This window comes from Paenibacillus vini (assembly GCF_018403325.1).
Taxonomy (GTDB): Bacteria; Bacillota; Bacilli; order Paenibacillales; family Paenibacillaceae; genus Fontibacillus; species Fontibacillus vini.
On the sequence record NZ_BOSL01000002.1, the window covers coordinates 461,374 to 509,222 of the forward strand.

50 protein-coding genes and 1 pseudogene (1 of these 51 running past the window's edge) are annotated in these 47,849 nt (G+C 51.3%); 49 read left to right on the forward strand and 2 right to left on the reverse strand.

Annotated features, from left to right (window positions below):
• Both KJS57_RS05510 and serS read left to right on the forward strand, forming a co-directional pair.
• A protein-coding gene (locus KJS57_RS05510; protein ID WP_213654026.1) for a hypothetical protein crosses the window boundary here: on the forward strand, window positions 1-147 show its 3' end. 222 nt of this gene lie to the left of the window's left edge; the window shows 147 of its 369 coding nt (coding positions 223-369); its start codon lies off the left edge, out of view; it ends in the stop codon at window positions 145-147.
• 268 nt (window positions 148-415) lie between these two features.
• Entirely contained in the window at window positions 416-1,717 is a 1,302-nt protein-coding gene (gene serS / locus KJS57_RS05515) for a serine--tRNA ligase (protein ID WP_213654027.1), read from the forward strand.
• 306 nt (window positions 1,718-2,023) lie between these two features.
• Here the strand turns inward: serS and KJS57_RS05520 are convergent, their stop codons facing one another.
• Window positions 2,024-2,932 (reverse strand): polysaccharide deacetylase family protein, encoded by a 909-nt coding sequence (locus KJS57_RS05520; RefSeq protein ID WP_373316797.1) that lies wholly within the window; start codon window positions 2,930-2,932, stop codon window positions 2,024-2,026.
• A 119-nt stretch (window positions 2,933-3,051) separates the two neighbouring features.
• Window positions 3,052-3,948: a polysaccharide deacetylase family protein gene (locus tag KJS57_RS05525; RefSeq protein ID WP_211020911.1), complete on the reverse strand. Its 897-nt coding sequence runs from the start codon at window positions 3,946-3,948 to the stop codon at window positions 3,052-3,054.
• A gap of 87 nt (window positions 3,949-4,035) precedes the next feature.
• Here KJS57_RS05525 and KJS57_RS05530 point away from each other — a divergent pair, with 87 nt between their 5' ends.
• From KJS57_RS05530 to KJS57_RS05755, 47 genes and pseudogenes are all read left to right on the forward strand, one after another.
• The gene (locus KJS57_RS05530; RefSeq protein WP_213654029.1) at window positions 4,036-4,395 is read left to right on the forward strand and encodes a hypothetical protein; all 360 of its coding nucleotides are present in this window, start codon (window positions 4,036-4,038) and stop codon (window positions 4,393-4,395) included.
• A 187-nt stretch (window positions 4,396-4,582) separates the two neighbouring features.
• Complete coding sequence (locus tag KJS57_RS05535; protein ID WP_213654030.1) at window positions 4,583-5,203, forward strand: genetic competence negative regulator; 621 nt, start codon at window positions 4,583-4,585, stop codon at window positions 5,201-5,203.
• A 78-nt stretch (window positions 5,204-5,281) separates the two neighbouring features.
• Entirely contained in the window at window positions 5,282-5,971 is a 690-nt protein-coding gene (prsW, locus tag KJS57_RS05540) for a glutamic-type intramembrane protease PrsW (RefSeq protein WP_211020908.1), read from the forward strand.
• A 74-nt stretch (window positions 5,972-6,045) separates the two neighbouring features.
• Window positions 6,046-6,195, forward strand: a complete 150-nt coding sequence (locus KJS57_RS05545; protein ID WP_213654031.1) for a hypothetical protein — start codon at window positions 6,046-6,048, stop codon at window positions 6,193-6,195.
• A 111-nt stretch (window positions 6,196-6,306) separates the two neighbouring features.
• Window positions 6,307-7,668 carry a germination protein YpeB gene (ypeB, locus tag KJS57_RS05550; protein ID WP_211020907.1) on the forward strand — a complete coding sequence of 454 codons (1,362 nt, stop codon included), beginning with the start codon at window positions 6,307-6,309 and terminating at the stop codon, window positions 7,666-7,668.
• A 142-nt stretch (window positions 7,669-7,810) separates the two neighbouring features.
• Window positions 7,811-8,464 (forward strand): flagellar brake protein, encoded by a 654-nt coding sequence (locus tag KJS57_RS05555; protein ID WP_213654032.1) that lies wholly within the window; start codon window positions 7,811-7,813, stop codon window positions 8,462-8,464.
• A gap of 86 nt (window positions 8,465-8,550) precedes the next feature.
• The gene (locus tag KJS57_RS05560; protein WP_213654033.1) at window positions 8,551-8,760 is read left to right on the forward strand and encodes a hypothetical protein; all 210 of its coding nucleotides are present in this window, start codon (window positions 8,551-8,553) and stop codon (window positions 8,758-8,760) included.
• A gap of 118 nt (window positions 8,761-8,878) precedes the next feature.
• Window positions 8,879-9,586, forward strand: a complete 708-nt coding sequence (gene cmk / locus KJS57_RS05565) for a (d)CMP kinase (protein WP_213654034.1) — start codon at window positions 8,879-8,881, stop codon at window positions 9,584-9,586.
• Window positions 9,583-10,164, forward strand: coding sequence for a lysophospholipid acyltransferase family protein (locus KJS57_RS05570; RefSeq protein WP_211020903.1), 582 nt, complete (start codon window positions 9,583-9,585; stop codon window positions 10,162-10,164). The genes cmk and KJS57_RS05570 overlap by 4 nt, the downstream gene beginning before the upstream one ends.
• A gap of 116 nt (window positions 10,165-10,280) precedes the next feature.
• Window positions 10,281-11,516: a 30S ribosomal protein S1 gene (gene rpsA, locus KJS57_RS05575; RefSeq protein WP_211020902.1), complete on the forward strand. Its 1,236-nt coding sequence runs from the start codon at window positions 10,281-10,283 to the stop codon at window positions 11,514-11,516.
• A 184-nt stretch (window positions 11,517-11,700) separates the two neighbouring features.
• Complete coding sequence (der, locus tag KJS57_RS05580) at window positions 11,701-13,023, forward strand: ribosome biogenesis GTPase Der (protein WP_211020901.1); 1,323 nt, start codon at window positions 11,701-11,703, stop codon at window positions 13,021-13,023.
• Window positions 13,024-13,038: 15 nt separating this feature from the next.
• Entirely contained in the window at window positions 13,039-13,650 is a 612-nt protein-coding gene (gene plsY / locus KJS57_RS05585) for a glycerol-3-phosphate 1-O-acyltransferase PlsY (protein ID WP_213654035.1), read from the forward strand.
• Window positions 13,643-14,683 (forward strand): NAD(P)H-dependent glycerol-3-phosphate dehydrogenase, encoded by a 1,041-nt coding sequence (locus tag KJS57_RS05590; RefSeq protein WP_211020899.1) that lies wholly within the window; start codon window positions 13,643-13,645, stop codon window positions 14,681-14,683. The genes plsY and KJS57_RS05590 overlap by 8 nt, the downstream gene beginning before the upstream one ends.
• A 112-nt stretch (window positions 14,684-14,795) precedes the next feature.
• Window positions 14,796-15,068 carry a stage VI sporulation protein F gene (locus KJS57_RS05595; protein ID WP_213654036.1) on the forward strand — a complete coding sequence of 91 codons (273 nt, stop codon included), beginning with the start codon at window positions 14,796-14,798 and terminating at the stop codon, window positions 15,066-15,068.
• Window positions 15,069-15,237: 169 nt separating this feature from the next.
• Window positions 15,238-15,417: a DUF2768 family protein gene (locus KJS57_RS05600; RefSeq protein ID WP_211020897.1), complete on the forward strand. Its 180-nt coding sequence runs from the start codon at window positions 15,238-15,240 to the stop codon at window positions 15,415-15,417.
• 31 nt (window positions 15,418-15,448) lie between these two features.
• Entirely contained in the window at window positions 15,449-16,096 is a 648-nt protein-coding gene (locus tag KJS57_RS05605; RefSeq protein WP_244861405.1) for a nucleotidyltransferase family protein, read from the forward strand.
• Window positions 16,097-16,106: 10 nt separating this feature from the next.
• Window positions 16,107-16,454 carry a 2Fe-2S iron-sulfur cluster-binding protein gene (locus tag KJS57_RS05610; protein ID WP_213654037.1) on the forward strand — a complete coding sequence of 116 codons (348 nt, stop codon included), beginning with the start codon at window positions 16,107-16,109 and terminating at the stop codon, window positions 16,452-16,454.
• Window positions 16,455-16,491: 37 nt separating this feature from the next.
• Window positions 16,492-17,253, forward strand: a complete 762-nt coding sequence (locus KJS57_RS05615; RefSeq protein ID WP_244861406.1) for a YphF family lipoprotein — start codon at window positions 16,492-16,494, stop codon at window positions 17,251-17,253.
• A gap of 188 nt (window positions 17,254-17,441) precedes the next feature.
• Entirely contained in the window at window positions 17,442-18,872 is a 1,431-nt protein-coding gene (locus KJS57_RS05620) for an SWIM zinc finger family protein (RefSeq protein ID WP_213654038.1), read from the forward strand.
• 28 nt (window positions 18,873-18,900) lie between these two features.
• On the forward strand, window positions 18,901-20,757 hold the full coding sequence (locus KJS57_RS05625; RefSeq protein WP_213654039.1) for a HEAT repeat domain-containing protein: 1,857 nt from the start codon (window positions 18,901-18,903) through the stop codon (window positions 20,755-20,757).
• Between the two features lie 19 nt (window positions 20,758-20,776).
• Window positions 20,777-21,877: an ATP-binding protein gene (locus tag KJS57_RS05630; protein WP_213654040.1), complete on the forward strand. Its 1,101-nt coding sequence runs from the start codon at window positions 20,777-20,779 to the stop codon at window positions 21,875-21,877.
• On the forward strand, window positions 21,874-24,219 hold the full coding sequence (locus tag KJS57_RS05635) for a DUF5682 family protein (protein WP_213654041.1): 2,346 nt from the start codon (window positions 21,874-21,876) through the stop codon (window positions 24,217-24,219). Before KJS57_RS05630 ends, KJS57_RS05635 begins: the two co-directional genes overlap by 4 nt.
• A gap of 2 nt (window positions 24,220-24,221) precedes the next feature.
• Window positions 24,222-25,439, forward strand: coding sequence for a VWA domain-containing protein (locus KJS57_RS05640; protein ID WP_213654042.1), 1,218 nt, complete (start codon window positions 24,222-24,224; stop codon window positions 25,437-25,439).
• A gap of 347 nt (window positions 25,440-25,786) precedes the next feature.
• Window positions 25,787-27,265, forward strand: coding sequence for a stage IV sporulation protein A (spoIVA, locus tag KJS57_RS05645; protein WP_211020981.1), 1,479 nt, complete (start codon window positions 25,787-25,789; stop codon window positions 27,263-27,265).
• Between the two features lie 280 nt (window positions 27,266-27,545).
• A complete protein-coding gene (gene hbs / locus KJS57_RS05650; RefSeq protein ID WP_213654043.1) occupies window positions 27,546-27,818 on the forward strand; it encodes a non-specific DNA-binding protein Hbs in 273 nt (90 codons plus the stop codon).
• A 138-nt stretch (window positions 27,819-27,956) separates the two neighbouring features.
• A complete protein-coding gene (mtrB, locus tag KJS57_RS05655; protein ID WP_211020889.1) occupies window positions 27,957-28,217 on the forward strand; it encodes a trp RNA-binding attenuation protein MtrB in 261 nt (86 codons plus the stop codon).
• A 104-nt stretch (window positions 28,218-28,321) separates the two neighbouring features.
• On the forward strand, window positions 28,322-28,861 hold the full coding sequence (locus KJS57_RS05660) for a hypothetical protein (RefSeq protein ID WP_213654044.1): 540 nt from the start codon (window positions 28,322-28,324) through the stop codon (window positions 28,859-28,861).
• A gap of 112 nt (window positions 28,862-28,973) precedes the next feature.
• A complete protein-coding gene (locus tag KJS57_RS05665; RefSeq protein ID WP_211020887.1) occupies window positions 28,974-29,843 on the forward strand; it encodes a heptaprenyl diphosphate synthase component 1 in 870 nt (289 codons plus the stop codon).
• A gap of 14 nt (window positions 29,844-29,857) precedes the next feature.
• Window positions 29,858-30,583 carry a demethylmenaquinone methyltransferase gene (locus tag KJS57_RS05670; RefSeq protein ID WP_213654045.1) on the forward strand — a complete coding sequence of 242 codons (726 nt, stop codon included), beginning with the start codon at window positions 29,858-29,860 and terminating at the stop codon, window positions 30,581-30,583.
• Window positions 30,576-31,448, forward strand: a complete 873-nt coding sequence (locus KJS57_RS05675) for a UbiA-like polyprenyltransferase (RefSeq protein WP_211020885.1) — start codon at window positions 30,576-30,578, stop codon at window positions 31,446-31,448. The genes KJS57_RS05670 and KJS57_RS05675 overlap by 8 nt, the downstream gene beginning before the upstream one ends.
• Window positions 31,448-32,071, forward strand: a complete 624-nt coding sequence (locus KJS57_RS05680; RefSeq protein ID WP_211020884.1) for a UbiX family flavin prenyltransferase — start codon at window positions 31,448-31,450, stop codon at window positions 32,069-32,071. The genes KJS57_RS05675 and KJS57_RS05680 overlap by 1 nt, the downstream gene beginning before the upstream one ends.
• On the forward strand, window positions 32,052-32,918 hold the full coding sequence (locus tag KJS57_RS05685) for a menaquinone biosynthetic enzyme MqnA/MqnD family protein (protein ID WP_213654046.1): 867 nt from the start codon (window positions 32,052-32,054) through the stop codon (window positions 32,916-32,918). Before KJS57_RS05680 ends, KJS57_RS05685 begins: the two co-directional genes overlap by 20 nt.
• Complete coding sequence (locus tag KJS57_RS05690) at window positions 32,915-33,889, forward strand: polyprenyl synthetase family protein (RefSeq protein ID WP_213654047.1); 975 nt, start codon at window positions 32,915-32,917, stop codon at window positions 33,887-33,889. The genes KJS57_RS05685 and KJS57_RS05690 overlap by 4 nt, the downstream gene beginning before the upstream one ends.
• A gap of 117 nt (window positions 33,890-34,006) precedes the next feature.
• On the forward strand, window positions 34,007-34,450 hold the full coding sequence (gene ndk / locus KJS57_RS05695) for a nucleoside-diphosphate kinase (protein ID WP_211020881.1): 444 nt from the start codon (window positions 34,007-34,009) through the stop codon (window positions 34,448-34,450).
• Window positions 34,441-35,268, forward strand: coding sequence for a CheR family methyltransferase (locus KJS57_RS05700; RefSeq protein ID WP_211020880.1), 828 nt, complete (start codon window positions 34,441-34,443; stop codon window positions 35,266-35,268). The genes ndk and KJS57_RS05700 overlap by 10 nt, the downstream gene beginning before the upstream one ends.
• Before the next feature lie 69 nt (window positions 35,269-35,337).
• Window positions 35,338-35,508, forward strand: coding sequence for a hypothetical protein (locus tag KJS57_RS05705; RefSeq protein ID WP_211020879.1), 171 nt, complete (start codon window positions 35,338-35,340; stop codon window positions 35,506-35,508).
• A gap of 234 nt (window positions 35,509-35,742) precedes the next feature.
• Window positions 35,743-36,912 (forward strand): chorismate synthase, encoded by a 1,170-nt coding sequence (gene aroC, locus KJS57_RS05710; protein WP_211020878.1) that lies wholly within the window; start codon window positions 35,743-35,745, stop codon window positions 36,910-36,912.
• Window positions 36,912-38,015, forward strand: a complete 1,104-nt coding sequence (gene aroB, locus KJS57_RS05715; RefSeq protein WP_213654048.1) for a 3-dehydroquinate synthase — start codon at window positions 36,912-36,914, stop codon at window positions 38,013-38,015. The genes aroC and aroB overlap by 1 nt, the downstream gene beginning before the upstream one ends.
• Window positions 38,008-38,376 (forward strand): chorismate mutase, encoded by a 369-nt coding sequence (gene aroH / locus KJS57_RS05720; protein ID WP_211020876.1) that lies wholly within the window; start codon window positions 38,008-38,010, stop codon window positions 38,374-38,376. The genes aroB and aroH overlap by 8 nt, the downstream gene beginning before the upstream one ends.
• Window positions 38,377-38,761: 385 nt before the next feature.
• Window positions 38,762-40,324, forward strand: coding sequence for an anthranilate synthase component I (gene trpE, locus KJS57_RS05725; RefSeq protein ID WP_211020875.1), 1,563 nt, complete (start codon window positions 38,762-38,764; stop codon window positions 40,322-40,324).
• Window positions 40,325-40,341: 17 nt separating this feature from the next.
• Window positions 40,342-41,382: an anthranilate phosphoribosyltransferase gene (gene trpD / locus KJS57_RS05730; RefSeq protein ID WP_213654049.1), complete on the forward strand. Its 1,041-nt coding sequence runs from the start codon at window positions 40,342-40,344 to the stop codon at window positions 41,380-41,382.
• On the forward strand, window positions 41,372-42,211 hold the full coding sequence (gene trpC, locus KJS57_RS05735; RefSeq protein WP_213654050.1) for an indole-3-glycerol phosphate synthase TrpC: 840 nt from the start codon (window positions 41,372-41,374) through the stop codon (window positions 42,209-42,211). The genes trpD and trpC overlap by 11 nt, the downstream gene beginning before the upstream one ends.
• Window positions 42,204-42,842, forward strand: a pseudogene (locus tag KJS57_RS26385) (phosphoribosylanthranilate isomerase); the annotation flags it as partial. The gene trpC and the pseudogene KJS57_RS26385, both read left to right, overlap by 8 nt.
• A gap of 27 nt (window positions 42,843-42,869) precedes the next feature.
• Complete coding sequence (trpB, locus tag KJS57_RS26390; RefSeq protein WP_244861419.1) at window positions 42,870-44,078, forward strand: tryptophan synthase subunit beta; 1,209 nt, start codon at window positions 42,870-42,872, stop codon at window positions 44,076-44,078.
• Window positions 44,075-44,902 carry a tryptophan synthase subunit alpha gene (gene trpA / locus KJS57_RS05745; RefSeq protein ID WP_213654052.1) on the forward strand — a complete coding sequence of 276 codons (828 nt, stop codon included), beginning with the start codon at window positions 44,075-44,077 and terminating at the stop codon, window positions 44,900-44,902. Before trpB ends, trpA begins: the two co-directional genes overlap by 4 nt.
• Window positions 44,903-44,951: 49 nt before the next feature.
• Window positions 44,952-46,049 (forward strand): histidinol-phosphate transaminase, encoded by a 1,098-nt coding sequence (gene hisC / locus KJS57_RS05750; protein WP_213654053.1) that lies wholly within the window; start codon window positions 44,952-44,954, stop codon window positions 46,047-46,049.
• Between the two features lie 36 nt (window positions 46,050-46,085).
• Entirely contained in the window at window positions 46,086-47,180 is a 1,095-nt protein-coding gene (locus KJS57_RS05755; RefSeq protein WP_213654054.1) for a prephenate dehydrogenase, read from the forward strand.
• The last annotated feature ends 669 nt before the right edge of the window (window positions 47,181-47,849 follow it).

Below are 47,849 nucleotides of genomic sequence, written 5' to 3' on the forward strand. Positions count from 1 at the left end.
ACGAGAAAAGAGATGTTCCCTTCCCAGCGTATCAAAATTACCAGATGGTTTTACAATTCGTTATTGTACATATTCATCGCGATCATGATTTATTTGCTGTGGTGGGGGATCAGTGACTCTCCTTGGGGAGAAAGCCATGGTCTCTAATCCGGGGTTGCGCTTGATTTGCAAATCGGATATACTGTGAAAAATTTAAAATTCTTAAAATGCCGATGATGAGCATCCAACTCGGAGGCGTTTTCGCCAAGAAAATCAAACCGAATTTTCTAAGTTTACCGGCCCGCCCGTTATCGCGGATCCAAAGTGATTGCAGCCGTATGCGCTGCAATAAGTTGGGTGGCACCGCGAGCAGAGCGCTCCTCGTCCCAAGGATGAGGGCGCTCTTTGTGTTTTTTTAAGAAAAGGAGCGGTGGTAATGCTTGATATTCGGTGGATTCGCGAAAACGCGACACAAGTACAGGAAGCGGCCGATGCAAAAAGGTTGAACCTGTCGGTGGAGGAACTTTTAACGTGGGATGAACGTCGGCGTCAGCTGTTGCAGGAATCGGAGGAGTTACGAAGACGGAGAAATGAAGGGGCGAAGGAGGTAGCTATAGCGGTCCAAGCTGGCGAATTGTCCAAGATGGAGAGCATGAAAGTATCGCTGAAGGAATTGAACGGGCAGTTGGAAGAAGTGGATAAGGAATTACAAACCGCGGAATTGGAATTCAACCGGTTGATGCTGCTTGTTCCGAATGTACCCTCGGCCGATACTCCGGCTGGGGCAAGCGATGCCGACAATGTGGAGATCAGGAGAGAGGGGGATCTGCCGGTCTGGAATTTTGCGCCTAAAGATCATGTGGAGCTTGGCGCGCTGCACGGAATGATTGATATTCCCCGAGGGGTAAAGGTGGCTGGCAGCCGCAGCTACTATTTGAAAGGACCGGGCTTGCTCCTTCATCGGGCCGTACAGCAGCTTGCACTTGATCTGCTGCTTGATGCGGGTTTCACCCCGCTTGAGGTGCCTTTGCTCATGAAAGAGGAGCAAATGATTAATACGGGGTATTTTCCATCGGGGAGGGACCAGGCCTACTCGGTAGATAATGAAGGAGCATGGTTGGCTGGAACAGCGGAGGTGCCGCTTGTTTCGTATTACGGGGACGAAATTCTAGATGTGAAGGAGCCGATCAGATTGGCAGCCGTGTCGACCTGCTTCCGTAATGAAGTCGGTTCGGCGGGACGGGATGTTCGGGGATTATACCGGGTTCATCAGTTTTCTAAAGTAGAAATGGTAGTGATTTGTGAGCCGAACGATGCCGTCTCGGATTCGCTGCATCGCGAAATTACCGGCCATGCGGAGCGGCTACTCTCGCTGCTTGAGCTGCCTTATCGGGTGATGGCTGTCTGCGCCGGCGACATGTCGCCTAAGACGTTCAAACAGTATGATATTGAAACCTGGATGCCCAGCCGGGGCGATTTCGGGGAGACTCACTCGTCTTCGAACCTGCACAGCTTCCAGGCGCGTAGGTCCAATATCCGCTGTCGTGATACCGATGGACGGCTTGTATTCTGCCATACCCTCAACAATACGGCGGTAGCGTCGCCGCGCATCCTGATTCCGCTGCTGGAGAATCATCAGCAAGAGGATGGGTCGATCTATATCCCGGAGGCGCTTCGTAAATATTTGGGCGGAAGAGAGTTGTTGGTTCCCGGTCTTTTTGAAGCAAGGAACGACTGACTTCTAAAGAGATTCAAACCCAGGGGACCTCAAGCGCAGCGCTTGGATGGATCAACACGGAACTGAAGTACAACAATTTCAGGATTCGTGCTGGATGCAAATAATTGTAAAACTTACAGTTATTATCCGATAGAAAGGCAAATTGAGTGAATTAACTGTAAAACCTCCAGCTATTCAGCCCCATTTCCCGATGTAACAGGGATAGCGGCTAATTAACTGGAGGTTTTACATCTATTTTTGAATTTTGAATAAATTACGTGAAATTAACTGTAGAAAATCCAGTTATTTGAAGAACATGGCCTTTCATTATTCAGCCGTTTCCGGTTTTTCAGAAATGGTGAGCGGGTCCACGAAACTGTAGCCTTTGGCTTCCAGCTTGGTCAGGAGCTCATCGAGTGCCTCAACGGTCCAAGGAAGCTCGTGCATCAGTATATTGCTGCCGGCATGCAATTGATCCATGACGTTCTGGATCACTGCATCCGGCTTGTTTTTATTCTTGGAATCCCAATCAAGAGAGCCGTTGGACCAGGTCATGTAGATCATGTCATTCTCTTCGACGATTTGATGCAGCTTGTCATTCCCCGAGCCGAATGGCGGACGGAAAAAACGGGGTTTCTCGCCGATCGTTTCCTCGACAATGTTTTGAACGTCTTCGACTTGCTTCCGGGCGCTGGCTTCCGTTTCCTTTTTTAGATCGATGTGATCCCAGCTATGATTCCCGATGATTTGACCGCGGTCATGGATCAGCTGCAAAAGTTCGGGCTTCGATTTGACGCGGTAGCCGTTGACGAAGAAGATCGCTTTGGCGTTGTGCTTATCCAAGGTATCGATAAGACCGTCGATCATTTCTTGTTCTTTTGGTCCGTCGTCAAAGGTCAGCAGCACCACTTTCTTCTCGGTGCCCTCTTCATTGGGAACCACATTGTAGGCTTTGTTGATATGGTAGAGGTTTGCCGGCTGTTCTTGCCCATTTTGCTCGTCATCCTTGTTTTGCCCGTCGGTTCCTGCCGGATCGGTGCCATTCTCAGGTTCTTGCTCAGCCTCCAGATTTTGTCCGGTTTCCGATTCAGGTGACGTTGTCGAAGTGCCTCCGGACGGAAGGGCAGCGTTGGATTCGGTTGCAGAGGGAGTCGGTTCCGGGGTTTCCTGTTTTTGGCCGCAGGCGCTTAGCAGCAGGCATGCGGCTGCAAACAACACCAATTTTTTGCTGATCAAGTGGATCATCTCGCTTTCCTGTATTTATGCAGTATGAGTTTGTTTTAAAGTGCGAATAAAGTGGAGATACTAGTAATTTGTGAGTCGGAAGAGAGAATTGTTTCCCAGGGATGGATAAGTTAATTGCCCGTTCCCGGATTATCAGAAATGGTACGCGGATCCACGAAACTGTAGCCTTCAGCTTCCAGTTTGGTCAGGAGCTCATCAAGTCCCTCCACGGTCCAAGGGAGTTCGTGCATAAGTATGTTACTGCCGGGATGCATCTGATCCATGATGTTCTGGATCACAGCTTCCGGCTTGTTATTCTTAGGATCCCAATCAAGCGAGTCGTTGGACCAGGTCGTGTAGATCATGTCGTTCTCTCCGACGATTTGTTGCAGCGTGTCGTTCACCGAGCCGAATGGCGGACGGAAAAACCGGGGTTTTTCACCGATCGTATCTTCGACGATGTTCTGTACGTCCTCGATCTGCTTACGGACGCTGTCTTCCGTTTCTATATTTAGATCGATGTGGTCCCAGCTATGATTCCCGATGATTTGACCGCGGTCATGGATCAGCTTCAAGAGTTCGGGCTTCTCTTTGACCCGGTAGCCATTGACAAAAAATATAGCTTTGGCGTTGTGCTTGTCCAAGGTATCGATAAGGTCGTCGATCATTTCTTTTTCCTTTGGACCGTCGTCAAACGTCAAAAGCACCACTTTCTTTTCGGCGCCCTCTTCAAGGGGAACTACATTGTTGGTATGGTCGATATAGTAAAGGTTTACCGGCTGCTCTTGCCCATTTTGTTTGTCATTGTTGTTTTGATCGTTGGGTCCTGCTGGATCGGTTCCATTCTCCTGATTTTGACCGGTTTCCGAGTCCGTTGACGTTGCCGAGGTGCCTCCGGAAGGAGCGGCAGCATTGGATTCAGTTGCGGAGGGAGTCGGTTCCGGTGTTTCCTGTTTTTGGCCGCATGCACTTAGGAGCAGGCATACGGCTGCAAACAGCAGAACTTTTTTGCTGATCAACTTTATCATCTCGCTTTCCTGTATTTATTCCGCATGAGTTTGTTTCATTGCGCGAACACTACAATTGATTCTAACATATCCAAGGAGGTTGTTTAGGTGAAATCTTCCTCATTTTTATGCGGTGTATTGTTTGGTGCCGTAGCCGCCGTCTGGGCATCGCGCCGCAAAGGTGGTCTGATGTCCATGATGAACGGAGCGGGGTCCGTTCTGAAGTCGCACGAGACGAACTCGAATTCATCGCAACCCAAATCGTCGCAGGCCGCCACAGGCCAGGATAAGATCGGTGCCGCTGCAACGGCCCAGGTGCATCCCAGTCCGGTTTCTTCGACCCATGAGAATCATTCGAAGGAATACAATCTGAAGCAGATTACTGATTTTATTAAAGGCAATCCGGATGTCCGCCGCGAGGTCGACGCAATATTGAAGGAAACTCATTCCACAATCCCCGGTTTGTAATCCTTGCCCTGCATGAATCATTTTCGGTTTCTCTTTAGGGGAACCGGAAGTGATTCTTTTTTTGACTATTTTATTACGTGCATTTACCGAAAATAAATGATAACATACTTACAAAGAACCATTTCCAGCACACATTAGAGCAGGTTTCATAATCTGTTATAACAAGGTATGGAGAGGAGGATCCTGTATGAGGATTGAGAGACTTGGCCAGGATAAAATACGGATTTTCCTCACGTTTGACGATCTAAGCGAACGCGGTATTCAAAAAGAGGATATGTGGCAGGAAATTCCGAAAGTCCACGACCTGTTCACCGAGATGATGGACCAGGCATATAACGAAGTGGGCTTTGATGCAACTGGACCTCTTGCAGTGGAAGTGTTCGCCCTTCCTGCCCAGGGAATGGTCGTCATCGTTACACGAGGCAAATACGATCACCATCATTTTGGGGTCGGATCGCCATATGAGGATGAACTGCCCGAAGAAGTATATGAAATGGAAGTGACGCTGGAGCAGAGCGATACTATTCTCTACTCTTTCGATGATTTTGAAGTATTGATCGAAGCGGCTCACGTTCTGCGGCATATGCATGATGAAGCCGGCAGACTGTATAAATATAACGGGAAATGGGTTCTGAGGCTGGAACCTGACGAGCTTGACGAAGGGAAGATCCCGGCTTTGATTGCCGTTTTGGCCGAATTCGGCGAGGCAACCTCGGTTACCCCGGCTATGCTGGACGAATACGGAGAGGTAATCATGGCCGAGAATGCGATCGACGTCATCTGCAGCCATTTTAAACGTCAGGATTAATGTCATTCCATGAAAATAGGGATGGCATACAACATGGGAGATAAGGGACGGTCGGATGACTGTAAGGGGGGATAACCGTTGCTCTTTTTCTCGATTGCCACGGCAGCGGTTGCTCCCGGTATCGCGCTTTTGACCTACTTTTATTTGAAGGACAAGTATGATGCCGAGCCGCTCTCTATGGTCATTAAAGTTTTTTTGCTTGGTTTCTTGATTGTATTGCCAGTTATGATCGTGCAGCGTGGATTAGCCCTTTGGCTCGGTGACGGTCCATTGATATCGGCTTTCGGTATTTCAGCCGGTGTCGAGGAGTCGTTAAAATGGTTCGTATTGTTCCATATGATTTATAATCATACGGAGTTCGACGAGCCATACGACGGAATCGTTTACGCTGCAGCGATTTCGCTAGGTTTTGCAACCGTTGAGAATGTGATTTTCGCCCTGGCGAGTCATGCTTCGATCGGGACGATGCTCGTACGCGCCTTGCTCCCGGTTTCGGGGCATGCGATGTTCGGTGTCATGATGGGCTACTACCTGGGTCGTGCCAAGTTTTCAACGGGCAGGAAGAGCCGAAAGTTTTTGCTGTACTCACTGTTGCTCCCCTTGTTTTGGCATGGGGTATACGACTGGATTCTTGAGAACGTATCGCTGTACTGGATCTGGTATATCATTCCGCTGATGGCCTTTTTATGGTATGGAGGTATCGGTAAGATGTACAGGGCTAACAATCGTTCGCCTTTCCGGATTACAGAGGCGAGAGGGCAAGATTAAAGTTGTCTTAAAGAGGGCATCCTTATTTTAGAAGCAAGGCTACGGGCCGCTGTTCTGGAAGGGGTGCCTTTTTGGTGCGGGTAAAAGTGAAAATCATCTGTAAAAATTGCGGGGAACGTTTTATTCTCCGGGGGAAAAAAGAAAAGGGGCAGGTCGATACGGGCTTTAAGCAGTGCATCTGCGACAATCGTCATCGGTTTGATATTGAGGAGGAGGCGCTGTAATAAACGGCGACCTCCTCTTCTTGTTTATTAACTGCACGCTCTGAATGCATAAACCTTCTATCTTCTTGTCAAACTATCCTCAGACAGTTGAAGAAGGGAGTGCGTTTAAGGATGTATAAACGATTGAGTGCTATTTTATTTCCGATCGCCGCGATTCTATTGATCGGTTCGCTGGTCTGGGGTTATCAGGAGAACCAGGAGAAAAACGCGATTTTGATTAAAGCGGAGAACCAATACCAACGGGCGTTCCATGATCTGTCGTACCACGTGGACAGGCTTCATAGCGAACTCGGCAATACGCTTGCCGTCCATTCCGCTTCTACAGGGGCCCATCGCAAGGGACTCGTCAACGTTTGGAGAATTACGAGCGAAGCTCAAAATGAAATTAACCAGCTGCCGCTGACATTGCTGCCTTTCAACAAGACCGAGGAATTCTTATCGAGAATCTCCAAGTTTTCTTACCAGACTGGGGTTCGTGATTTGACGAAAGAGCCGCTTTCGGATGGAGAGGTTAAAAATCTGAAAGAACTGTACAAAAGCTCCGCCCAAATTTCAAAGGATCTTCAGGCCGTTCAGAACAAGGTTATCAATAACCGCTTGCGGTGGATGGACGTAGAGACCGCACTGGCGAGCGAAAAAGAGCCGCGGGACAATACGATCATCGACGGTTTTAAAACCGTGGACAAAAAAGTGAGCGAATATCCGGAACTGGACTGGGGACCGTCGGTTTCCAGCATGTACAACAAACGCTCGGTGAAAAAGCTGGGCGGAACTCCGGTCACCGTGGATAAAGTCAAAGCTGATGCTGCACGTTTTACGGGTCATAACGATCATGGAGCCATTAAAGTGGTGGAAAACGGCCGCGGAACGGAATGGGCTTCATTTACGGCTCAAGTTCATGGAAATCAGGGGGATGTTAAGACTCTCGATTTCACAAAGAACGGAGGTCATTTGATCTCTTACTCCGACAGCCGGACGATCGGGCCGAAATCCGTGAACGTCGCAGCAGCGAGAGGACAAGCGGAGAAATTCCTGAAAGATAAAGGCTTCCAGGATATGACGCCGGTTACGTATGACGAGTATGACAATATCGGGACCTTTACCTTTGTAAGTAAACAGGGTGATATCCTGATCTATCCCGAGAAGATTACCGTCCGGGTAGCGTTAGATAACGGCCAGGTAGCAGGCATGCAAGCCAGCGACTACGTTTACGAGCGCGAGAATCGGGAGACTCCGGCAAAACCGAAATTGACGCTGGAACAGGCGCGTAAGTTTTTGAACTCGGATTACAAAGAGAAATACCACCGTCTTGCGCAAATCGAAAACGATATGTCGGAGAAAGTGACGACTTACGAATTCGGAGGGTCGATCAACGGCTCGGATTACAAAATTTTCATCAATGCCGAGACCGGCGGCGAAGAGACGATTGAAGAAATACGCAACGCCCGTCAGGCTGCGCCTGCACGATCATAAGCCAAGAAGGGGAACATCCGCTGTCGGATGCTCTCCTTTTTGTATTTTTCGACCCCGATTAAAAATCTCGCTCCAAAGTCTCGCCCTCATGATATAATTGTTCAATATGCAGCAAGATTTCATTAAGGGGTGGGTGGGAAAGTTGTTGCCTAAAGTAAACGATCTGGTCTATATCCAAGTCGCCTCTGCGGATAATAAGGAAACGGATAAAGAATGCAAGTCCCGAATTGCCGATGTCGAGGAAGAGTTTTTTCTGATCGAGATGCCGATCGAAATCGGAAGCGGGCGAATCAAGCGACTGTTTGTCGGGGACGAGCTCTCTGTTTATTTCTTGACTGATGCCGGTGTGAAAAATTATTTCAATACATATGTGCTTGGGTCCGTTGACGATGTCGTGCAACTGATCCGGATCCGCAAGCCGGAGCCGGAATCGATTACCAAGATCCAGCGCCGGAATTTTTTGCGTGTCGTCGCTGAATTGGAAATTGCCGTAAAGTTGAAGGACAACACCCGTTTTGTGGCGCATACCGACGATGTCGGCGGTGGCGGGGTTTCTTTTTTGTGTGACGGCAAATATAAATTGACTCAAGGGGATCAGTTGTTTTGCTGGCTGTTGATACCTTATAAGAACGGTTCAATCGAGCATGCGCCCTTTGAAGCTGAAGTGGTCAGAACTAAAATGCTGGAGACCGGACGAATGTTGGTTATGTTGAAATTCGCCAGCATTTCGGATATGGAGCGGCAGAAAATTATCCGCTATTGCTTCGAACGCCAATTCGACTTCCGGAACCGGTAATTTTTTATTTAAGAAAGGAAGCGTATTTCCTTCATTTGGATATGCTATGAATGCAGACTATAGCGATCGAATGAAGGAGGGCTTTCATGCATAAAGGCGAAGAGGAACAAGACTATACGGCGCTGTTTATAAGCTTCTCGCAACAAGCTGAATTATGGATGAGGCGATTGCTGATCTGTCTCATTATAGCCCTATGTCTATTCCAGGCGGCGTTGACGATACCGGGTTTTCGGCATTTGCTTTCTTCGGCTGAGAAGTTTGAAGGAGTGCCTGTTCAGCGGCTTGATCGCCCCTAATAAACAATTCCAATGTACTCAAGGCTTTTGCATCCAATTGCTATGTGTGGTATAATTTTCACGTCGCAGGCAATGCCTGCTTTTTTCTTGAGACCGTGTTTTGAGGAGGAATGCCCTTTTGGCAAGCGGAGCGTCATCATCTTATGGCAAGATCAACATCGCGATTGACGGGCCTGCCGGGGCAGGCAAAAGCACCATAGCCCGCCGGGTTGCCGGCTTGCTGTCTTATGTATACGTCGACACCGGTGCGATGTACCGTGCGGCGACCTGGTATTTTAATCAATTGGGGATTGAACCTGAAGATGAAGAAAAAGTGCTTCAAACTTTACCCAATCTGGTTATTGAATTAATACCAGGAGAGAATGGACAGCGGGTACGGGTCAATGGTCAAGAAGCGACGGAAGAAATTCGTTCCTTGGCGGTCAATGCCAAAGTATCCCGATATGCGCAAATCGAGGGGCTGCGCAACAGGCTTGTCTCTCTTCAGCGGCAAATGGCTTTGCGTAAAGGCATCGTGATGGATGGACGCGATATCGGCACTACGGTTCTTCCGGATGCTGAAGTCAAGATATTCATGACAGCCAGCGTCGAAGAACGGGCGCGGCGGCGCTACAAGGAAATGAAGGAACAGAATCAGATTACAATGGAGCAACTCATTGCAGATATGTCCGAACGGGACCGGCTGGATCAGGAAAGGGAAATTTCCCCGCTGCGCCAGGCAGAGGATGCCGTATTGCTGGATACCACGAACATGACGCTGGAAGAAGTTGTCGAATCCATCGTTTCCATGTGCAGAACTTTTGTGAGAGAGAGAGAACTGGGATGATCTACGGTTTTTGCAGAGGCGCGCTTCGCCTCATCTACAAACTGCTGTTCCGTTTGGAGGCAAGCGGTTTGGAACATATCCCCGCAGAAGGGGGCGTTCTGCTCTGTTCCAACCATATCAGCTTATTGGACCCGCCTACTATAGGCATATTGCTGAAGCGCAAGGTCCATTTTATGGCGAAAAAGGAACTGTTCGATATTTTCGGATTCGGCTGGCTTATCAAGCAGCTGGGAGCATTTCCCGTCAAACGTGGCGGCGTAAGCAAGGAATCGATTAAAACCTCCCTGTTGCTGCTCCGCGAAGGACATGTAATGGGAATTTTCCCGGAAGGCACCCGGAACAAGGGTGAAGACGAAGGGGTCGGCAAGAGGGGTGCGGCAACTTTTGCGCTCCGAAGCGATGCGGCCGTTATTCCGGTAGCTATCATTGGAAATTATAAGCTTTTTAGAAAAATGAGAGTGGTTTACGGAGCTCCTGTCGACCTGACGGTTTTTAAGGAAGAAAAGGGCCCGGATTCAGCTGAATTGGCAACCGCGGCGATCATGTCCCGGATTGCGGAGCTTAAATCACGAGGATAAGGATGTCTCATGCATGAAGGCAGGGGGCATTTGGAAAGCTAGGATTGAATAGTTTTGAACTTCGCTATCAGCGGGTTTAAATAAATGGGTTTTTCTGAATTGAGGAGGGTATTCACATGTCGGAAGAAACAAAGAATGAATTGGAAGCCGCTGAGGTGGCAAGCCAGGAAGAATTGGAACAAATCGTATCCTTGAAAAAAGGGGACACCGTTAAAGGAACGATCGTCAAAATCGAAGATAACCAGGCTTATGTAAGCATTGGATATAAATACGACGGCGTTATTCCTATTCGCGAGTTGTCCTCTGTCCACCTGGACAGCGCAGCTGATGCCGTTGAGGTTGGTCAAGAAGTGGAAACCAAGGTTGTCAGCATCGACGACGAGAAAGAACGCCTTGTTCTGTCCAAACGTGCGATCGACAGCGAGAACGCTTGGGATGAGTTGCAAAAACGCTTCGACAGCCAAGAAACTTTCGAAGTAACGGTAGCCGACGTAGTTAAAGGCGGAATCGTAGCGGATGTAGGCGTACGCGGATTTATTCCTGCTTCGATGGTTGAACGCCACTTCGTTGAAGATTTCAGCGACTACAAAGGCCGGACTCTTCGCGTTAAAGTGAAGGAAATCGACCGTGAGAACAACAAGGTCATCCTTTCCCAAAAGGATGTACTTGACGAAGAGTTTGAAGCTAACAAGCTTCAAGTAATGGGACAATTGAAAGAAGGCGAAGTTCTCGAAGGTACTGTTCAACGCCTGACTCAATTTGGCGCATTCGTAGACGTAGGCGGAGTAGACGGTTTGGTTCACGTGTCCGAAATCGCGTGGAATCATGTCGATAAGCCTGCTGACGTTCTTTCCGAAGGCGACAAAGTGAAAGTAAAAGTGTTGAAAGTGGATCCTGAGAAAGGCAAAATCAGCCTTAGCATCAAAGCGGCTACTCCAGGTCCTTGGGAAACGGCTGCCGAGCAATTCCACACCGGCGACATCGTGAGCGGCGAAGTGAAGCGTCTCGTCAATTTCGGTGCATTCGTTGAAATCGCACCGGGCGTAGAAGGACTCGTTCATATCTCTCAAATTTCGCATAAACATATTGGCACACCGCATGAAGTGCTGAAAGAAGGTCAATCCGTTCAAGTGAAAGTACTGGATGTGAATCCGGGCGAGAAACGGGTAAGCCTCAGCATCAAGGAAACCGAGGAAGCTCCTGCTCCGACTCCAAGAAGCGAAAAGCCTTCTAAGGGCAGCAGCGTAAGAAAAGAAGATTTGGGAGACAACCCGAATGTTTCGTTGAGCAACCAAGGTCTGAGCATCACGCTGGGCGAACGTTTCGGCGACAAGCTGAGCAAATTGAAATAGTCTTGACATAGGCAGGCTACGGATCGGCGGACCCTTTGAAGCGGGTTCGCCGATTTTTCGTTAGCTTTGTTTTATTCATGGCACCGTTAGCCAATTGATCTTTTTTTTGCTATGATGTTCTAGGTATAACCTGAAATCGTCATGAAAGATTAAAATATAAATACATTTTGTAGGAGGTATGTGCATGGCAAGACCTGTTGTGGCCATTGTAGGCCGGCCGAATGTCGGGAAATCCACGATATTCAACCGGATCATCGGCGACCGCTTGGCCATTGTGGAAGACAAGCCGGGGATTACGCGCGACAGAATTTATGGCGCGTCGGAATGGAACGGCAAGCCTTTCAGTATCATTGATACCGGAGGCATAGAGCTGGACGATGAGGAACCGATTCTGAAATCGATCCGCATGCAAGCGGAATTGGCTATTGAGGAAGCGGACGTCATCGTCTTTATGTGTGATGCCAAAGCCGGGGTTACCGGATCCGACGAAGAAGTCGCCGGGATGCTATACCGTTCGGGTAAACCGATTGTCGTTGCGGTAAACAAAGTGGATAACATCGGCCGGATGGACAATATTTATGAATTTTACAATTTAGGTTTCGGGGACCCGATCGGGGTATCCGGGAGCCATGGTACGGGAATCGGCGATTTGCTCGATGCCATCACCGATAAATTGCCGGAATTGCCGGATGATGAATATGAAGACGATGTTATCCGCGTCGCCTTGATCGGTCGTCCGAATGTCGGCAAATCCTCTCTGGTGAATGCGATCCTCGGCGAGGAACGCGTTATCGTTAGCGATATTGCCGGAACGACGCGTGATGCGATCGATACGCCGTTTGAGAAGGATGGCCAGAAATACGTCCTGATCGATACGGCTGGGATGCGCAAACGCGGCAAGGTATATGAAACGACCGAGAAATACAGCGTGATGCGGGCGATGAAGGCGATTGAGCGGGCGGACGTGGTGTTGGTCCTGATTAACGGCGAAGAAGGCATCATCGAGCAAGACAAGCACATTGCCGGATATGCTTATGAAGCGGGTAAAGCATCGCTGTTTGTAGTCAATAAATGGGATGTCGTCGAGAAGGACGATAAGACGATGCACCAGTTTGAACAAAAAATTCGCGATCACTTCCTGTTCATGACCTATGCTCCGGTCGTATTTCTATCCGCGAAAACGAAGCAACGGCTCCACAAGCTGCTTCCGGTCGTACAGCATGTTGCCGATCAGCATAACAAGCGGGTGCAGACGCATCTGTTGAACGATGTCGTATCCGATGCGATTGCAATTAACCCTCCACCTACCGACAAAGGGCGGAGACTGCGGATCAATTACGTCACCCAGGTTACCGTGAAGCCTCCGACGATCGTGGTGTTTGTCAATGATCCGGAGCTCATGCATTTTTCGTACGAACGGTACCTGGAGAACAAAATCAGAGCAGCTTTTGATTTTGAAGGAACGCCGATCCGGTTGTTTACGCGGCGTAAGTCTGATGAAGGTTAGGGGAGTAGAAATCAAGTGATTTTACCCATCATTGGAATCATTGCAAGCTATTTGCTGGGCTCGGTCAGTTTTAGCGTCGTCCTGGCGAAGGCTTTAAAAGGAATCGACATACGTCAGCACGGGAGCGGTAATGCGGGCGCGACCAATACGCTGCGCGTGCTGGGCAAAGGACCGGCGATCCTCGTGCTGGCACTTGACGTGTTGAAAGGGATCGCGGCCGTTTGGATTGGCCGTTGGCTCGGCGGCGGGTCGGAATGGGCGGCAGCGCTGTGCGGCATCGCCGCCATTATGGGGCATAACTGGCCGCTCTATTTCCGCTTTCGCGGAGGTAAAGGCATCGCCACGACTATCGGGGTCATGGCGACCCTGGTCTTTTTACCCGCATTATTTGCGGGAATTATTGCGATCCTATCCATTGTGTTTACCAGATATGTTTCGCTGGGTTCATTGATTTTCGTGTTTTTGACGCCGGTCTTTCTTGCGGTGACAGGTGAATTCGGACCCTATTTTTGGACTAGTCTGATCATTTGCATATTCGCCTTTTGGAGACACCGCACCAATATCGTGAAAATCGCCCAAGGTAAAGAGAACAAACTGGGCTCCAAAGGAGGAAAACGCGTTGTCTGAAAAAGCTGCTGTGCTAGTGGCAGGCAGTTGGGGAACGGCGCTTGCCAGCGTTCTTGCTGACAAGAACATGGATGTGGCCGTATGGACCCGGAATGAAGCGCAGAGAGATGAAATTAACGGTCTGCACCGGAACGAGCGCTTTTTGCCGGGGGTAGAGTTGCCGCCCAATTTGCATGCGACTACAGAGATGGAGGAAGCGGTTGCCGGAGCTAAAGCGGTAGTGATCGTGGCCCCGTCATCCGCTGTACGGGAGGTAACCCGCTCGTTAAAACCATTCTGGCATGAAGATATGCTGGTGGTTCATGCGACGAAGGGGTTTGAAACGGAGAGCCTGAAACGGATTTCCAACGTGATTGCGGAAGAGCTTGAATGCAGCGAGGACCGGATTGTCGTATTGTCCGGACCAAGCCATGCGGAGGAAGTCGTCAAACGTTGTCCGACCACGGTCGTGGTTGCTTCTATGGACGAAACTCATGCCAAGGCCGCACAGGACTTGTTCATGAATTCCTATTTCCGCGTATACACGAACAGGGATATGGTCGGCGTGGAGTTGGCCGGAGCTTTGAAGAATATCATCGCTCTTGGTGCCGGTATGTCCGACGGGCTCGGTTACGGCGACAATGCCAAGGCTGCACTGCTCACCCGCGGATTGGCGGAAATCACCAGAATCGGCGTTGAAATGGGAGCTAATCCTCTTACTTTTGCAGGACTTGCCGGTATCGGTGACCTTGTAGTGACGGCGACAAGCCGACACAGCCGGAACTGGCGCGCAGGGTTTATGCTCGGGGAAGGCAAATCGGTGGAAGAAGTGCTCGGCTCCATGGGCATGGTGGTCGAAGGTATTCGGACTACGAAGGCAGCCCATACGATTTCAGAGAAGTACCAGGTTCAGATGCCGATTGCCAAACAGCTCTATCACGTGCTTTTCGAGGGACTGGATCCAAGAACCGCCGTGGAGGCACTTATGGGTCGGGACCGCAAGACCGAGATGGAAGTAATGTCTCTGGAAACCTGGGAGCAGTGGCATACTTAGTTTGACTGATCGAAGTCCTAGGCTCCGCGGGAATCGTAATCCGCAAGGGCCTAGGACCTTTTTCGTCTCCGCCTCATAAACTGATGGAGAGGACAATGGAGGAGGCGAATATATGGGCAAAGTATCCAAGGACGCTTTGAATGCGATCAATAAAAAAACCGGGAAAAACATATCAGAAGGCGCGGTCAAAAAGCTGGCCAGCACGGTGAAGCCCTCAACGATGCAAAGTGAGGCTGAGCTGAGAAAGCTGATCAAGCAAGTTTCCGCCATGGCCAAAGTGCCTGTTTCGGAAGATACGATTAATGAAATCGTCGGGGCCGTTAAAAAGAGCGGCATGAACCCTTCCAATATGGAAGCACTGATGAAAATGATGATAAAAAAATAAGATTGCTTTTAAAGGACTTCCCGAAAGCCATCATAGGCCCATGGCAGTCCTTCTGCTTTTTTTACATGCAAGTATTCTGTCAATTTGAACGCGTAGCCTGTTTAAGATGTAGATGCTATAATATTCATCATATGAATGCCGTGAAAAAAAGATTGGGAGTGTAATGTTCATGGACGCAATGACAAAAATGTGGTTATCCTTGGCAGCGATTCTTGTAATGGGCTTGTCTGTCTTTTTGATTACGTTTGCGCGGACAAAAACGAAAGGGGTTCTTCGGGGAGTACTGTCGCTGATCGCATTTGTAATTATGCTGACCGGCTTTTTGGCAGGTATCGTTTCCATAACTTAAGGCCCGGACAGAAAGAGAAGAGGATAGGAATATGATGATGGAGATCGAAAGCCCGGGGGAAATGTACCCGAAGGTCAATCAGGCGATTCAAAAGCTGTCTCAGGTCTGTAAGGATGCCGAGGGAAGCTGGCTGCTGGGAGGAAGTTGCGCCCTATGGCTGCAAGGCGTGCCGCTCTCTGCCGCACCCAGAGATATTGATATTTACGCCGATACACAGCATGCCGGCACACTGCACAGTTTATTGGAAGCTTTCGCGTTGGACGAGCCTGAGCTGGATGAGAGCGGATTGTATAAATCCCGTTTAAGTCATTACAAGCTTGGCAATTTGACGCTCGAATTGGTCGGCGGATTTCAGGTGAAGACAGAGGGTGCTCTGTATCGGACGGAAGTTACCGATATTCTTGCACCTGCGGCCGGAACGGTTTCATTGGAATCTGAGGTCGTAATGCTGATGCCATTAGCGCATGAGTTTATTTTTAACGTGCTAAGGGCGCGTCCTGACCGTTATTTGCCAATAGCCGGAGAGATCCGAAAGAACCCGAAACAGCATTTACCGCTGTTGTTCCTCCTTTTAGAACGGAATTACTGGACATTCGAAACGATTGCCAGAATGGCGGAATTGCTGGATCAGCCGCTGCTTTCGAGCCGGTGGGGCGAACTGGGTAGCCATGAAGCATAAGGAGGGTCCGGTGGAGACGCAAATCACATTTTTACCGCAGAAAAAGACGTTGAAAGTCCGATCCGGCTCAACTGTTCTCCGGGCCTCGCGCGAGGCTCGGGTTCATATTCCGACCCGGTGCGGCGGCAATGCCGGCTGCCTGATGTGCAAGGTGAAGGTGGCGCCGGATCAAGCGGACGCACTGACGCCGCCGACAGAAGCTGAACGACGGAAGCTGGGTCCGCTGCTGAACCAGGGAATCCGTCTGGCTTGCCAGGCTAATATCATCGGCTCCGCCGTAGTCGAGCTGCCCGAAGATCCGCTTAAGGCGGCGATCCGAAAACAGCTGGAGCGGCAAAACGATGATGATCTATGGTGAACAATAACAATAACATATAGCAAAGGATGAAGGCATTTTGGAATGGCGTGGAAGAAAACGACGGTACCTCGTATGGGCTCGTCCCCTATGCACAGCAGTCATGCTTGCCGTTTTTGTTGGAATGCTTGCCGGCTGTCTCTACCCCGGCGAAGAGCGGCAGGAGAGAAGGGTCTCCTACCTTGAAAGCGTTGACAGAATTCAACGGGCTGTGGACCAGTTCCAAGCCGATCAGGGTATTTTGCCGATTATCACCGCCGGGCAGGATACCCCGCGTTATGAGAAGTTCCGGATCGACCTGGATCTGCTGAACAAACAGGGGTATATCGATGAGATTCCGACGACCGCTTTTGAAAAAGGCGGCAGCGCTTATTTTTTGATTATCAATGAAGAATCCGATCCGGCAGTAAAAGTACTGGACTTGCTGACGACCCAGAAGATTAACGACGTCCAGCGGTTGGTGGACAAATACCGTAACTCGCAAAATGGCAAACTCCCGGTAACATCAGAGGAAGAAACCTACCCCGGGCTATTTACGGTCGATCTGAAGCTGGCCGGGGCACAGGATTACAGTCTGAAGAGCGTGTATTCCGGTCAGTCCCAGGACTATCTGGTAGACAAAGACGGACGGGTTTACGCGGACTATGCTTTTGACATTATGCAAGCGGTGGACAAGTCGGAAGCCTCTCCGCAGGCGGATAAGGATTTGCGGGAATATCTGACCGAACAATCTTTTTTTGTGCCGGTCAAATCGCTTCCGTACCGTATGATCGATGGAGTACCGGTACCTCAGCCGGAATGACAAACATAAAGAAACGGAAGCTGTAGACAGTTTTAACGGTTTACAAGCATCCCTCGGGCCTAGCAACTTTGTTGCAGGCCTTTTTTGCGTTTCCTGTTCACATTCGCCCGGGCGCATAAGAATACATTTATAGATAGAGTAATATTATTGATTTATTACATACATAGCCAGTTTAGGAGGGAATTCCTTTGCTAGAAATCACAGAGAGCTGGGTAGATTCACTGGCTCCCAATAGTGCGGCCATTAAAAACGGACATGAGCTCGTAAAAAAAGGGAAGTTTACTGCATTTCATCAAACCGAGGACCGGCAAGTTTTGTTTGGGATCTGTACAGGCAGCGGAAAGACCCCTTATATCCCTTCGGCCGATTTTATGACACCCGGCAATCCGGTAATGCGCTGTACTTGTCCAAGCAGGCAATTTCCGTGCAAGCATGGACTTGGGCTGTTATATGCCTATGTGGAGGGCAAGTCCTTTACTCAAGCCGGGGTGCCGGAGGAGCTTGCCGCGAAGCGCGAAAAGGCGGGGAAACGGGAAGAAAAGAAAGCCAAAGAACTGGCCGGAGAGGCAGAATCGAAACCAAAGAAAGTAAATAAATCGGCGCTCAAGAAAAAGATTGCTGCACAGCTGGAAGGCTTGGACGTACTGGAGAGGCTGACGCATACCTTGGTCCGCAGAGGCTTTGGCTCCTTGGACAGTAAGGAACTCAAGATGATTCAAGAGCATGTGAAGCAAATGGGAAGCCACTATTTAAACGGGGCGCAAATCCAGCTTCGAAAATTGCAATTGATTTTATCCTCAGAGGATAAAGAAAAAGCATATGCCCATGCCGCGGAGCAGCTTGCGGTGATCCATGCTTTTATTAAAAAAGGACGGGCGCATTTACTTCAGAAGCTGGAAGATCCCGAGCTTACCATGGATCACGAATCGACGATAGAAGAATGGCTTGGCCATGCCTGGCAGATTGCGGAATTAAGAGCAGCTAATTTGACCACACATGAAGTTGAAATGATTCAGCTATCGTTTATTAGCTATGATGACCCGAGCCGGCAAGAGTATTTCGACCTTGGTTACTGGATTCAGCTGGACAGCGGGGAGATCCACAGCACGGTTCAATATCGTCCTTATAAAGCAGCTAAGCTGATGCGGGAAGAAGACAGTTTTTTTGATGTGGCCCGTATTCCGCAGCTTTACAGATATCCCGGAGATATGAACCGACGCGTGCGTTATGAAAGCTTTACAACAAGAAAAATCGAGGATACGGATCTGTCCGGAGTCCGGAAGTTTGCCGTGAACTCATACGCTGAAGCTGTGAAAAAGGTTAAAAATCAGCTCAAAAATCCCTTGGCTGATCCCAACCCTGTAATGCTGCTTCATTTTGAAGAGGTGACGGCAGATGAAGCAGGCAGGTTTTTCATCTCCAATTCCCGAGGAGAAAGTCTGGAACTTTTTGATTTGCTTGAGATTTCCACCGTGCCTTTGCTAAAGCTTATACCCCAAGACCAACTGCAGGATGCGGTAATGCTTGTCTTATTCGATCATCATACGCTGAGCGGCAGATTGCGAGTGCAGCCGTTAAGCCTGCTTAACGGGAAGGAAATCATTCGTTTCATTTACTAAATAAAAGCATAGGGAGGGACCGGGGAAAATGAGCAACACGCCGCTGATGGAGTTAAACGAAGAAATCAGGCGCTTGTATATAGCCGGAAGCGATTTGGCTGCCGGAGACTACAGACTTAAACGGCTTTTGCCCGTTTTGCAGCAGATGGGCCAGCGGGCGCCGATTTTTATGAAATTGTCGGAAGGGGTCGCGGAGCTGATCGAGCCGGCGGCCAATAATCCGCAGTCCGACTCGGCCAAACGCCTGCAGGATGTCAACCTGCTGTTGCAGTCGATATTACGTACCCAAGGGGAGGGAGCGTCGGAAGGCGAGACGGCATCGCTTGTTACCAACCCGATGCCGTTGCGTACTTTTTTATCCTATCGCAAACTTTCTGCCGTCCGGACCGCCTTGACGACCCGGGGAGGAGGGCGTTACGAGATCATTTACGAGGCTTATCAGTCCGGTTATTTTCAGGACCTCAGACTGGTTCCCTTGGCGATACAAGCGCTGAGTGATCCTTATACGGAAATTGCCGATCTGGCCATGGACCGGATCCTGCCCGCTTACGGACCCGCCATCGTACCGCATTTGCTGGATAGCTTTCACGCTGAAGGAGGGAGGCTTGAAGCTCGCAAGCTGACCGTCGTGGCGAAGTGCGGCGGAAAAGAAGTACTAACTGCAATATATGAAGCTGCCGTCTCTGGTTCGGACGAGGTAAGAACTACAGCGATCCATTTGCTCGCCGGGCATAAGGAATACGAGGAAGCCCTGCTGGACTGGAGCCGCGACAAGAAGAAGGGCATTCGCGAGGCAGCCTATGCGGCTTTGGCGGAGAGCGGGTGGGAGAGTGCGGTAGAAAGGCTCTATGAAGCATCCCAAGGAAAAGACAGCGAACTCGTAAATCCTTCCTTGTCCCGCTGCCAATCTCCATTACTAACACGAATGCTCGCTCAGGATTTCGCAAAGCTGTTAAAGTCACAGCAAGAGATACCTCCCCTTTCAGATAAGCAAAAAATAACGGACAATGCGGCCCAAATCAAGCGTTATCTCTGGTCGCTCCATCTCAAAGAAAGCCCCGAGCTCGAAGCGCTCTATCTGGAAGTGCTGCGCCGGTATGAATGGTACATGTTTAAACTGGATTGGTCATATTTGGCCAATGAAGCCATTCGATACGTGAGCAGGACGGGCACCGCGGAGGGGCGCCGATTAGTGGAGGAAGCTTTGGAGTTGGATTTTGCCCGATCTGCCAATACCGTTCATTTTACATGCGAAATCTTTGTTAAAGCACAGCCGATCCTTTCTCCGCAAAGGCTGTACGAGGTATATGCAAATGTACTGGAACAGGGAACCGGGGCGTCCGCATTAAGCGGGAGCAAGAAAAATTGCAAGCGACTGCTGGGGACCATAGAGGGGCTCGTAGTTTCACGAACCTATAAGCGCTTAGCTCAGGATTGGGCCCGTGGCGAAGAAGTCTATGTCTATGATGTGGAAATGCCATCGCCAGAATCCATTGCGGCAAGCTGGGATTCAAGATGGCTGGATCATTTTATCCTACTAGATCATTTGGCACTGGTAAGTGCATTTGCCCGGCCCGGTCATGAGGGTGCGATATCATTTTTGCTGGACCGGTTGAAGAATTCACCGGAATTCCGCAACCGTTTTGCCAATTTGGCGGTGATCGGGCTTGTAAGGGCGGGCATCCCGGAACACGACCTTCATGAAGCTCTGGTTTCCGCTATGGAGGATGAGCGGAATACGGAATGTCACGAAATCGAGTTGTTTCTGTTCGGGCAGCTTTGCTGTTTGCCGGCGCGTTATGCGGAACGAATTCGCGCGGTGCTTCCGAAATTTAAAGGCCGTGCCGAAGAACAATTGACTTCTATTTTGAACTCACAAAACTAATTCACAAGGAGTGTCGGATATGAGCAACGTATATAGTATGCAAGATGTGATGCGCCTGCCGGCTGAATTGCTGTTTCAGGATGAGCTTAAGGCGCTGATAGCGGAAGATCGAGGGACAATCCCGACTGGATGGCAGATGTCTCCTCAAGCCGTATTGAAGTTTATCGTCGGGGGCGTGGCCGGCAAGCAAAAGATCACTCCCAAATATATCGGGAACACGCGGATTGTCGAAATGGCGATCGCTACGTTGGTGACGGACCGGGCCCTGCTGCTGATCGGCGAGCCCGGAACGGCCAAATCCTGGCTGTCCGAAAATTTAGCTGCGGCTATATACGGAAATTCGGGCTTGGTCGTTCAAGGAACCGCAGGGACTACCGAAGAACAGGTGCGTTATTCCTGGAATTACGCCATGCTTCTGGCCCAAGGCCCTACACCGGAAGCGCTTGTGCAAAGTCCGATCATGAGAGCGATGGAGGCAGGGGGAATTGCCCGGTTTGAGGAAATTTCACGTTGTGCCTCGGAAGTTCAGGATGCGTTAATTTCAATCTTATCGGAAAAGACGATTTCCGTTCCGGAGCTCGGCAAGGAAGCGCATGCACGGAAAGGTTTCAGCATCATCGCTACCGCCAACACCCGTGACCGCGGAGTCAATGAAATGTCGACGGCTTTGAAGCGCCGGTTCAATATGATCGTACTGCCTGCGCCGGCGGATTTGGAGACCGAAGTCGAGATCGTCAAGAAACGTGTTGCCGAAATTGCGTCTTCTTATGATCTGCAGGCAGCGGTTCCGGCAGACGAAGCGCTGCACAAGGTGGTGACGATATTCAGGGAACTGAGAAGCGGAATGACGCTGGATAAAAAGGAAAAGGTCAAATCCCCTGCCGGCGTCATCTCGACCGCTGAAGCGATTTCGCTGCTCACGAACAGTATGGCGCTTGCCGCCAGCTTCGGCGATGGAGAGATGACGGACGAGGATTTGGCGGCCGGCCTCCAGGGGGCCATCGTCAAGGATGACGATAAAGACCGGCTCGTCTGGAAGGAGTACCTGGACCATGTGATGAAAAAACGCGGGGCGGGCTGGCGAGGGCTTTATAACGCATGCAAGGAGATCAATCCATGAAAGGGGGACGCGGCGCCGGAGTTCATATTTTTGGCGTCCGGCACCTGTCGCCAGCCGGTGCGTTTCATGTTCTTGACTATTTGGAGCGTGTACAGCCTACGGCGGTTTTGATTGAAGGTCCGTCGGACGCCACCTCGGAAATCGTTCATTTGACGAGTTCTTCTACCAAGCCTCCGGTGGCGATCCTGGCTTTTACGGAACAATTGCCGGTACGTACGGTTTTATGGCCGTTTGCCGATTATTCACCTGAATTCCAGGCGATGCGTTGGGCTCGGAAGAAGGGCGCAGCCTGCGCATTCATCGATTTGCCATCAGCTTCAGCCATCTGCCTGCAGGAGGCACGGTGGGAGAGAGTGCGTCCTGACCGATCGGATGACGAGGGATCTCATCGAGAAACTCAAGAAAGTCAAGGGTCCGGAGACGAACCCCTTGATCTATATCAGCGGATTGCGGAAATTTCCGGAGAAGTCGATTATGACGCCTTTTGGGAACGGAACTTTGAGCATAATTTGAGCCCGGATGCCTATCGCCAGGCGATATTGGCTTATTCAAGGCAAATGAGGGAGTTGACGGAGGAGCAAGAGCGAACTAACGAAACGCTGGCATACGCCTACAATGCTGTCCGTGAAGCTTATATGTGCAGGCGGATTGCCGAGACGATCGCGGAGGGACATAAGCCCGACGAGATTGTTGTCATTTGCGGGGCTTATCACGCTTCGGCGCTGTTCAATTTAGAGGGCGCCATGAGCGATGAGGAACTGAAGCGGCTGCCTTCCCGGCGGACTAAACTGACGCTGATGCCTTATTCGTATTTGAAGCTGTCCTCGCTTACCGGTTACGGAGCCGGCAATATTGCGCCGTTCTATTTTGAAATGATGTGGAAGCAGATGATTCGCGGAAGACTTGGGGATTTACCCTATCATTATTTGACCTCCATTGCGGGGGATTTAAGAAATGTGGGTACGAATCGTTCAACAGCGGAAGTGATCGAAGGGGTGAGACTTGCTGAATCCCTGGCCGCTCTGCATGACGGATGCCAGCCGTCCCTGCGAGATTTGCGGGATGCGGCAAAGACGCTACTTGGGCGGGGGGAACTTTCGGTGATAGCAGAGTCCCTGGCACGTATCGAAGTTGGCACAGCCATAGGAGAATTGGCGGAAGGAGTTAGTCAGACACCCATTCAGGAAGATATGAACCGCCAGTTGAAACGGCTCAAGCTGGATAAGTACAAAACCGCAGTGGCGAACGACTTGGTGCTCGATCTGCGGGAAAATCGCAGGGTTTCCTCGGAGGAAGCCGCTTTTTTGGACCTGAACCGCTCGTTATGGTTTCATCGTCTGAAGCTGCTCGGCATTCATTTTGTCAAGGAACGAAGCAGGGCCCAAGGCCAGGCCGAGTGGGCGGAGCATTGGATTCTGCAGTGGTCCCCGGAAGTGGAGATTGAGGTTGTTGAATCCACGCTGCTCGGCGAAACGGTTGACGTTGCAGCCGGGTTTGTATTTCAGCAGCGTCTGGAAAGTTGCGAAACTATAGAGGAGGCTTCCAGCCTCATTACGGTCGCTTATGAGTGCGGCATGATTCATCAGATGGAGGCGGGGCGTCAGACGCTTCAAAAACTGGCGGTAGAAAGTCAAGACGTCGTCCAAATTGCCGCGGCGGCCGGAAGGCTGGCCCGGTTGATTCGTTTCGGCGGGATACGGAAAATTGACACTGCGCCGCTAACCCCTCTGCTTCGGCAAATGTTCATGAAGGCCTGCCTGTTTCTGAACGAGGCAAGCCGGTGCAATGACGAGGTGGCGCAAGCTATGGCGGCCTCGATGAATGAATTGAATTTTGTTGCCGCCGAGCATGGCGATGAAGTGGATGAAGAATTGTGGATTCAGGTGCTAACGGAATTGTCCGACCGCGATGATGCACATGCCCGGCTCTCGGGCTTCGCTTGCGCGATCTTGCTGGAGCGGGGTCAAATGACCGCGGAGCAATGCTCAGCCGAAGTTTCCCGTCGTTTATCCCCGGGAATTCCGGCGGACCTTGGAGCCGGCTGGTTCGAGGGCTTGGCGATGCGCAACCGCTACGCTCTTATATCCCGAATGAGTTTGTGGGAACAGCTGAACGAATACATTGGCAAGCTCGAAGATGAAGAATTTATGCGGGCGCTGGTCTTTTTGCGGCGGGCCTTCAGTACCTTCAGTTCGAAGGAGAAGACGATGGTCGCAGAGCTGCTTGGAGAGCTTTGGGGCAGAGACATTGAACAAGTGGCGGAGATGTTGACGGACGATTTAAAGGAGGATGAAGCCCGAATGCTGGATGAATTGAATGATTTTGATTTTGAGGATTTTTAAAGATGGAACATGTAGTGGAACGTCAAACCTTATCGCGTTGGAGGCTGATACTAGGCGCAACCGCTGAAGAAGAGCTGAACAGGCACTCGGGAGCCGATCCGTTGAGTTTGACCGCGGAGGAGCAGATCATGGACCGTGCGCTGGCTGCCATCTATGATCAAACCGATGGATCGGGAAACGGAGCGAATTCAGGCACCGGCTCTCATGGACGCGGGGCGGGGAGAGGCAAATCCGCTCCCCGGCTTGCCGAGTGGCTCGGGGATGTCAGGACTTTTTTTCCGGAAGATGTCGTCTCGGTAATTCAGCATGATGCAATGGAACGCAAGGGTTGGAAACAACTGCTGTTTGAGCCGGAGGTTTTGGCCAGCGTGAAGCCGGATATTCAACTGGTCGGCACCTTGCTGTCGCTGAAGGGAAAAATTCCGGAGCGGACGAAGGATACGGCCCGCATGCTCGTACAGGCCGTGGTGGACGAATTGATCAAGCATATGGAGAATGAGCTTAGAAGGGCTGTGACCGGTGCCTTGAACCGCAGGCAGCACACGCCGATCTCTTCGTTAAGCGGTATCGATTGGAAGCGTACGATCCAGCGGAACTTGAAAAATTACGATACCGACCGGCGGGTGATTATACCGGAACGATTCTATTATTTTGACAGGGTGAAAAGCAACAAGGAATGGACGGTGATCGTCGATATCGACCAGAGCGGCTCTATGGCGGAATCCGTTATCTGGGCATCCGTGATCGGTTCGATATTTGCAAGTATCCCCGCGCTCGACACCCGGGTCGTCGTCTTTGATACCGAAGTGGTCGATCTTACGGAGCAATGCGCCAATGACCCGGTAGATATGCTGTTCGGGATTCAGCTTGGAGGAGGAACGAATATCGATAAGTCGGTGGCCTATTGCGAGCAGTTTATTCAAGAGCCCGGTAAGACGTTATTTATATTAATTTCCGATCTCTATGAGGGAGGGAACCAGTCCAGGTTGATTCGCCGGATGCGTGAAATGAATGAGTCGGGGGTCAAGACGCTCTGCCTGCTTGCGCTGTCCGATGAAGGAAAACCGTTCTATGACGAACGATTGGCCAACACTTTTTCGAAGAACGGCACCCCCAGCTTTGCCTGCACGCCGGCTTTGCTCCCGGAACTCGTGGAAGGCGCGCTAAAAGGGCAGGATTTGACGGAGCTGGCCAAGCGGCTGGAGGCAAAAGGGAGATAAAGCGGCTCCGTTGTCATATTGGAATCGATAGACTCATACTCATTTAATATGGCGGAAATTGAGCCGCCTTGCTCGTGACGAAGCGCCGGTTAAAAAAAAGTAGACTCGGACGGTGTATTCCGTCATAAATCCGCATCTGGTACATATGATGATACTAGTCCAAATGCATGTACGAGTTACGCCGCTTCGTTTTTGTTCTCTCCACCGGGATTTGCGGCGGCGGACACGGGTACGGGGAGCTGCCGCTCCTGCTGTAGCTAAGATTTCAAAATGTTGGTGAATAACGAAGCGGATGCTCTCAAAGCATTTTTCCTTCGGCGAATTTTGAGGAGGGGATATCATTGGTATTGGAGAAAGTGGACATTTTTAAGGACATTGCCGAACGTACCGGAGGGGATATTTATCTGGGTGTCGTCGGAGCTGTCCGCACCGGCAAATCAACGTTTATCAAACGATTCATGGAAACGGTGGTGCTCCCGAACATTTCCAGCGAGGCGGACCGGGTAAGGGCGGTGGATGAACTTCCGCAAAGCGCAGCCGGCAAGACGATCATGACGACCGAGCCGAAGTTCGTTCCGAACAATGCGGTGCAAATCAAGGTCGCCGAAGGGCTTGAGGTCAACGTTAGGCTCGTGGATTGCGTCGGATACGCGGTAGAGGGCGCCAAAGGATACGAGGATGAAAACGGTCCCCGGATGATATCCACGCCTTGGTTCGAGGAACCGATTCCGTTTCAGGAAGCGGCAGAAATCGGAACCCGTAAAGTCATTCAGGAGCATTCCACTTTGGGCGTCGTCGTAACGACGGACGGCACGATCGCCGACATTCCGCGCTATTCCTATGTGGAATCGGAGGAGCGGGTAATTGCCGAGTTGAAGGAAGTCGGCAAACCGTTTGTGCTTGTCATCAACTCGACGCGTCCGAGTAGCGACGAAGCCCAACAACTACGCGGCGAACTGGCCGCCAAATACGATATCCCGGTCATTACGTTAAGCGCAGCTACAATGACCGAAGAAGACGTGACCGGTGTACTGAGAGAGGTTCTTTACGAATTCCCGGTTCATGAAGTCAACGTCAACCTTCCGAGCTGGGTCATGGTGCTGAATGAGAACCACTGGCTTCGCAGTAATTATGAGAATTCCGTTCGCGACACCGTAAAAGATATTCGCAGACTCCGGGATGTCGATCGTGTCGTCAGCAATTTCATGGAATACGATTTCATCGATCGCGCCGGGCTTAGCGGCCTGAACATGGGTCAGGGCGTGGCGGAGATCGATCTATATGCTCCGGACGATCTCTATGACCATATCCTCATGGAAGTGGTCGGAGTAGAGATCCGCGGCAAAGATCATCTGCTTCAACTGATGCAGGATTTCACGCATGCCAAGAAGGAATACGACCGGTTTGCGGAAGCACTTGAAATGGTCAAGACTACCGGCTACGGCATCGCCGCGCCGTCGCTTGCCGAAATGGCGCTCGACGAGCCGGAACTGATACGGCAAGGCTCCCGGTTCGGGGTAAGACTGAAAGCGACGGCGCCTTCAATTCATATGATTCGCGTCGACGTAGAGTCCGAGTTCGCACCGATTATCGGGACGGAAAAGCAAAGCGAAGAGCTCGTCCGGTATCTGATGCAAGATTTCGAGAACGATCCGATCAAAATTTGGGAGTCCGATATTTTTGGCCGTTCGCTGCATTCCATCGTGAGAGAGGGAATCCAGGGCAAAATCGCCATGATGCCTGACAATGCCCGTTACAAGCTGCAGGAAACACTCGGAAGAATCATCAACGAAGGTTCCGGCGGACTCATCGCCATCATCCTTTAAAATAAAAAACAGGGCAGGCTGGTTCATTCAGCCTGCCCTGTTTTTTGCTGTCCGGCCACAATAGATGTTATATACTTTTGGCCTATTCCGCCTAAAAAACTTGAAAATATCGATGGGCTGTATTACTATAAGTTTGTTCCGCGCCCCCGAATCGTGGTCAAAACTGCGGTTTTACTGGGGATTTGCACGTAATATGCGCGGTTCAACGTATATTCTACGGCAAAACGGAAACACAGAATATCAGAATGATATAATCCATTTGGTAGGGAGGTGAACCCTGATGAATAAATCCGACTTGATTTCTCAAGTAGCTGAAAGCGCGGAATTGTCCAAGAAAGACGCAACTAAAGCGGTTGATGCCGTTTTCGAAGCTATTTCCGAAGCTCTTCAAAGCGGAGATAAAGTACAACTGGTAGGTTTCGGCAATTTCGAAGTCCGCGAGCGTTCCGCCCGTAAAGGCCGCAACCCGCAAACCGGAGAGGAAATCGAAATCCCTGCGAGCAAAATCCCGGCATTCAAACCAGGCAAAGCGCTCAAAGACGGAATTAAATAAAGATTTCTACATATCTTCCGTGTTAATAAAGTCCGTGGGCATTTTGTTCACGGCTTTTTCTTTTAATACGTGTTCAATAAGTCGACTTTTCAGCACCGGGAAGGTTTGCGCTATATTATGTTGGGGAGGAATGCCTTCATGGATCAACAGCATGCTGATCAAGCGGGAGGAGCCGAGCGGGGCGTCAGCAACGGAGACTACTTTGTCGTCAAGGCGAAGGAGCAGGGCGTCACGGTAATCGGGCTTACTCGGGGCAAAGACACTCGGTTTCACCACACGGAAAAGCTGGACAAAGGCGAAGTACTGATCGCACAGTTTACCGATCATACATCGGCTGTAAAAGTAAGAGGCAAAGCCGTTGTCTATACGAAGCTCGGTGTCATCGATACGGAAGAATGATTTTGAAATTGCAGGCATAGCCTGCTTTTTTCTTTTGTACAATGGGATATAGACTCTAATGTCTGTCCGGTAATAACGGAAGACGATGGAAGAGGGGGAGTCCCGTGAAAGTGAAATGGATTCTTCAAAGCCTGTTGGTTACACTTGGAACCGTACTGTTGCTCTCGGTAATTACTAGAGCCGGAGGTCCGGTATTTGAACATAGCCGGCCGGTATCAGCGGCTGTGTTCGAGCCGGGCAAACCGGCGGAGTTGAACGACGGCAATCTGGTCGACGGCTTGTCCACGATTGAGTTGCCCGTCCCGATCGCTAAGGTGGATTTGAACGGTTCGGTGCTGTCCGTGGATCTAAAAGTGACTGAGGAGCGTTTCGATAAAGGTGAATTATATCGCGGTATTGCCGAACTGATTTCTTTTTCCTTCGAGCGGACGTCCAATATCGATCAGTTACTGCTGCGTCTCGTTGCGGAGGACCGGTGGCTCGGAACGAGATATCTGCTGCTGGCCGCCGATGTGCGCCGGGGGGAATGGTCGGATTCGGCGATGAATGAACTGCGGAATGCCGGTGACCATGAGCTTCCGAAGGAGCTTCGTACGCTTTTCAGAATGACGGAAACCCATCTCTGGAAGCGGGGCGTCAATTAGCTTACGCTTCGTGCGCTCCCCAAAAACATATGCTATAATAGACAAGATTGTGACATCTTTAAGCATTTTTGAAGAATTGCAGATGTCAGGAATAGCGGCTCGGAGGCAGAGGATGAGACCTGATCGCATAACAGAATTGGCACAAAAGTATGTCGAATACGACATGATTTCAACTCACACGGAGCTACCGGAATTCCCGGTTCCCCGTGTTCGTTTGCTTTATACGTTTTTAAACGACGGCGGGCGTGAAACGGCCCGTTCGGCGGAAACATGCGCGCTTGCCGCTTTTCTTGTGCAGCTTGGCTTGGATACCCACGACAAGATCGACGTGGACGACAGCTGCAAGGAAGAGCAGGAGATGCGATCCCGGCAATTGAAGGTATTGGCGGGCGACTATTTCAGCAGCGTGTTCTATGAACTGCTAGCGCAGAAAGCGGAAATCGGAACGGTATCAAAAATGAGTGCAGCGATTTGCGAAGTGAACCGGCTCAAGGTGAGACTCTATACCGGGCTCAGAAAAATGCTGCTCCCTGCAGAAGAATACTTGAAGGAGCGCGTTCAGCTCAAAACGGTGCTGTTCCATTCATTTACGCAGCAGTTGGACAGGTCCGTACAAAATATTTGGAAATTGCTGCTGACCGAGATCAGCCGCTGCGAAGTCATGCTGGATGAAATGAAGCATTATTCTCTTTCGCCGGAGGAACACAAAGGCTTCGCGTTCCTGCATATTTGGGAGACGGGAACCGCTGAGGACAAAGAAATGATATCCGCCCGGAAGATCGGGGAACGGGATTGGAGCTTGTTGCTCACGAAATACAAAATCAGAGAGCAGCTTGCGTCGATGCTGCGGCAATCGGTGGAACGGGTGCAAGGTCTGGTTCCGGAATGCCAGAGCGACAAGATCCGCTCCGAGATTGGCGGGATTGTGGAACCGATGCTGTCCGTATTGTCATCGCAGCGACGAGCAATTCAAGAAGGGTAAGGTGAAGAGTTGAAATGAGTAGTCTGTCCTCTAAACCAAAGGAGAAGTTCGTACACTCCGTATTTGAGAGTATTGCTCCCAATTACGATAAAATGAACGATATTATTAGCTTTGGCCGCCATAAAGCCTGGCGAAAATTTACGATGAAGAAAATGAATATGTCGCCGGGCGATACGGCGATTGATCTCTGCTGCGGGACTTGTGATTGGACGATCAGCATGGCACAGACAAGCGGAGGCAGCATTACCGGGCTGGATTTCAGTGAAAATATGCTCGAGGTCGGTCGCCGTAAAATCGCCGAGCAAGGTCTGGACTCTTCGATTGTTCTTGTTCAGGGGAATGCGATGGCTTTGCCTTTTGAGGATAATACGTTTCAATACGCGACGATCGGATTCGGTCTGAGAAACGTGCCGGATCTTCGCCAGGTCCTCAAAGAAATGCAGAGGGTCGTCAAACCTGGGGGCATGGTGGTCTGCCTGGAAGTGTCCAAGCCGACGTGGCAGCCGTTCAAGGGGCTATACTACTTTTATTTCAAACATTTGTTGCCTTTGCTTGGAAAGCTGATTGCCAAGCGATACGAGCAATACAAATGGCTACCGGAATCCCTCATACAGTTTCCCGGCCGTGAGGAGCTTGCTCAGATTTTTCGGGAAACCGGACTTACCGAAGTCGAAGCGTATCCTTTAACCGGCGGAGTAGCCGCTTTACATATCGGAACGAAGGAGACGCAAAATGTTTAGGAAAGCAGCAGTTTTTTTACAGATGATTAAATTTGAACATACGGTGTTTGCATTGCCGTTCGCCTTCATGGGCGCGCTGCTTGGATCCGTGGCGATTAACCATGAACTTCCTTCCTGGGCCCAAATCGGTTGGGTGTTGCTGGCGATGTTCGGAGCCCGAAGCGCGGCGATGGGACTAAACCGGCTGATCGACCGGGTTAGCGACGCTAAGAACCCCCGTACGGCCGGACGGGCCATTCCTGCCGGACTTCTGAAGATCGGCGAAGTTGTCCTCTTTATCCTTATTTCATTTGCACTGTTGTTCTGGGCGGCTGCCGAGCTTAATCCGTTGGCGATGAAGCTGCTTCCGATCGCGGTGGTTATGCTTGTGGTTTACTCTTATACGAAACGCTTCACATGGCTTTGTCACGTTGTACTCGGCTTGACGATCGCCTTGGCCCCACTGGGCGGCTGGGCAGCCGTAACCGGCAAAGTGGACGCAACGGCCATGGTGCTGTACATCACCATCGCTTTATGGGTGGCTGGCTTTGATGTGATCTATTCCTGTCAGGATGTCGAGTTTGACACAAAAGAGGGACTATACTCCATACCGGTCCGGTTCGGTGTCGCGAACTCACTCCGCATCGCCCAGGTATTTCATATCATTTCCGCACTCGGATACATTGCGCTGCTGCTCATGGCGGATCTCGGTTGGTGGTATATCGCCGGCATGCTGATCGCGTGCCTGATCTTGTTTTATGAACATTATATCGTCTCTCCCAGCGACCTCAGCCGGCTGCAGACAGCCTTCTTTACAATGAATGGCGTGCTCAGCATCGTCGTGTTTTCGTTCACGCTAATCGATTTGGTGGTGCGGCAATCCTGATGAGCGAAAACAAGAACAGGGCGATGGTGGTCGGAATTACGGGAGCGAGCGGGGCGGTATACGGCGTGAAGCTGGTCAAAACGCTGCTGGGTCTCGGCATCAACGTTCACCTGGTGATTTCGAATGCCGGCTGGCGGGTGATGAAGGAAGAACTGGGCTGGGAAACGACGGACCGGGAAGCTGTGCTGCGATCTCATTTTGACGGATTTTCTGGCAGCTATACTTACCATCCCGTAGGGGATATCGGGGCATCGATCGCCAGCGGTTCCTTTTTGGTAGAGGGTATGGTCATAATGCCTTGCTCTATGGGAACCCTCTCCTCGATCGCCAACGGTTCCTCGGACAACCTGATGACCCGCGCGGCGGACGTGATGCTTAAGGAAGGCCGACCGCTTGTGCTTGTTCCTCGCGAGACGCCGCTTCACGCGATTCATTTGGAAAATATGACCAAACTGGCCAGGCTTGGAGTCCGTATGATCCCGGCCATGCCTGCGTTTTACTTCGGCCCGCAAAGTATTGATGATTTGGTTGCATTCTTAGTGGGTAAAGTTCTGGACAACTTGAAAATAGAACACGCTCTCTTTACTAGATGGGGGGATCACAGTGAACAACCGGGAGAATGACGACATCCTCATCGGAAAAATTAAGTACACTAACGTATGGCCTGTTTTTCATCATTTCAAAACTATCGATTTGCCGCAGCCGGCGAGCCTGGTAACGGAGGTTCCTTCATTGCTTAACCGGAAAATGCTGAAAGGGGAACTGGATTTATCGCCCGTCTCCTCCTTCGCTTTCGGTTACGGCTCGGATCGCTTCATCCTTTTGCCCGATTTATCGGTCAGCTCCGACGGACCTGTAAACTCGATTCTTCTGTTCTCGCGCAAGCCTCCGGAGGAAATCAAGAACGGCGTCATCGCGCTGACGAACACTTCGGCAACGTCGGTAAACCTGCTGAAAATCATTATGGAAAAAGCTTATGGCGGACAACCGACCTACTGGGACAGCGAGCCGGTGCTTGACACGATGATGGATCAAAGCGATGCAGCGCTATTGATCGGTGATCATGCCATTCAGGCTTCCTGGAGAGATCACGGTTATATCGTCACTGATTTGGGGGAAGTCTGGAAACAATGGACCGGTTACGGCATGACCTTTGCCGTTTGGGCGGTTCAGCAGTCGTTTGCCGAGAGTCATCCCCGTTTTCTCTCCAAGGTTAGCGAGGCATTCGAGGAGAGCAAACGCCGCAGCTTGGCGGATTTAAACCCGCTTGTGGATAAAGCCTGCCGCGAGATCGGCGGGACGACGGATTATTGGCATCATTATTTTAATAACTTATGTTATGATTTTAGTGAACAGCGGCAGAGCGGTTTGGCCTTGTACTTCTCGTACGCTTATGAGATGGGGCTTCTGCCGAACAAGGTAGATATGAACATTTGGAGTGACAATACGCTGACACGGGTGAAAGAATGAAATTAATGGATATTTTCGGCACGCTGAAAAGGGATATGGACTTTATTGAACGGCAGCTGTACCGGAGCATCGAAGGCGATGACGAGCTGCTGAGCGAGACGTCTCTGCATCTTCTGAAAGCCGGGGGGAAACGGCTGCGCCCGATTTTTGTGCTGCTAGGCGGGAAGTTCGGTAATTACGATCTGGAAAAATTGCAGCACGTGGCGGTTCCGCTCGAGCTCATCCACTCCGCTTCGCTCGTTCATGACGATGTGATCGACGATGCCGGCACGCGTCGCGGGAAACCTACGGTTAAAGCAAAGTGGGACAACAAAATCGCCATGTACACCGGCGATTATATTTATGCCAAGGCGCTGATGCTGGCGACCCAGCTTGAAAATCCCCAGCTTCACCGGATATTGGCTAAAGCGATGGTGCAGATGTCGGTGGGTGAGATGGAGCAGATCCGCGATTTCTTTAATACGGATCAATCGGTCCGCCACTATCTGCTGCGTATCCGCCGCAAGACGGCGCTGTTGATCGCGATCAGCTGTCAGCTCGGAGCTTTGGCATCGGATGCGACAGCCAAGGTGCATTCTTTACTGTACCGCTATGGATATAATGTGGGGATGGCATTCCAGATCCGTGACGATCTGCTGGACTTGTGCGGAACGGAGAAGAGTATCGGCAAGCCGCCCGGCAGTGATATGCGGCAGGGGAATATTACGCTGCCTGTCATTTATGCGCTGCAGGAGGAGGGGCTTAAAGTACCGCTACTGCGGGAAATATCGGCAATCCGGGAACAGGGTGCTGATGCCGATGCCTCCAAGGCAATACAAATGATCTTGTCGAGTCAGGGCATTTCACGAGCGGAGCAGCTCGCCGACCGGTTTATCGGCAAGGCGATGGATGCGCTTGATGAGCTGCCTGAGAGCAAAACGAGAACTCATTTGAAAGAAATTGCACTATTTGTCAACAAACGTTCCTATTGATTACGGATCAAGTCTCTAAATGAAGCTTATCAGACGACGGTTTTTTTGGTAGAATACGGTTATTGCAGCCTTTCCATATTATCTATTATCAATGTTGTCTAAATCAGGAGGAGAACCATGGAACGTACCTTTTTAATGGTTAAACCGGACGGAGTCCAACGGGGATTAATCGGCAGAATTATCAGCCGTTTTGAAGACAAAGGATTTAATCTTGTGGCCGGAAAGCTCGTACAGGTGTCGAAGGAACAGGCCATGAGACATTATGCGGAGCACGAAGGTAAACCCTTCTTTGACAGTTTGGTCAGCTTTATTACCTCTGGACCCGTGTTTGCCATGGTCTGGGAAGGAGACGATATCGTTACATTATCGCGGATCGTCATCGGCAAGACCAAAGTGACGGAAGCGTTGCCAGGTACCATCCGCGGCGACTTTGCCGCCCACACGCCGTTCAATCTGATTCACGGCTCTGACGGACCTGAAAGTGCGGAACGGGAAATTGCAAACTTCTTTGAAGACCATGAACTGGTTGCTTATTCGAAGAGCATAGCGCCATGGATATGATCAAATTAGACGAGTCTTCCCGGAGCAGGGGAAACGAGGCTGCGGATCCGGATTATGCGGGATTTATCCAAAGCATCAAGAAAAGCACGGGAATTGATTTGGCTCAGTACAAGGAAGCTCAAATGAAGCGCCGGTTGACGACGCTCCGCAACAAAAACGGATACCCAACTTTCGATGCTTTTTATAATGCAATGATGGTTAATAAACCGCTGTTCTATGAATTTCTGGATAAGATGACGATTAACGTATCCGAATTCTGGCGTAACCCGAACCGCTGGGAAGTGCTCAGAGATACGGTGCTTCCGGGCCTGTCCGCAGGCAGGTCACGCCTTCGGGTATGGAGCGCGGCTTGCTCTACCGGTGAAGAGCCGTATACGCTGTCCATGATCCTCGCAGATCAAGGATTGCTGCAGCATACATATTTGCTTGCCAGCGATATCGATGAAGGCGCTTTGGCCAAGGCTGCCGAAGGATTGTACCTGGATCGTTCGCTGAAGGACGTCCCGGCTGACGTGGTTAAGCGTTATTTTACCCCGGAAGGCGTTCAATTCCGGTTTGACGCGAAATTGAAAAAGGCGGTCACCTTCAAGAAACAAAACCTGCTTCTGGATCCTTTTGAAGACGGCTTTGATCTGATCGTCTGCCGAAACGTGATGATTTATTTTACGGAAGAGGCCAAACACGCGCTCTATCACAAATTTGCGAAGGCTTTGCGTCCCGGAGGTATTCTTTTCGTCGGCAGTACGGAACAAATTTTCTCCCCGTCCCAATATGAGCTGGAGCCAGCCGAAACGTTCTTTTATCGTAAAAAAGCGTAGCCGCTGTATATTCCTCCCTTTGTTTTCCAATAATGACTGACAAGAGAGTTAGGGAGGTCAGCTCAGCCCATGGACAAGAGAAAGGTCATCGACGCTTACCGTCGGGGATTCCTTACGCTGCAGGAATGCGCTCAGGTTCTCGGCGTGGAAAAGACGCATATTATAGATTTGCTGGACCATACTCCGAACGAGAATCAGCGGGGCCCGCTACTGGACAATCAGCAAGCTACCGGCAACTAATGCGGGGCTTATTCTGTAAATTTTATATCCGAAATTTGACGCGCGGTTTCTTCTGTGGAATGACAGGAGGGGCGGCGCGTTTTTTTTGCTTAGGGCAGACTGTTGGAAGAAACGTTAGGACTGTTCTGTGTAGAATGCCTTTCTTGTCAAAAGATTGGTCCTATACTATAATGAGCAAAAGAATTATCGGATTTTAGCTCTTTACAGTTTAACAGTTTAAAGGGGGAACGCATCATGACATTACGTTATTTGACCGCGGGGGAAACACATGGACCCCAGCTTACAGCTATTATTGAAGGTTTGCCAAGCAATTTGAATTTGGATTTTGAGGCGCTTAATTTTGAACTGGCCCGTCGCCAGAAGGGTTATGGGAGAGGCCGGCGGATGCAGATCGAGAAGGATACGGCGCAGATTGCCGGCGGTGTGCGGCACGGATATACGACCGGCGCTCCGGTGGCTCTGATTGTAGCCAACAACGACTGGACGCACTGGCGCAATATCATGAATATTGAACCGATCGAAGGAACGGACGAAGAGAAGCGTCGTGTGCACCGTCCGCGCCCAGGCCACGCCGATTTGAACGGCGGACTTAAGTACAACTTAAAGGATCTCCGCAATGTGCTGGAGCGTTCCAGCGCACGTGAAACGGCGATCCGGGTAGCGGTAGGCGCCGTGGCCAAACAGTTTTTGGAGAAATTCGGAATCAAAATAGCGGGACAAGTCATTCGAATCGGTGAAATCGAAGCTCCGCCGCATAATTTGCCGCTGGATGAAATGGCCAAGGTGACTGAACAGTCCTCCGTCCGGGTAGTCGATCCTGAAACCGAGAAGAAGATGGAAGCTTACATAGACCGGATTAAGGAAGAAGGCGATTCCATCGGTGGAATCGTGGAATGCATCGTAGAAGGCGTGCCTGTCGGACTCGGCAGTCATGTTCAATACGACCGCAAACTGGATGGCCGCATCGCCCAGGCCGTGATGTCGATCAACGCGTTCAAGGGCGTGGAAATCGGAATCGGTTTTGAAGCCGGGAAATTGCCGGGCTCCAAAGTGCATGATGAGATTCTGTACAGCGAAGAACGTGGATACCACCGGGCCAGCAATCGCCTGGGCGGATTTGAAGGCGGGATGACGAACGGGATGCCGATCGTGGTTCGCGGCGTGATGAAGCCGATTCCTACGTTATATAAGCCGCTGCAAAGCGTGGATATCGATACGAAAGAACCGTTTACGGCCCAAGTGGAACGTTCCGATGCCTGCGCAGTACCTGCGGCCAGCGTCGTGCTTGAGCATGTTGTGGCTTGGGAAGTCGCCAAGGCGTTTCTCGAGAAATTCGGCGGGGACTCCATGGAAGAAGTCGAGCGCAATGTGAAAAGCTACCTCGCTCAACTGGAGAACTACTAATGCGGACGCTGCAGGTGGATTTGGGTGAACGGTCCTATCCGATATACATCGGCGGCGGACTGTTGAACGAAGCCGGAGATTATTTTGAACGGCACCAACTGAGCAAGAAGAGTCCGGTGCTTATCGTTACGGATGATCATGTCGCTCCGCTTTACCTTAAACGAGTGGAAGAATCTCTCGGGAATAGCGGGTTTACTACGGTAAGCAAGGTCGTTAAGTCGGGGGAGAAATCGAAATCGCTCGAAGTATTCGAAGAAGTCATGACGGCGGCGATCGAGAGCGGTCTTGACCGCCGGTCCGTGGTGGTGGCTCTTGGCGGAGGCGTGGTCGGCGATCTGGCCGGATTTGTTGCGGCATCCTATATGCGCGGCGTTGCCTTCGTGCAGATGCCGACAACAATACTGGCTCATGACAGCAGCGTCGGCGGCAAGGTTGCCGTCAACCACCGGCTGGCGAAGAACATGATCGGTGCTTTTCACCAGCCGGAAATGGTTCTGTATGATGTAGACACTTTGCAGAGTCTTCCAGAACGGGAAGTGCGGGCCGGCTTGTCCGAAATGATCAAGCACGGGCTGATCTGGGATGCCGAGTTTGCCGAGTGGTGCAGGGAGCATACCGCAGATCTGTTGTCATTGGACCCTGATGCTTTGGGATATGGTCTCACTAAGGGATGCTCGATCAAAGCGCAGGTTGTTTCCGAAGATGAGAAGGAAATGGGCTTACGGGCGATCCTCAACCTGGGTCATACACTGGGCCATGCATTGGAAGCGATCGGCGGCTACGGAGAGTTTCTGCACGGCGAAGCGATCTCGATCGGGATGGCGGCAGCGGCTCGTATCTCCGTAAACCGGGGAAGAGATCGGTCCTTATACGATACGACTACGTCCATACTCCGTGGTTTTGGGCTTCCGACAGTCATGCCGGGTCATCTGGAAGAAGACCAGATCATCGGAGCTATGATGCACGACAAGAAGTTTAAAGAGCAACAGCTCGTTTTTGTGCTGCCGACCGAAATAGGGAAGGTTGAAATTGTCTCGGATGTGAAGGTGGAGGAAGTCCGCCGGGTCATTTCGGAATTGAAAGAGGAGGGGCATCATGTATAACCGGGGAATTCGCGGTGCCACAACGGTAACCCGCAACGAAGAAGCTGAGATTTTGGAGGCTACCGCCTCATTGCTCAAGGAAGTCGTCGAGCGGAATCAGATTGAACCTGAGGATATCTGCAGTGTCTGGATTACGGTGACACCTGACCTGGATGCGACATTTCCGGCCAGAGCAATCCGAGTCTTGAGCGGATGGGACATGGTTCCTCTGATGTGCTCCACGGAAATTCCGGTGAAAGGCGGGCTTCCTAAATGTATTCGCCTGCTAATCCAAGTGAACACGAACAAAGGGCAAAGAGAAATGAAGCATGTTTATTTGAATGAGGCGCAAAGCTTACGTCCCGATTTGACCGTTTCTTGATCCGATCGGGGTCGTTGGCAACTTTTCCAAATCGGGAGTTGCCAAAGCGGCGGTCATCATGTATAGTAATTTTAAGATTTTGTAGCGATTGATTTTGGACCTGCAGGAGTGCCGGTCGGAATTTATCGCTGAGTGAGTATAGAGCTGAGTAGAGTATAGCTGAGTTGAGCAGAGTTGAGACGAGAGATGTTCCGGCAGTTTTTTGGAAGTCGGCACTGTATTATGATGGGGGAGCAGGTTTATCCGTTCCTGGATCGTAATGCTATGTTGCTGCATTTCACTGCACGGGGATATCGCTAATATAACTTACTGCAAAATAAGCCAACCTCTACTTCGGTAGAGGTTTTTTTGTTATATATAACCAACGAAAAGGAAGTGAGCTATTATGACAACCCCGCAAGTAGAACAGGTCATTGCGATGGCCAAGGACTATAACCTGATTCCGATCGTCCGGACGCTGCTCGCCGATATGGAAACTCCGATCCGCATCTTCCGCAGAATTGCCCAGCGGGACCGGGCATTTTTGCTGGAGAGCGTGGAAGGTGGCGTGCAATGGGCACGTTACTCCTTTATCGGCACGGATCCGTTCCTGATGATGACGGCGAAGAAGGGCGAGGTTGTCATGGAGCGCAAGGGCGTGAAAGAGGCATTCGTCTCTGCCCGGCCTGTAGACGATTTAAAGGCGATCCTGAGAGGCTACCGCAGTCCTGAGCTTCCGGAAATGCCGCCGTTTACGGGAGGTGCAATCGGCTTTTTCGGATATGATTTGCTGCAGTATTACGAGAAGCTGCCAGCCCATCGGGTCGACGATCTGGGGATGCAGGATATGCAATTTATGTTCTGCGATCAAGTCATCGTATTCGACCACGTCAAGCAGCGGATCCTGTTGGTTTCAAATGTTCATATCAAGGATGGCGACCGGGATGAAGATATCCGCAGAGCTTATGCGGAAGCAGAGCTGAAGCTGGATGAAGCGGCAAATCTGCTGCAGCAGGAAGGGCCGGGTGAGAGCTTTAACCGGCGGCCGCTGCCGACGGAGGTTGGGCTCGGGGATGTCCGGTCGAACCTGACGAAAGAACAGTTTATCGCCAACGTCGAAAAAGGCAAAGAATACATTCGCGCCGGAGATATTTTTCAAGTTGTACTATCCCAGCGCTTTCATATCGAGACCGAGGTAGACCCGCTGCACGTCTATCGGGTACTGCGGACGATGAACCCGTCGCCGTATATGTACTACCTCAAAATGGACGATGAAATCATAGTCGGCACGTCGCCCGAAGCGCTTGTCAAGGTGGAAGGAGATCGGGTGGAGACCCGTCCGATCGCGGGAACGCGGCCGCGGGGAGCGACGGAGCTGGAGGACGCGGCACTGGAAGCCGAGCTGCTGAAGGATGAAAAAGAGCGTGCCGAGCACCTCATGCTCGTGGACCTGGGCCGGAACGACCTAGGGCGGGTTTCGGAATTCGGATCGGTAAAATGCGAGTCTTACATGGAAATCGAGCGTTACTCGCATGTCATGCATATGGTTTCAAAAGTATCCGGCAAGCTTGCGGACGACAAGGATTTCTTCGACGCTTTCCTGTCCTGTCTACCGGCGGGAACCGTGTCGGGAGCTCCAAAGCTGCGGGCAATGGAAATCATCGCCGAGCTCGAAAACGAAGCCCGCGGTACTTACGCCGGGGCCATCGGTTATCTCGGATTTTCCGGCAACATGGACTCCTGCATTACGATCCGTACCATCGTCTTTAAGAATGGTAAAGCCTATGTCCAGGCGGGGGGCGGCATTGTGTGGGACTCCGTACCCGAGAACGAGTACCAGGAATCGGTCAACAAGGCGAAGGCGCTGCTTACCGCAATCCGTACGGCGGAGATGATGTTTCCGCCGCAGCCGAAAGCCGACGCCATAATTAATCAAGACTATCTTTACGAATATACCCCGAGAGGATAAAAGAGAGGAGAAGGACGATGAACGGACAGGAAACGGTACAAAACGGGTTGGGTCGGCTGATTGAAGGGCAAAGTTTGAACCGGCAGGAGGCGCGCGGTATTATGGAAGCGATCATGAACGGGGAATCGACGCCCGCGCAGATCGGCGGATTACTGACCGCGCTGCGGATCAAGGGGGAAACCGTGGAGGAAATTACAGGTTTCGCGGAGGCCATGCGGATGCATGCCAGCCGCTTGAACACGGAAACCCGGCAGCTTCTGGATACTTGCGGAACGGGAGGCTCTGGCATTCACAAGTTCAATATATCGACGACATCGGCCATCGTGGCCGCCTCGGTTTCCGTTCGGGTGGCAAAGCACGGGAACCGATCGGCATCCGGACGCGCGGGTAGCGCCGATGTGCTTGAATCGCTGGGCGTGAACATCCAGTTGAGTGCCGAGCAGGCTAAACGTTGTCTGGATGACATCGGTATCTGTTTCCTGTTTGCTCAGCTTTATCATCCCTCGATGCGTCATGCGGCTGCCCCCCGCAAAGAACTCGGAGTAAGAACGGTGTTCAACATGCTGGGGCCGCTTACGAACCCGGCCGGAGCGGATCGTCAAGTACTGGGTATTTATGACAGGAACAAGACGGAAACGATCGCTAGAGTGTTGCGCGAGTTAGGCTCCAAACGGGCGTTAGTCGTCACAAGCGCGGAAGGACTTGATGAGATCAGCATCTCGTCGTCCACCCGGGTGTCGGAGCTGAAGAACGGGGAAGTTGTGACCTATGAGCTGACGCCGGAACAGCTGGGACTCAGAACGTATCACCTAACGGAGATGATGGGCGGAGACCCGGGGACGAATGCCAACATTATCCGGCGGGTGCTTCAAGGAGAGCAGGGGGCATACCGCGATGTAGTGCTTGCTAATGCAGGTGCCTGCATCTATGTATCGGGGCTTGCGGACAGTATTCGCGAAGGGGTCGTTATCGCTGCGGAATCGATTGATTCCGGCAAGGCGTACAGTAAATTGGAACAGCTTATTCAAACAACGGGGGAACTGAGCTATGTATCTTGATCGGATTGTAGAGACGAAAAAACAAGAGGTCGCACGCTTGGCTTCGAGCTTCAATCTCGCCGAGGTGGAGCGGAGAATTTCAGCCATGGAGCCGACGCGCGGATTTTACCGCGCGTTGACGGAAGGACGCAAGCGCGAGTTAGGCTTGATTGCCGAGGTGAAGAAAGCCTCGCCTTCCAAAGGTCTGATCCGACCGGATTTTCATCCGGTTCGGATTGCCGAAAGCTATGCCGAGGCCGGCACGGATTGCATCTCGGTGCTGACGGATGAACTCTACTTCCAGGGAAGTCCGGCGTATTTGTCCTCGATTCGCGAAGCCGTCGATGTCCCATTGCTCCGCAAAGACTTCATCATTGACGAGCGACAAGTATATGAGGCGCGGATGATGGGTGCGGATGCGGTACTGCTTATTGCGGCAATTTTATCCGATGCCCAGTTGCAAAGTTATATACAGACCGCAATGGCGATCGGGCTGGATGTTCTCTTGGAAGTCCATGACCGCGAGGAGTTGGAGCGTGCGCTCGGTCTTGGCACCGCCAAGTTGATCGGGATTAACAATCGGAATCTGCGGACGTTCGAGACTTCGCTCGAGACAACATCTTCTCTTGCGGAACTGGTTCCGTCTGACGTAACTCTGATCAGTGAGAGCGGGATACAATCCAGGGAAGATATTGAATATCTGATACAAGCAAAAGCGAAAGGCGTACTTATCGGAGAAACGTTTATGCGTAAAGAGCGGGTGGAAGAGGGGATTTACGAGTTGCTGGGGCCGATAACGAACGGTTCAGGGACTCGGGGTCCCGAAGGGAGTTTGTCTCGGAATGGGTAAACCAAGCGTAAAAATTTGTGGACTTCAAAGCGTTGAAGTGCTAAAATCTATGATAAACTTGCCGATTGATTACATCGGATTCGTTTTTGCCAGAAGCAAGCGCCAGGTCAGCGGGAATCAGGCTGCCGAACTGGCTGCCGTGCTGGGGACTTGGCAAAGCGGCAAAATCCCGGAAAGCGTCGGCGTGTTCGTGAATCCTTCCATGGAAGAGCTTGAGGCGATTCTGTCTTTGACACCACTGGACATCGTACAGCTGCACGGCACGGAAAGTCCGGAGTTTTGCCGGGAAGTCAGGGAACAACTCGGAGTTAAAGCATTCAAGGTTCTCTCGGTGAAGCCGGACGGAACGCTGCATGGGGGACAGCCCGTTGAAGACTATGAAGGCGTCATCGACGGGCTGCTGCTCGACACATATGATCCTCATTACGGAGGAGGTTCGGGAGTAGCTTTTGCCTGGGAACAGGCCGAGCCTTACCGATTGTGGGCCAAAGAGCGGGGAATCCCTTTTTTGGCCGCAGGCGGACTGCATCCGGGCAATGTGGGTGAACTGCTTGATGTCATGTCTCCTGACGGCGTAGACGTGTCCAGCGGCGTAGAAACTGACGGAATCAAAGATCTGACTAAGATAACTGCATTTGTGGAGAGGGTGAAGGGGAACATGACGCTGAATAAACAGGTACCCGACGAACATGGCCGTTTTGGACCTTTCGGAGGACGTTATGTGCCGGAAACGCTAATGAACGCTTTGATCGAGCTTGAGGAATCGTACCGTAAATTTCAAGATGATCCCGAATTTCAGGCGGAAATCGATTATTTGCTGAAGCAATATTCCGGACGTGAGACCCCGTTGTATTACGCGGAGCGTCTGACTGAACATCTGGGCGGCGCGAAAATATATCTCAAACGCGAAGATTTGAATCACACCGGGGCTCATAAAATCAATAATGCGATCGGTCAAGGGATTCTGGCCAAGCGGATGGGCAAACGCAAGGTGATTGCCGAGACGGGAGCTGGCCAGCATGGCGTGGCTACGGCGACTGTGGCGGCTTTGCTCGGACTGGAATGCAAAGTGTTCATGGGCGAAGAGGATACGAAACGCCAGCAACTCAATGTATTCCGTATGAAGCTGCTGGGCGCCGAGGTCGTTCCTGTGCTATCGGGAACCCGTACGTTAAAGGATGCTTGTAACGAGGCGCTTCGCTACTGGGTGAGCAATGTGCACGACACGTTCTACATTCTTGGCTCGGCGACCGGACCTCATCCTTATCCGATGATGGTCCGCAATTTCCAGCGGATTATCGGCGACGAGACTCGCCGGCAAATCCTGGAGGCGGAAGGTCGTCTGCCGGATATGCTGATTGCCGCGGTCGGGGGAGGCAGCAACGCGATCGGCATGTTTTATCCGTTCGTGGAGGATACCGACGTTCGTTTGGTCGGTGTGGAAGCCGCCGGTAGAGGCGTGGAAACGGAATATCACGCCGCGACGATGACCAAGGGAACCAAAGGCGTATTCCAAGGCTCCATGAGCTATTTGCTTCAGGATGCCCACGGGCAGGTTCAGCCGGCTCATTCGATTTCGGCGGGTCTGGACTACCCCGGAATCGGACCGGAGCACTCTTATTTGAAAGACATAGAGCGGGCCCGGTATTATCCGATTACAGACCGGGAGGCGCTGGATGCTTTGCAGCTGCTCAGCCGTCAGGAAGGCATTATACCTGCGCTGGAATCTGCGCATGCCGTTGCTCAGGCCGTCAAGCTCGCACCGGAGATGGGAAGGGATGAGCTGATCGTCATTTGCTTGTCCGGACGCGGCGATAAAGACGTGGAGTCGATTATGGCTTATACCGAAGGAGGCGCTGAGCTATGAACGGAGCTGCTGTGAACTTGATGGAGAAGACATTTTCCGACCTGAAGGCCAAGGGTGAAACCGCCCTGATCCCGTTTATTTCTGTCGGAGATCCTGATCCGGAAACAACCGTCGATATTATCGTAGAGCTGGAGCGCGCCGGAGCGGATGTTCTGGAACTCGGCGTTCCTTACTCTGATCCTTTAGCTGATGGCCCGGTCATCCAGCGGGCCTCGGAGCGGGCGCTGGTACGCCAGATTACCATTGAGTCGTGCATCGATACGGCCCGAAAAGCCAGAGAACGCGGCGTGAACATGCCGTTCGTATTGTTCACTTACTACAATCCGGTATTGCAAACCGGATTGGATCGGTTCTTCGGTCTGCTGCAGGAAGCGGGCATCAGCGGTCTCATTATCCCGGATCTTCCGTTCGAAGAGTCGGAAGAGGTTCTGAGACTGGCCGACCAGGCTAATATCCTGCTCGTTCCGCTGGTAGCGCCTACGTCAAGCAGCAGAATTTCGATGATCCTTTCCCGTGCCAGAGGATTTGTCTATTGCGTCTCCTCCTTGGGGGTAACCGGGGAGCGGAGCGCTTTTCACCAGAATGTGGATGAGTTTATTCAATCGGTGAGAGCGCAGACTGAATTGCCTGTGGCCGTCGGTTTCGGAATCTCGAATAGAGAGCAGGCGGAACGGTTCGCGAAAATTTGCGACGGTGTTGTCGTCGGCAGCGCGATTGTACGCAAGATCGAAGAAAGCCTGCCATTGCTGGAAAACGAAGCAACGAAGGAACAAGGGTTGTTGCAAATTCGTGACTTTGTGGCACAATTAAAGATAAAAAATTAACCAAACCGGGCTATTTGCCCGGTTACCTGGAATGAGGGAGGAAATACACATGTTGCCCAAACCCCAAATCGTCAATTTGCCGGTCTATCAGCCGGGGAAACCGATCGAAGAGGTCAAGCGCGAGCTTGGACTCGAAGAAGTTATTAAGTTAGCCTCCAACGAGAACCCTTACGGCTGCTCTCCTAAAGCCCGTGCGGCGATAGAAACTGAACTCAGCAATCTCAGCCTTTATCCGGACGGCAGCGCCGCTGAATTGACCGAAGTATTGGCGGGTCATCACGGCGTGAACCGGGATCAGATTATTTTCGGCTGCGGCTCCGATGAAATTATCGCGTTGATTACTCGTGCGTTCTTTTTGCCGGGGGATGAAACCATCATGGCGGATTCGACATTCTCGGTATACAAAAGCAATGCCGATATCGAAGGTGCTGTCAGCATCGAGGTGCCGCTTCAGAATGGAACTCATGATCTCCAGGCGATGCTGGGAGAGATCGGGGAGAAGACAAAGGCGGTCTGGATCTGCAATCCGAACAACCCTACGGGAACGATTGTTTCGAATGCCGAATTGATTTCTTTTCTGGATCAGGTGCCGGCCAATGTGCTGGTCGTTCTGGATGAAGCTTACGCGGAGTATGTTACGGATCCGGATTATTCGAACGGCATCAAGTTGCTGTCCCAATACCCTAATCTGATTGTTCTGCGGACTTTTTCGAAAATTTACGGTTTGGCTTCCTTACGGATCGGATACGGGGTTGGTCAACCGAACGTTATCAAGCTGATCAATCAGGTGCGCGAGCCGTTCAATACGTCGCGGATCGGCCAGGCTGCCGCCAAGGCGTCGGTAACCGATCATGCATTTGTATCCGAATGCCGGGAGAAAAACCGTGAGGGCATCGAATATTTGTATAAACAATTTGATCGGATGCAGCTGTCCTATTTTCCGGCACACGGCAATTTCATTATGGTCGATGTCAAATCTCCGGCCGTAGAGATGTTCCAGTCCCTGCTCAAGCTGGGTATCATCGTTCGGTCGGGATTCGGAAAGTATCCGAATCATATCCGTGTTACGGTGGGTTCTGCGGAACAAAACGCCAAGTTTATCGCTGCTCTGGAGCAAGTGCTGTCCGGGCAAGGGGCACGCGTCTAATTTGCCATTTTACTAAACAGAAATCGAGTGAACAATATGACAATTAAAGTAGCTGTTTTCGGAGTAGGCCTGATCGGCGGATCCCTGGCGCTTTGCCTTAAAGGCAAGCCGGGGATCACGGTGATCGGGCATAGCCACCGTCCGGGCTCCTTGAACCGGATGATTGAGCGCGGGGTCGTGGATGCCGCCACTCTTTCCATGGAAGAGGCAGCGGCGAACGCCGACTTTATTTTTTTGTGCGTGCCGGTCGGGAATCTGGAAGAATATCTGGAGAAGCTTTACTCGCTTCCGCTAAAACCGGGCTGCATAATCACGGATGTTGGCAGCACGAAAGCTTCGGTCGCGGAATGCGCCCGCAGACTATCCAAACCGGATATTCATTTCATCGGGGGCCACCCGATGGCGGGGTCGGAGCGTTCGGGCGTGGATGCGGCATCCACATTGCTGTTTGAGAACGCCTATTATGTGCTGACACCGTCACCCGACGTACCGGAAGAGGCTTATTCGCGTTTGGAGCAACTGCTCGCGTACACGAGAGCCCAAATCGTCCGGGTCGATCCGGTGATGCACGACCAAATCGTCGGTGCAATTAGCCATTTGCCGCATATCATTGCGGTGGCGCTGGTCAACCAGGTGTGCGATTACAACGGTACCAACGGTTTGTATCGTACGCTGGCTGCAGGCGGATTCCGCGACATTACGCGTATCGCATCAAGCGACCCGCTGATCTGGAGGGATATCCTGCTCAGCAATAGAGACGTACTATTGTCTCTGCTTAGGGATTGGAATGATGAGATCGGCAGTTTTATCGGACTTCTGGAGGGACAAGACGGCGAGGGAATCAGGCAAGCATTTGAAAAAGCCAACCTGTTCCGCGGCGAGCTGCCTGAACGGAGAAAAGGTGCGATCACTTCCTTGTTCGATCTGTATATCGATGTACCGGATACGCCGGGGATCATCGGACAGATCGCCACAGAGCTCGGCGTTCGCCACATCAACTTGAGCAATATGCAAATCATTGAAAGCCGGGAGGACGTTCCCGGTGTAATGCGTCTTTCGTTCCGTCAGGAAGCTGATATGGAGCGGGCTAAAGAGCATTTGGATTCCTTAGGATATTCCGTATATGTATAGTTGTGCAGGGCTGTAAAAGCCCTGTATTTCGCAAAATGTAAACGCTTATAAAAAAGTGTTGACAGAATGAAAACGTATACATATAATAAAAGTACAGTATGGTTTCTCTCCACTCCTATCCAATATCTTTTGCTCGGTACTGAGCAAAGACCGCTTCTTACGAAGCGGTTTTTTTTTGTCTGCGTGCCCAGCTAAGCACGCATCTTCTAGCCGGTGAAAGTCCGGTCGCGGGAGGAGCCAAGTCCCCGCGTAGCTAGGATACTTGCGTACGGCGAGATCTGTGCGTAAAAGCGTATCGACAAAAGTACCTGTCAGAGACAGGGCGAGCAACGTATCAGGCCGTAACATAAAGTGAATCTTGCCGCGTCGTCAAAAAGGCCCCGCGAGGGGGAAGAGAGGAAGCCGAATCTTGAGACAATGGATGAAGGCCACGGAAACTGTCAGGAACTTGGAGCGGCAGTGAAGAATCCTTCGGCGTAAGGAGATCGGCACGGTATGAAAGAAGATGCAGTGAACTGGGGAGACCCTCCCCTGCACGGAAGTTTTTTTTTTCGTAGCGAGATACTCTATAAGCCAAGAGGCGAAGTGAGTCATCAGCAGGAAGGGAGTCCGAGGGGTGAATAGTACCGGAGAACGCAGGACAACACAACCTGCGGGAGGGAAGTCGCC

Bases quoted from the DNA above. Each gene is read 5' to 3' on its own strand.
- serS (WP_213654027.1), top strand. From the start codon at position 416: ATGCTTGATATTCGGTGGATTCGCGAAAACGCGACACAAGTACAGGAA.
- KJS57_RS05525 (WP_211020911.1), bottom strand. From the start codon at position 3,948: ATGATAAAGTTGATCAGCAAAAAAGTTCTGCTGTTTGCAGCCGTATGC.
- KJS57_RS05535 (WP_213654030.1), top strand. From the start codon at position 4,583: ATGAGGATTGAGAGACTTGGCCAGGATAAAATACGGATTTTCCTCACG.
- ypeB (WP_211020907.1), top strand. From the start codon at position 6,307: ATGTATAAACGATTGAGTGCTATTTTATTTCCGATCGCCGCGATTCTA.
- KJS57_RS05560 (WP_213654033.1), top strand. From the start codon at position 8,551: ATGCATAAAGGCGAAGAGGAACAAGACTATACGGCGCTGTTTATAAGC.
- KJS57_RS05570 (WP_211020903.1), top strand. From the start codon at position 9,583: ATGATCTACGGTTTTTGCAGAGGCGCGCTTCGCCTCATCTACAAACTG.
- rpsA (WP_211020902.1), top strand. From the start codon at position 10,281: ATGTCGGAAGAAACAAAGAATGAATTGGAAGCCGCTGAGGTGGCAAGC.
- der (WP_211020901.1), top strand. From the start codon at position 11,701: ATGGCAAGACCTGTTGTGGCCATTGTAGGCCGGCCGAATGTCGGGAAA.
- KJS57_RS05595 (WP_213654036.1), top strand. From the start codon at position 14,796: ATGGGCAAAGTATCCAAGGACGCTTTGAATGCGATCAATAAAAAAACC.
- KJS57_RS05600 (WP_211020897.1), top strand. From the start codon at position 15,238: ATGGACGCAATGACAAAAATGTGGTTATCCTTGGCAGCGATTCTTGTA.
- KJS57_RS05605 (WP_244861405.1), top strand. From the start codon at position 15,449: ATGATGATGGAGATCGAAAGCCCGGGGGAAATGTACCCGAAGGTCAAT.
- KJS57_RS05625 (WP_213654039.1), top strand. From the start codon at position 18,901: ATGAGCAACACGCCGCTGATGGAGTTAAACGAAGAAATCAGGCGCTTG.
- KJS57_RS05630 (WP_213654040.1), top strand. From the start codon at position 20,777: ATGAGCAACGTATATAGTATGCAAGATGTGATGCGCCTGCCGGCTGAA.
- KJS57_RS05635 (WP_213654041.1), top strand. From the start codon at position 21,874: ATGAAAGGGGGACGCGGCGCCGGAGTTCATATTTTTGGCGTCCGGCAC.
- KJS57_RS05640 (WP_213654042.1), top strand. From the start codon at position 24,222: ATGGAACATGTAGTGGAACGTCAAACCTTATCGCGTTGGAGGCTGATA.
- hbs (WP_213654043.1), top strand. From the start codon at position 27,546: ATGAATAAATCCGACTTGATTTCTCAAGTAGCTGAAAGCGCGGAATTG.
- mtrB (WP_211020889.1), top strand. From the start codon at position 27,957: ATGGATCAACAGCATGCTGATCAAGCGGGAGGAGCCGAGCGGGGCGTC.
- KJS57_RS05665 (WP_211020887.1), top strand. From the start codon at position 28,974: ATGAGACCTGATCGCATAACAGAATTGGCACAAAAGTATGTCGAATAC.
- KJS57_RS05670 (WP_213654045.1), top strand. From the start codon at position 29,858: ATGAGTAGTCTGTCCTCTAAACCAAAGGAGAAGTTCGTACACTCCGTA.
- KJS57_RS05675 (WP_211020885.1), top strand. From the start codon at position 30,576: ATGTTTAGGAAAGCAGCAGTTTTTTTACAGATGATTAAATTTGAACAT.
- KJS57_RS05680 (WP_211020884.1), top strand. From the start codon at position 31,448: ATGAGCGAAAACAAGAACAGGGCGATGGTGGTCGGAATTACGGGAGCG.
- KJS57_RS05690 (WP_213654047.1), top strand. From the start codon at position 32,915: ATGAAATTAATGGATATTTTCGGCACGCTGAAAAGGGATATGGACTTT.
- ndk (WP_211020881.1), top strand. From the start codon at position 34,007: ATGGAACGTACCTTTTTAATGGTTAAACCGGACGGAGTCCAACGGGGA.
- KJS57_RS05700 (WP_211020880.1), top strand. From the start codon at position 34,441: ATGGATATGATCAAATTAGACGAGTCTTCCCGGAGCAGGGGAAACGAG.
- KJS57_RS05705 (WP_211020879.1), top strand. From the start codon at position 35,338: ATGGACAAGAGAAAGGTCATCGACGCTTACCGTCGGGGATTCCTTACG.
- aroC (WP_211020878.1), top strand. From the start codon at position 35,743: ATGACATTACGTTATTTGACCGCGGGGGAAACACATGGACCCCAGCTT.
- aroB (WP_213654048.1), top strand. From the start codon at position 36,912: ATGCGGACGCTGCAGGTGGATTTGGGTGAACGGTCCTATCCGATATAC.
- aroH (WP_211020876.1), top strand. From the start codon at position 38,008: ATGTATAACCGGGGAATTCGCGGTGCCACAACGGTAACCCGCAACGAA.
- trpE (WP_211020875.1), top strand. From the start codon at position 38,762: ATGACAACCCCGCAAGTAGAACAGGTCATTGCGATGGCCAAGGACTAT.
- trpD (WP_213654049.1), top strand. From the start codon at position 40,342: ATGAACGGACAGGAAACGGTACAAAACGGGTTGGGTCGGCTGATTGAA.
- trpC (WP_213654050.1), top strand. From the start codon at position 41,372: ATGTATCTTGATCGGATTGTAGAGACGAAAAAACAAGAGGTCGCACGC.
- trpB (WP_244861419.1), top strand. From the start codon at position 42,870: ATGACGCTGAATAAACAGGTACCCGACGAACATGGCCGTTTTGGACCT.
- trpA (WP_213654052.1), top strand. From the start codon at position 44,075: ATGAACGGAGCTGCTGTGAACTTGATGGAGAAGACATTTTCCGACCTG.
- hisC (WP_213654053.1), top strand. From the start codon at position 44,952: ATGTTGCCCAAACCCCAAATCGTCAATTTGCCGGTCTATCAGCCGGGG.
- KJS57_RS05755 (WP_213654054.1), top strand. From the start codon at position 46,086: ATGACAATTAAAGTAGCTGTTTTCGGAGTAGGCCTGATCGGCGGATCC.